This window comes from Collimonas sp. OK307, from assembly GCF_900113705.1.
GTDB lineage: Bacteria > Pseudomonadota > Gammaproteobacteria > Burkholderiales > Burkholderiaceae_D > Collimonas.
Genome location: NZ_FOQI01000011.1, coordinates 1 through 55,975, shown reverse-complemented (window position 1 = coordinate 55,975; position 55,975 = coordinate 1). Strand labels below are relative to the sequence as shown.

Annotated in this window: 59 protein-coding genes (1 of these 59 cut by a window edge); 20 read left to right on the top strand and 39 right to left on the bottom strand. The window is 57.6% G+C overall.

The window, feature by feature from the left end; all coding sequences use genetic code 11:
• The 4 genes from BM205_RS15175 to BM205_RS15160 form a co-directional block, all read right to left on the bottom strand.
• Positions 1-155 carry the 5' end (the start) of a DUF1801 domain-containing protein gene (locus BM205_RS15175; protein WP_092415717.1) on the bottom strand. It extends 250 nt beyond the left edge of the window, so 155 of the gene's 405 nt are visible here — the first part of the coding sequence; its start codon is at positions 153-155; its stop codon lies beyond the left edge, outside the window.
• A 109-nt stretch (positions 156-264) separates the two neighbouring features.
• The gene (locus tag BM205_RS15170) at positions 265-675 is read right to left on the bottom strand and encodes an SRPBCC family protein (RefSeq protein ID WP_092415716.1); all 411 of its coding nucleotides are present in this window, start codon (positions 673-675) and stop codon (positions 265-267) included.
• On the bottom strand, positions 672-995 hold the full coding sequence (locus BM205_RS15165; protein WP_092415715.1) for an ArsR/SmtB family transcription factor: 324 nt from the start codon (positions 993-995) through the stop codon (positions 672-674). The genes BM205_RS15170 and BM205_RS15165 overlap by 4 nt, the downstream gene beginning before the upstream one ends.
• 87 nt (positions 996-1,082) lie before the next feature.
• A complete protein-coding gene (locus tag BM205_RS15160; protein ID WP_092415714.1) occupies positions 1,083-2,252 on the bottom strand; it encodes a 4-hydroxybenzoate 3-monooxygenase in 1,170 nt (389 codons plus the stop codon).
• A 126-nt stretch (positions 2,253-2,378) separates the two neighbouring features.
• Between BM205_RS15160 and BM205_RS15155 the strand changes: the two genes are divergently transcribed.
• A complete protein-coding gene (locus tag BM205_RS15155; protein WP_092415713.1) occupies positions 2,379-3,290 on the top strand; it encodes a helix-turn-helix domain-containing protein in 912 nt (303 codons plus the stop codon).
• Here the strand turns inward: BM205_RS15155 and BM205_RS15150 are convergent.
• Positions 3,287-4,060: an IclR family transcriptional regulator domain-containing protein gene (locus BM205_RS15150; protein ID WP_092415826.1), complete on the bottom strand. Its 774-nt coding sequence runs from the start codon at positions 4,058-4,060 to the stop codon at positions 3,287-3,289. The two genes, BM205_RS15155 and BM205_RS15150, sit on opposite strands and share 4 nt — an antisense overlap.
• Before the next feature lie 142 nt (positions 4,061-4,202).
• Between BM205_RS15150 and pcaH the strand changes: the two genes are divergently transcribed.
• The 4 genes from pcaH to pcaD are packed head-to-tail and all read left to right on the top strand — an operon-like array spanning position 4,203 to position 8,137.
• Positions 4,203-4,895, top strand: a complete 693-nt coding sequence (pcaH, locus tag BM205_RS15145; RefSeq protein ID WP_092415712.1) for a protocatechuate 3,4-dioxygenase subunit beta — start codon at positions 4,203-4,205, stop codon at positions 4,893-4,895.
• A 12-nt stretch (positions 4,896-4,907) separates the two neighbouring features.
• A complete protein-coding gene (locus tag BM205_RS15140) occupies positions 4,908-5,426 on the top strand; it encodes a peptidase associated/transthyretin-like domain-containing protein (RefSeq protein ID WP_092415711.1) in 519 nt (172 codons plus the stop codon).
• Positions 5,427-5,468: 42 nt separating this feature from the next.
• Positions 5,469-6,863: a lyase family protein gene (locus tag BM205_RS15135; RefSeq protein ID WP_092415710.1), complete on the top strand. Its 1,395-nt coding sequence runs from the start codon at positions 5,469-5,471 to the stop codon at positions 6,861-6,863.
• A gap of 11 nt (positions 6,864-6,874) precedes the next feature.
• On the top strand, positions 6,875-8,137 hold the full coding sequence (gene pcaD / locus BM205_RS15130) for a bifunctional 4-carboxymuconolactone decarboxylase/3-oxoadipate enol-lactonase PcaCD (protein ID WP_092415709.1): 1,263 nt from the start codon (positions 6,875-6,877) through the stop codon (positions 8,135-8,137).
• A 44-nt stretch (positions 8,138-8,181) separates the two neighbouring features.
• Here pcaD and BM205_RS15125 read toward each other — a convergent pair whose 3' ends face one another.
• The 3 genes from BM205_RS15125 to BM205_RS15115 form a co-directional block, all read right to left on the bottom strand.
• On the bottom strand, positions 8,182-9,366 hold the full coding sequence (locus BM205_RS15125) for an ABC transporter substrate-binding protein (RefSeq protein ID WP_092415708.1): 1,185 nt from the start codon (positions 9,364-9,366) through the stop codon (positions 8,182-8,184).
• Positions 9,367-9,429: 63 nt separating this feature from the next.
• The gene (locus BM205_RS15120; protein WP_092415707.1) at positions 9,430-10,401 is read right to left on the bottom strand and encodes a PDR/VanB family oxidoreductase; all 972 of its coding nucleotides are present in this window, start codon (positions 10,399-10,401) and stop codon (positions 9,430-9,432) included.
• Positions 10,398-11,429 carry an aromatic ring-hydroxylating dioxygenase subunit alpha gene (locus BM205_RS15115; RefSeq protein ID WP_092415706.1) on the bottom strand — a complete coding sequence of 344 codons (1,032 nt, stop codon included), beginning with the start codon at positions 11,427-11,429 and terminating at the stop codon, positions 10,398-10,400. Before BM205_RS15115 ends, BM205_RS15120 begins: the two co-directional genes overlap by 4 nt.
• A gap of 142 nt (positions 11,430-11,571) precedes the next feature.
• On the opposite strand from BM205_RS15115, the gene BM205_RS15110 reads away from it, so the two are divergent.
• A complete protein-coding gene (locus tag BM205_RS15110; RefSeq protein ID WP_092415705.1) occupies positions 11,572-12,051 on the top strand; it encodes a MarR family winged helix-turn-helix transcriptional regulator in 480 nt (159 codons plus the stop codon).
• 9 nt (positions 12,052-12,060) lie between these two features.
• On the opposite strand, the gene BM205_RS15105 is transcribed toward BM205_RS15110, so the two are convergent.
• From BM205_RS15105 to BM205_RS15075, 7 genes are all read right to left on the bottom strand, one after another.
• Complete coding sequence (locus tag BM205_RS15105) at positions 12,061-12,774, bottom strand: ABC transporter ATP-binding protein (protein WP_092415704.1); 714 nt, start codon at positions 12,772-12,774, stop codon at positions 12,061-12,063.
• On the bottom strand, positions 12,767-13,528 hold the full coding sequence (locus BM205_RS15100; protein WP_092415703.1) for an ABC transporter ATP-binding protein: 762 nt from the start codon (positions 13,526-13,528) through the stop codon (positions 12,767-12,769). The genes BM205_RS15105 and BM205_RS15100 overlap by 8 nt, the downstream gene beginning before the upstream one ends.
• Complete coding sequence (locus BM205_RS15095; RefSeq protein ID WP_371326500.1) at positions 13,525-14,523, bottom strand: branched-chain amino acid ABC transporter permease; 999 nt, start codon at positions 14,521-14,523, stop codon at positions 13,525-13,527. The genes BM205_RS15100 and BM205_RS15095 overlap by 4 nt, the downstream gene beginning before the upstream one ends.
• Before the next feature lie 59 nt (positions 14,524-14,582).
• Entirely contained in the window at positions 14,583-15,449 is an 867-nt protein-coding gene (locus BM205_RS15090; RefSeq protein WP_092415701.1) for a branched-chain amino acid ABC transporter permease, read from the bottom strand.
• A gap of 141 nt (positions 15,450-15,590) precedes the next feature.
• Positions 15,591-16,802: a 3-oxoadipyl-CoA thiolase gene (pcaF, locus tag BM205_RS15085; RefSeq protein ID WP_092415700.1), complete on the bottom strand. Its 1,212-nt coding sequence runs from the start codon at positions 16,800-16,802 to the stop codon at positions 15,591-15,593.
• Positions 16,803-16,813: 11 nt separating this feature from the next.
• On the bottom strand, positions 16,814-17,473 hold the full coding sequence (locus BM205_RS15080) for a CoA transferase subunit B (RefSeq protein WP_092415699.1): 660 nt from the start codon (positions 17,471-17,473) through the stop codon (positions 16,814-16,816).
• On the bottom strand, positions 17,470-18,135 hold the full coding sequence (locus BM205_RS15075) for a 3-oxoacid CoA-transferase subunit A (RefSeq protein ID WP_092415698.1): 666 nt from the start codon (positions 18,133-18,135) through the stop codon (positions 17,470-17,472). Before BM205_RS15075 ends, BM205_RS15080 begins: the two co-directional genes overlap by 4 nt.
• Before the next feature lie 456 nt (positions 18,136-18,591).
• Between BM205_RS15075 and BM205_RS15070 the strand changes: the two genes are divergently transcribed.
• On the top strand, positions 18,592-19,446 hold the full coding sequence (locus BM205_RS15070; RefSeq protein WP_092415697.1) for an IclR family transcriptional regulator domain-containing protein: 855 nt from the start codon (positions 18,592-18,594) through the stop codon (positions 19,444-19,446).
• A gap of 236 nt (positions 19,447-19,682) precedes the next feature.
• On the opposite strand, the gene BM205_RS15065 is transcribed toward BM205_RS15070, so the two are convergent.
• Positions 19,683-20,774 carry a porin gene (locus tag BM205_RS15065; RefSeq protein ID WP_092415696.1) on the bottom strand — a complete coding sequence of 364 codons (1,092 nt, stop codon included), beginning with the start codon at positions 20,772-20,774 and terminating at the stop codon, positions 19,683-19,685.
• Between the two features lie 209 nt (positions 20,775-20,983).
• Here BM205_RS15065 and BM205_RS15060 point away from each other — a divergent pair, with 209 nt between their 5' ends.
• Positions 20,984-22,159, top strand: coding sequence for an ABC transporter substrate-binding protein (locus BM205_RS15060; RefSeq protein ID WP_092415695.1), 1,176 nt, complete (start codon positions 20,984-20,986; stop codon positions 22,157-22,159).
• A gap of 137 nt (positions 22,160-22,296) precedes the next feature.
• Here BM205_RS15060 and BM205_RS15055 read toward each other — a convergent pair whose 3' ends face one another.
• From BM205_RS15055 to BM205_RS15030, 6 genes are all read right to left on the bottom strand, one after another.
• Complete coding sequence (locus tag BM205_RS15055) at positions 22,297-23,070, bottom strand: SDR family NAD(P)-dependent oxidoreductase (protein ID WP_092415694.1); 774 nt, start codon at positions 23,068-23,070, stop codon at positions 22,297-22,299.
• Positions 23,071-23,232: 162 nt separating this feature from the next.
• The gene (locus BM205_RS15050; RefSeq protein ID WP_092415693.1) at positions 23,233-23,880 is read right to left on the bottom strand and encodes a dihydrofolate reductase family protein; all 648 of its coding nucleotides are present in this window, start codon (positions 23,878-23,880) and stop codon (positions 23,233-23,235) included.
• Between the two features lie 14 nt (positions 23,881-23,894).
• Positions 23,895-24,110, bottom strand: coding sequence for a hypothetical protein (locus BM205_RS15045; protein ID WP_092415692.1), 216 nt, complete (start codon positions 24,108-24,110; stop codon positions 23,895-23,897).
• 539 nt (positions 24,111-24,649) lie between these two features.
• Positions 24,650-24,988, bottom strand: a complete 339-nt coding sequence (locus tag BM205_RS15040) for a hypothetical protein (RefSeq protein ID WP_254783907.1) — start codon at positions 24,986-24,988, stop codon at positions 24,650-24,652.
• A gap of 151 nt (positions 24,989-25,139) precedes the next feature.
• Positions 25,140-25,487, bottom strand: coding sequence for a PXPV repeat protein (locus BM205_RS15035; protein WP_092415691.1), 348 nt, complete (start codon positions 25,485-25,487; stop codon positions 25,140-25,142).
• Between the two features lie 67 nt (positions 25,488-25,554).
• Positions 25,555-25,881 (bottom strand): hypothetical protein, encoded by a 327-nt coding sequence (locus BM205_RS15030; protein WP_092415690.1) that lies wholly within the window; start codon positions 25,879-25,881, stop codon positions 25,555-25,557.
• A gap of 186 nt (positions 25,882-26,067) precedes the next feature.
• Between BM205_RS15030 and BM205_RS15025 the strand changes: the two genes are divergently transcribed.
• Positions 26,068-26,532: an RDD family protein gene (locus tag BM205_RS15025; protein ID WP_092415689.1), complete on the top strand. Its 465-nt coding sequence runs from the start codon at positions 26,068-26,070 to the stop codon at positions 26,530-26,532.
• Positions 26,533-26,543: 11 nt separating this feature from the next.
• Here the strand turns inward: BM205_RS15025 and BM205_RS15020 are convergent, their stop codons facing one another.
• The 7 genes from BM205_RS15020 to BM205_RS14990 all read right to left on the bottom strand — a co-directional run bounded on the left by BM205_RS15020 (position 26,544) and on the right by BM205_RS14990 (position 34,257).
• Positions 26,544-26,756 (bottom strand): hypothetical protein, encoded by a 213-nt coding sequence (locus BM205_RS15020; protein WP_092415688.1) that lies wholly within the window; start codon positions 26,754-26,756, stop codon positions 26,544-26,546.
• A 185-nt stretch (positions 26,757-26,941) separates the two neighbouring features.
• Positions 26,942-27,151, bottom strand: coding sequence for a hypothetical protein (locus tag BM205_RS15015; protein WP_092415687.1), 210 nt, complete (start codon positions 27,149-27,151; stop codon positions 26,942-26,944).
• A gap of 85 nt (positions 27,152-27,236) precedes the next feature.
• Complete coding sequence (locus BM205_RS15010) at positions 27,237-27,548, bottom strand: hypothetical protein (protein ID WP_092415686.1); 312 nt, start codon at positions 27,546-27,548, stop codon at positions 27,237-27,239.
• A 142-nt stretch (positions 27,549-27,690) separates the two neighbouring features.
• On the bottom strand, positions 27,691-28,335 hold the full coding sequence (locus tag BM205_RS15005) for a LysE family translocator (RefSeq protein WP_092415685.1): 645 nt from the start codon (positions 28,333-28,335) through the stop codon (positions 27,691-27,693).
• Positions 28,336-28,525: 190 nt separating this feature from the next.
• A complete protein-coding gene (locus BM205_RS15000) occupies positions 28,526-29,932 on the bottom strand; it encodes an efflux transporter outer membrane subunit (RefSeq protein WP_092415684.1) in 1,407 nt (468 codons plus the stop codon).
• Positions 29,932-33,078 carry an efflux RND transporter permease subunit gene (locus BM205_RS14995; protein WP_092415683.1) on the bottom strand — a complete coding sequence of 1,049 codons (3,147 nt, stop codon included), beginning with the start codon at positions 33,076-33,078 and terminating at the stop codon, positions 29,932-29,934. The genes BM205_RS15000 and BM205_RS14995 overlap by 1 nt, the downstream gene beginning before the upstream one ends.
• A 12-nt stretch (positions 33,079-33,090) precedes the next feature.
• Complete coding sequence (locus tag BM205_RS14990; protein ID WP_254783906.1) at positions 33,091-34,257, bottom strand: efflux RND transporter periplasmic adaptor subunit; 1,167 nt, start codon at positions 34,255-34,257, stop codon at positions 33,091-33,093.
• Positions 34,258-34,463: 206 nt separating this feature from the next.
• Here BM205_RS14990 and BM205_RS14985 point away from each other — a divergent pair, with 206 nt between their 5' ends.
• The gene (locus BM205_RS14985) at positions 34,464-35,873 is read left to right on the top strand and encodes an ATP-binding protein (protein ID WP_254783905.1); all 1,410 of its coding nucleotides are present in this window, start codon (positions 34,464-34,466) and stop codon (positions 35,871-35,873) included.
• 9 nt (positions 35,874-35,882) lie between these two features.
• Positions 35,883-36,593, top strand: a complete 711-nt coding sequence (locus BM205_RS14980; protein ID WP_092415681.1) for a response regulator — start codon at positions 35,883-35,885, stop codon at positions 36,591-36,593.
• Positions 36,594-36,610: 17 nt separating this feature from the next.
• On the opposite strand, the gene BM205_RS14975 is transcribed toward BM205_RS14980, so the two are convergent.
• From BM205_RS14975 to xylA, 4 genes are all read right to left on the bottom strand, one after another.
• A complete protein-coding gene (locus BM205_RS14975) occupies positions 36,611-37,789 on the bottom strand; it encodes a sugar ABC transporter permease (protein WP_254783904.1) in 1,179 nt (392 codons plus the stop codon).
• Positions 37,786-39,372, bottom strand: coding sequence for a D-xylose ABC transporter ATP-binding protein (gene xylG / locus BM205_RS14970; RefSeq protein WP_092415680.1), 1,587 nt, complete (start codon positions 39,370-39,372; stop codon positions 37,786-37,788). The genes BM205_RS14975 and xylG overlap by 4 nt, the downstream gene beginning before the upstream one ends.
• Before the next feature lie 94 nt (positions 39,373-39,466).
• Entirely contained in the window at positions 39,467-40,450 is a 984-nt protein-coding gene (gene xylF / locus BM205_RS14965) for a D-xylose ABC transporter substrate-binding protein (protein WP_371326499.1), read from the bottom strand.
• 119 nt (positions 40,451-40,569) lie between these two features.
• On the bottom strand, positions 40,570-41,886 hold the full coding sequence (gene xylA, locus BM205_RS14960) for a xylose isomerase (RefSeq protein ID WP_092415678.1): 1,317 nt from the start codon (positions 41,884-41,886) through the stop codon (positions 40,570-40,572).
• A 293-nt stretch (positions 41,887-42,179) separates the two neighbouring features.
• Here xylA and BM205_RS14955 point away from each other — a divergent pair, with 293 nt between their 5' ends.
• Both BM205_RS14955 and BM205_RS14950 read left to right on the top strand, forming a co-directional pair.
• On the top strand, positions 42,180-43,412 hold the full coding sequence (locus BM205_RS14955) for a XylR family transcriptional regulator (RefSeq protein ID WP_092415677.1): 1,233 nt from the start codon (positions 42,180-42,182) through the stop codon (positions 43,410-43,412).
• Positions 43,413-43,432: 20 nt separating this feature from the next.
• Complete coding sequence (locus tag BM205_RS14950; protein ID WP_092415676.1) at positions 43,433-44,500, top strand: aldose epimerase family protein; 1,068 nt, start codon at positions 43,433-43,435, stop codon at positions 44,498-44,500.
• A gap of 135 nt (positions 44,501-44,635) precedes the next feature.
• Here the strand turns inward: BM205_RS14950 and BM205_RS14945 are convergent, their stop codons facing one another.
• Positions 44,636-46,819, bottom strand: coding sequence for a phosphocholine-specific phospholipase C (locus tag BM205_RS14945; RefSeq protein ID WP_092415675.1), 2,184 nt, complete (start codon positions 46,817-46,819; stop codon positions 44,636-44,638).
• Between the two features lie 75 nt (positions 46,820-46,894).
• Here BM205_RS14945 and BM205_RS24330 point away from each other — a divergent pair, with 75 nt between their 5' ends.
• The 3 genes from BM205_RS24330 (at position 46,895) to BM205_RS14935 (ending at position 49,533) form a co-directional block, all read left to right on the top strand.
• On the top strand, positions 46,895-47,038 hold the full coding sequence (locus BM205_RS24330; RefSeq protein WP_175511277.1) for a hypothetical protein: 144 nt from the start codon (positions 46,895-46,897) through the stop codon (positions 47,036-47,038).
• A gap of 256 nt (positions 47,039-47,294) precedes the next feature.
• Positions 47,295-48,533 (top strand): ammonium transporter, encoded by a 1,239-nt coding sequence (locus tag BM205_RS14940; RefSeq protein WP_217646052.1) that lies wholly within the window; start codon positions 47,295-47,297, stop codon positions 48,531-48,533.
• A gap of 238 nt (positions 48,534-48,771) precedes the next feature.
• A complete protein-coding gene (locus tag BM205_RS14935; protein ID WP_092415821.1) occupies positions 48,772-49,533 on the top strand; it encodes a metallophosphoesterase in 762 nt (253 codons plus the stop codon).
• Between the two features lie 22 nt (positions 49,534-49,555).
• On the opposite strand, the gene BM205_RS14930 is transcribed toward BM205_RS14935, so the two are convergent.
• Together BM205_RS14930 and BM205_RS14925 are read right to left on the bottom strand one after the other, a co-directional pair.
• Complete coding sequence (locus BM205_RS14930) at positions 49,556-49,882, bottom strand: AzlD domain-containing protein (RefSeq protein WP_092415674.1); 327 nt, start codon at positions 49,880-49,882, stop codon at positions 49,556-49,558.
• Complete coding sequence (locus tag BM205_RS14925; RefSeq protein WP_092415673.1) at positions 49,879-50,604, bottom strand: AzlC family ABC transporter permease; 726 nt, start codon at positions 50,602-50,604, stop codon at positions 49,879-49,881. Before BM205_RS14925 ends, BM205_RS14930 begins: the two co-directional genes overlap by 4 nt.
• A 112-nt stretch (positions 50,605-50,716) precedes the next feature.
• Here BM205_RS14925 and BM205_RS14920 point away from each other — a divergent pair, with 112 nt between their 5' ends.
• Positions 50,717-51,415, top strand: a complete 699-nt coding sequence (locus BM205_RS14920) for an aspartate/glutamate racemase family protein (RefSeq protein WP_092415672.1) — start codon at positions 50,717-50,719, stop codon at positions 51,413-51,415.
• Between the two features lie 82 nt (positions 51,416-51,497).
• Here the strand turns inward: BM205_RS14920 and BM205_RS14915 are convergent, their stop codons facing one another.
• Positions 51,498-51,833, bottom strand: a complete 336-nt coding sequence (locus BM205_RS14915; protein WP_139227284.1) for a hypothetical protein — start codon at positions 51,831-51,833, stop codon at positions 51,498-51,500.
• 377 nt (positions 51,834-52,210) lie between these two features.
• Here BM205_RS14915 and BM205_RS14910 point away from each other — a divergent pair, with 377 nt between their 5' ends.
• The 3 genes from BM205_RS14910 to BM205_RS14900 all read left to right on the top strand — a co-directional run bounded on the left by BM205_RS14910 (position 52,211) and on the right by BM205_RS14900 (position 53,987).
• Entirely contained in the window at positions 52,211-52,423 is a 213-nt protein-coding gene (locus tag BM205_RS14910) for a hypothetical protein (protein ID WP_175511276.1), read from the top strand.
• A 236-nt stretch (positions 52,424-52,659) separates the two neighbouring features.
• Entirely contained in the window at positions 52,660-53,526 is an 867-nt protein-coding gene (locus tag BM205_RS14905) for a Crp/Fnr family transcriptional regulator (protein ID WP_092415670.1), read from the top strand.
• 242 nt (positions 53,527-53,768) lie between these two features.
• Positions 53,769-53,987 (top strand): hypothetical protein, encoded by a 219-nt coding sequence (locus tag BM205_RS14900; protein ID WP_092415669.1) that lies wholly within the window; start codon positions 53,769-53,771, stop codon positions 53,985-53,987.
• A 122-nt stretch (positions 53,988-54,109) separates the two neighbouring features.
• Here BM205_RS14900 and BM205_RS14895 read toward each other — a convergent pair whose 3' ends face one another.
• Positions 54,110-55,375, bottom strand: a complete 1,266-nt coding sequence (locus BM205_RS14895; protein WP_092415668.1) for a tetratricopeptide repeat protein — start codon at positions 55,373-55,375, stop codon at positions 54,110-54,112.
• An 83-nt stretch (positions 55,376-55,458) separates the two neighbouring features.
• Positions 55,459-55,899: an ExbD/TolR family protein gene (locus BM205_RS14890; protein WP_175511275.1), complete on the bottom strand. Its 441-nt coding sequence runs from the start codon at positions 55,897-55,899 to the stop codon at positions 55,459-55,461.
• Between the last annotated feature and the right edge of the window lie 76 nt (positions 55,900-55,975).

Genomic DNA, 55,975 nt, shown 5'->3' with positions numbered 1-55,975 from the left:
ACTACATCAGGCACAGCCTGTTTGATGAGAGCGCGGATATGGGCGAGCATCGCGCCTCTCCAGTCGTCCAGTTCCTTGATCCTCGCATCGATCAGTCGAGAAGGCGATTCACTCTCGGTCGTTGCGGTCGCTGCAGTCGTTGTGCTCTTTTTCATGTTATCTGCACCTCAATCGGTTATTTTTTCGATTTTTCGAAGGTAGCAATCACCAATTATCGGACACCACCCTGCATGAGGCCGGCGTCCGATAATGTTCCGGCTGACTTCAGTCTGTCCGTGCCAATACCTGCTCCAGGGCCGCAAGGAACTTCGGCCACCCGCTCTTGGCGCCCTGATAGGCCTGCTGCTGATCCGGCCGAAAGCCCGACTGCTCCATGCGCAGGTGAGTTCCTGTACCCGTAGGAGTGAGAGTCCAGGTGACGACACTCTCCAGACCATAGGCTGCCCACGTGTAAGACAGCGTTTTGTGCGGCTCGATCGCCAGAACCTGGCAGTCGACGGCGCCCCAGTCTGCGCTAAGGTTGAAGCGATGGTCCATGACCGGCTTGAAATCGTTCTTCATCAACCACTCCTCGATCAGGTGTGGTTGCGTGAGCGCGCGCCAGATCTTTTCCGACGGAAAAGGTATCTCCCGCTCGACAACAACGGAAAGCGTTTCGGTTGCAGTATTGCTCATTGGTCCATCCTTTTCAAAAGTGATTCGAGTTGATCGAACCGTTCGCTCCAGAAGGCGCCATAGTGGCTCATCCAATCGCGTATGGGCGCAAGTGCTAACGGTTGGACGCTGTAATGCGTCTCGCGTCCCTCATGCCTGTCGTTCACCAACCTCGCCTGTTTTAGAACACGCAAGTGCTTGGACACTGCCGGCTGCGATACGCCGGCGTGATCAGTCAACGCGCGTACGGTCAGTTCCCCGTCACGCGCCAGGCGCTCAAAAATCGCCCGGCGTGTCGGGTCGGCCAGAGCCTTGAAAATGTCGTTTTCTACCGTTTGCATTTTTAAATCATAACCAAATGGTTATTGATCGTCAAGCGCTGTTCTGATGATATCTATTCAACAACCATTACCCGCTTAGCTGAATACTTAGAATGCACCAACGTAGTTCTCCGCCAACGACGTAGCCAAAGCGCGCGAGCTCACGATATTCTCCAGTTCAGCGCGTTGCATCTCGCGTTCAAACGGCGTGGCGTCGGCGAAGGTATGTAACAACCGCGTCATCGTCCATGAAAAATATTCGGCGCGCCAGATCCGCTTCAATGCCGCGTCACTGTAGCCGTTCAGGAGTTCTTCATTACCCCGGCGATAGAACTGCTCCAGTCCGCGCGCCAGTAACCGCACATCCGACACCGCAAGGTTCATGCCCTTGGCCCCTGTCGGCGGCACGATATGCGCGGCGTCGCCAGCCAGGAACAGCCGCCCTGCCTGCATTGGCGTAGAAACGAAACTGCGCATGCCGATGATATTTTTCTGGAAAATACGGCCTTCCTTGAGCTTCCAGCCATCGTGATTCTCCAGCCGTGCGTGCAGCTCGGCCCAGATACGGTCGTCGGACCATTTGTCCGTGTGATCGCCTGGATCGCACTGGAAATACAGCCGCTGCACCGTCGGCGAGCGCGTGCTGACCAGCGCAAAACCCCGCTCGTGCTGTGCGTAGATCAGCTCATCGGACGATGGCGCCGATTCCACCAAAATGCCGAACCAGCCGAACGGATATATGCGCTGGAAGTTCTTGCGCAAATGCTGCTCTGGCAGCGCCGGACGCGACACGCCGTGATAACCGTCGCAACCGATGATGAAGTCTGCCTCCAGACGGCATTCCTCACCGTTGTGGGAAAAGGTCACGGATGGCCGCGACGTTTCCACGCCATGCAGTACGACGCCGCTCACTTCGAACAGCAACGTGCCCTGCGCCGCCAACCGTGCCGCCACCAGATCTTTGATCACTTCATGCTGGGCATAGACGGTAATTGCCTTGCCGGTCAGCTCAGTCAGGTCGATGCGGTGGCGGGCGCCATCGAAGGCCAGCTCTATGCCGTGATGCAATGCGCCCTCGCTGCGCATGCGCTCGCCTACACCAGCCTCGGTCAGGATATCCATCGTGCCCTGCTCTAGTACGCCGGCGCGGATGGTGCTTTCTATGTCGGCGCGCGAGCGCGATTCGAGGACGACCGATTCTATGCCTTGAAGATGCAGCAGGTGGGATAACAGCAGGCCGGCCGGGCCGGCGCCGATGATGGCGATCTGGGTACGCATGGCGTGTCTCCGATGTGGTTTAGGTATGACCACATCGTAGTCGGGCCGCGTCTCAAAAAACATGGATGAATCGGCATAAAACTTGTACTATTTTGACACACCGCATCTCTCAACCACGTCCCTGACATGCCCGCTACCTCCAAACCGGCTACCGCCGAAATTCCTCAGTTCGCCCTGTACGGCGAACAAACACGTGCGGAAAACGCTGAGTTCGTTCATATCGAACTGATCGAAACGCGTAGCCGGCTGTATGACTGGCATATTGCCAGCCATACCCATCCGGGCATGTTTCAGGTACTTTTCTTATTCGGCGGCGAGGTTCGTGCAAGCGTCAACGATGCCGTGTGGGACCGCAGTGGACCGGTTGCCATCACCGTCCATCCCTCGGTGGCGCACGGTTTCGATTTTTCTCAAGAAGCACAGGGCTACGTATTGACGGTGGACCAGAATGTGATCTTCGCCGTGGCGGGGAACCACGCCGATCTCTATTCCTCACTGTTCGTACAGCCGCTGGCAATCGACCTGGCCGGCCTGCCGGAAGTGCATGGCCGGTTAGAGTCGCTGCTGAAGAATCTGATGACGGAAGCCTCGTGGCCCCAATACGGCCATACATTCATGCTGGAGTGGCTGGCCCGTAGCGCTCTGCTGCTGCTAGTGCGGGTACACGCAGAGCATCGGCTGGCCGATCAGTCGGGCCGTAGCGATTTCGAACTTTTCAGCCGCTTTCGCGCTGAGGTAGAGCGGCATTTCAAAGACCAGTGGCTGGTTCGTCAATACGCCGATGTTCTGCGCGCTACGCCGACGCGGCTGAACCGCCTTTGCCTCAAGCTGTCCGGCAAATCAGCCTTCGATATCACGCAAGACCGGCTGATGCTGGAGGCCTGCCGCAAGTTGACCTATGTCCCGGCCAGCATCGCCAGCATCGCTTATGAACTGGGGTTCCAGGACCCGGCCTATTTCAGCCGTCTGTTTAAAAAACGCATGGGTGTCACACCGAAGGAGTTCCGCCGCCACCCGGCTGAAGCGCCAGAAAATTAGAGCAAGGCGTTCAGCTCGACCTGGATCTTGATCATCGCCGGCAGGCAACGCTCCACCATCAGATCGACCGGCATGCGACCGGCGTGCACACTGATATTCATCGCCGCCACCACCTCGCCGCGGAAATTCTTCAGCGGGACAGCAATGGTGCACAGACCGAGTTCCAGCTCCTGGTCCACCAGCGCATAGCCCCGCGAAGCGGCACGCGCAATCTCTAGCGCCAGGCGTTCCTTGTTGACGATGGTGTGTTCAGTGATCTGCTCCGGCTGGGCACGCGCCAGGAAAGCCTCGACCTGCTGCGGCGCCAGGCTAGCCAGCAGCATGCGGCCGTTAGCGGTGCAGTACGCGGGTACCCGCGTGCCCGGTTGCAGCGTGGCAGATACCAGTTGCCCGGCACTGACAGCGGCCACGCACACCAGTTGATCGTGATCGAGCACGCCAACCGATGCCGCCTCCCCCAACGCATACGCGAGACGGTACAGCAGCGGCTGCACCACCCGCGGCAGCCGTGCCGAATGCAGATAGGACTGCCCTAGCCGCAGCACCATCGGCGTCAACGAAAACAGTTTGTTCTCGTGCCGCATATAGCCGAGATGGGTTAACGTGATCAGGTAACGCCGTGCCGCCGCGCGCGTCAGGCCAGTGCGTTCGGCAACCTCCGCGATGGTCAGGCGGCTGCGTTCCTGGTCGAAGGCTTCAATCACTTGCAGGCCTTTTTCCAGTCCAGCGATCAAGTCGCGCTTGGCAGGAAGGTTGATTTCGGTATCCATGATAAAAAAAACGCCTATTTGGGCGATATTCGCACAATTTGTGCGCATAGCGAATATAGCATGCCCTACCTCTCTTGTGACGGGGTGACGGCTTGCATACCATCGTCTCCATCCCTTCCGCATCCCAACAAGGAGTCATGCTTTGAAATTCGATGCCATCGCACCCGGCGTTTATCCGGAACTGATCTATCCCCCCTACAAATCGACCACCAAACGCGGCCCGGTTCAGCCATCGCTGCGCATCGCCGCAGGCTTGCCGGTAGAACAAAACATCGCGCCGTCGCCGCGCATCCTGCTGCCTAACGATATGGACCTGACCGCACAGGGCGACGCTGAACCGCTGGGCGAGAAAATCGTCGTCACCGGCCGTGTGCTGGATGAAGACGGCAAGCCCGTGCGCAACTCTCTGCTGGAAGTCTGGCAATGCAATTCCGCCGGCCGCTACCGCCACAAACGCGACCAGCATAACGCGCCACTGGACCCGAACTTCCACGGCTGGGGCAAGATGATGAGCGATGACGACGGCCGCTACCGTTTCGTCACTATCAAGCCCGGCCCTTACCCGTGGGGCAATCACGACAAGGCATGGCGTCCGGCCCACATCCATTTTTCCCTGTTCGGTAACGTCTATTCGCAGCGCCTGGTCACGCAGATGTATTTCCCCAACGATCCGCTGTTCGACTACGACCCGATCTTCCAGAGCATTCCGGACCTGGCCGCCCGTCAGCGCCTGATCTCGCGCTACAGCCTGGAGTACACCGTAGGCGCCGAAATGCTGGGCTATGAATTCGACATCGTCCTGCGCGGCCGCGACGCCACGCCGATGGAAAAATAAGGAGAATACCGAATGAGCAAAATCACGACCTCGCAAACCATCGGCCCGTTTTCTCACGAAGCCTGGAACTGGGCGACCGAACTGAGCGCCGCCGACCTTCTGCAAACCAGCGCACCGACCATCATCGTCAGCGGCATCATCTACGACGGCGACGGCACCCCGATCAACGACGCCCAGATCGAAGCCTGGCAGCCAGCCGCCACCGCTGCGGAATCCGCCCAGGCGATTCCCGGCTTCCGCCGCATGCCCAGCGACGACGAGGGGAAATTCAGCCTGCGCTTGTCTGTTTGCCCACAGGCCGCGGGGGAACCGGTAGCGTACGTGACGGTGTTCGCGCGTGGCTTGGTCAAGCACCAGTTCACCGCCGTGTTCCTGGAAGGCGATGCCGGACTGGCCGAATCGGCGATACTGGCGCAAGTGCCGGCTGCTCGTCGCCCCACCCTGCTCGCTACCCTTACGGCAGAAGGCCAATACCGCTGGAACATACACATGCAAGGCGAGCAGGAAACGGTATTTTTCGACTATGTATGACTCTGAATATGAGTCTGACCATGAACCAGAACTGGAGCCGCAGTGAGTGTATCCATCTTCGATAGTTTCCTGACCACCACTGACATGATCGCCGTGTTCGACGATACGGCGATCGTGCAAGCCATGTTCCGCTTCGAGCAGGCGCTGTCGCAGGCGCAGGCCGACGAGGGCCTGTTGCCGCCAGCTGCGGCGCGCGCCATCGGCGCCGTCTGCAATGCACAGCTTTACGATATCCCCGCCATCATCACCGCCGGCCGCCGTGCCGGCAGCCTGGCGATTCCATTGGTGAAAGAACTAACCAAGACCGTGGCGCTGTACGATGCCGAGGCGGCCACCAAGGTCCACTGGGGCAGCACCAGCCAGGACGTGATCGACACTGCGATGGTGCTGGCCACGCGCGACGCCTTGCAGTTGCTGGACGACGGTCTGTTTGATCTGACCGGCCGCCTGCTGCAACTGGCGGAGCAGCACCTTGCCACGCCGGTACTGGCGCGGACGCTGATGCAGCCGGCGCAAGTGACCAGCTTCGGTTTCAAGCTTACCGGCTGGCTCGCGCCGTTGGTGCGCTCGCGCACGCGCCTGCTGGAGTGCGCGGCTCGCGCGCTGCAGCTGCAACTGGGAGGCGCCGTCGGTACGTTAGCCGTAATGGGCGAACAAGGCCCGGCGGTTGCCAACCGCGTGGCAACCACCCTGGGCTTGAAGGTCGCCGACGCGGCCTGGCACACCCAGCGCGACGAATGGGTCCGGCTCGGCCTGGAAGTCGCGGTGCTGGCCGGCAGCCTGGGTAAGCTCGCCACCGACTTGAGCCTGATGGCGCAAGGTGAAGTGGCCGAACTGGCGGAACCATCCGGCAATGGCCGCGGCGGCTCATCGGCGATGCCGCACAAGCGCAATCCGGTATCGGCCATGATCGCACTCGCCGCCGCCACGCGCACACCGCAGCACGCTGCGGCGCTACTGGCAAGCATGGGACAACAGCATGAACGTGGCCTCGGTAACTGGCAGGCGGAATTGGCCGAGTGGCCTGGACTGTTCCTCAGTGCCCACGGCGCCCTGCAGGCGTTGAACGATGCCTTCGCTGGCTTGCAGATCGACAGCGCGCGCATGCTACGCAATATCGATGCTTTGCAAGGACTGGTATTCGCCGAAGCCGCAGCTGCCTATCTGGCGGGCGTCATCGGCCGTCCGAAATCCCATGAACTGCTGGAAAAGATGACCGGTGTCGCGCTATCCACGCAACGTCATCTGGTCGAAGTATTGGCCGAGGCGGTGCAAGCCGATCCGGCGCTACGCGACCACGTCGATCTGCCGCACCTGAAGACATTGTTCGATGCCGTCGCCGCGACCGCGCCGGCACACCGCCTGGCGCAACGGCAGTTGCAAAGCCTGCGCGGTGATATCGATGCATTGAACCTGGCCCACACCTATCATAAATAAATGAGCACAACATGAGCTACGATCCTATCGATCACGACTTCGAGCGCGGCCTGAACAACCGCCGCAACATCCTGGGCGACGCCTGGGTAGAGCGCTCGCTATCCAACGCCAACAGTTTCAATGCCGAATTCCAGAACATGATCACGCGTTTCGCGTGGAATGAAATCTGGGGCCGGCCGGGCCTGGAACAAAAGACCCGGCGCGCCATCGTCCTGTCGATTACCATCGCACTGGGCCGCTGGGAAGAATTCGACTTGCACGTACGCGCCGCATTGCTGGGCGATCCGGCCAACCGCCTGACGCCGGACGAACTGAAGGAAGTATTGATGCAGTCGGCCATTTACGCCGGCGTGCCAGCCGCCAATACCGCGTTTACACATGCCATGGCGATCCTGCGCGAAATCGGCCCGCAGATCGGCTACGTGCTGGAGTCGCAAGCGCCGGCAGCCGTCACGCATCCCGGCGTCGGTCTCGAGGGCCGCAGCAGCGGCAAGCCTGCGCTGCACTACACCGTGCGCGCGCGCCGTAACGGCAAGGCGCCGCGCCACACGGTGGTGCTGAGCCACGCGCTGGGCTGCGACTTGACCATGTGGGATGAGCTGGCCAACTTGCTGGCCGAAAATTGCCGCGTGATCACTTACGACCATCGCGGCCACGGCAGCTCGGAAGCGCCGCCAGACATGTACGACATGGCGTCGTTGGCCGATGACGCCGCCGCCCTGCTGCGCGAACTCGATACCGGATCGGTAGTATGGATCGGTCTGTCAATGGGTGGCATGGTCGGCCAGGAGCTGGCACTGCGCCATCCGACACTGGTAAGTGCATTGGTGCTGGCCAATACTACGTCCGGTTATCCGGACGCGGCGCGGGAGATGTGGCAGCAACGCATCGCTACCGTACAAGCACAAGGCGTGGAAACAATCGGCGATGCCGTGATGGGGCGCTACTTCACGGAAGAATTCCGTGGTAGCCATGCCGCCACGGTGGCGCGTTTCCGCCGCCGTGTGGTCAGTACCGATGCCATCGGCTACGCCGGATGCTGCCATGCGGTGGGTAACGTCGACACCACGGCGCGACTAGGCGCGATTACCGTTCCCACGCTGGTGATCGCCGGTGAGTTGGACCAAGGCACGCCGATAGCGATGTCGCAGACGCTGGCGAACGGCATACCTGGCGCGCAATTGGTAGTATTGAAGGACGCTTCGCATCTGAGCTGCATCGAACAGCCGCAGGCTTTCAGCCAGGTGGTGCGTACTTTCATCGGGAATCTGTAAACAACGACGGCGGCGCCTTCAATCAGACGCCGCCGCAGGTAAACTTACACGCCCGGATCACGCACCTTGTCGACCTGATCGAACTCCATGTTGTAGAACGAACCACCAGTCGCTTCCACCTTGCGAATATACACCGTCTGCACGATATCGCGGGTAGCGGCGTCGATGCTGACCGGACCGCGCACGCTGGTCCAGGCCATGCCTTTCATCGCCGCGAGCAGTTTCTCGCCGTTGCTGTCGCCATTGGTCTGCTTCAGCGCCTGATACAGCAAATGCATGCCATCGTAGGCGCCGACCGAATGGAAGTTCGGCCGCATGCCTTTGTTGGCCTTGCCGAATGCCTCGACATACACCTTGTTCTCTGCCGACGGATGCGCCGCCGAGTAATGATGACTGCTGACCACGCCAACCGCGGCCGGACCGATGCTAACCATCAGGTCGTCATCCAGCACGTCTCCGGTGCAGATCAGGCGTATGCCGGCCGCGGCCAGTCCGCGCTCGGTGAACTGCTTGAGTACCGCAGCACCCTCGCCTGAGGGCACGAAAACGAACAGCGCATCCGGCTTGGCATCCTTGACGCGTGCCAGGAACGGCGCATAGTCTGGATTGCGCAACGGCACGCGCAGGCTGTCGACCACCTTGCCGCCGCCTTCGGTGAAACCCTTGACGAATACCTTCTCCGCATCCAGCCCGGCACCGTAGTCGCTGACGAATGTGACCACGCTCTTGATCTTGTTCTTCGCCGCCCACTGCGCCATCGGCGCGGTTACCTGGGCCAGCGTGAAGCCGGTGCGAACGATAAACGGCGAGCGCTGCGGAATCACCGAAGTAGCAGCGGCCATCACGATCATCGGTACCTTGCCTTGGGTAGCGACCGGCGCGGCGGCGAAAGCCAGCGGGGTCAGGCCGAAACCTGCCAGTACCTGCACCTTGTCGCGCGACACCAGTTCCTGGGCCAGGCGCTTGGTTACGTCCGGCGCTACACCGCCGTCATCCTTGAGGATGACTTCGATCTGACGGCCAGCCACTGAAGCGCCGTTCTGCTGCATGTACAGCTTGACCGCAGCCTCGATCTGGCGCCCGGTCGATGCGAACGGACCGGACATCGGCACTATCAGTCCGACTTTCAAGGTCTCAGCCGCACCGGCGACGGTGGGCAGTACGCCTGCCGACAGCGCGGCGGCGCCCAGCAGAATAGTTCGACGTTGGTGATTGATTGTCTCTGGCATGGTGTCTCTCTTTCTCTTTTTATAAATGGCCTGATACCGAGATAGCGGGCCGATGGGAAAACCCTATAAATCCAACACCAACGTCGCGCTCCTGGCGCGTGAACAGCACGGCGTGAATTGATCGTTGGCTTCCCGTTCCGCTTCAGTCATATACAGATCGCGATGATCGGGTATGCCATCCAGAACGCGCGTCAGGCAAGTGCCGCACACGCCCTGTTCGCAGGATGCGGGAATGAACACGCCGGCATCTGTAAGCACCCGCAGCACGGTGCTGCCGGCGGGGATGGGGTAGACCTTGCCGCTGGAGGCCAGCTTGACCTCGAACGCCTGGTCGGTGCCGGCATCAGGTGCAGTCGCAGCAGCAGCGCCAAAATATTCGAGGTGCACCTGGTCCTTCGGCCAATCTTGCGCCCTGGCCGTAGCCAGCACATGGTCGATGAATCCGGCGGGGCCGCACAAGTAAATGTGTGTCTGCCGATCCAAGCCTGACAACAGTGCAGGCAAATCCAGCTTTTGCGCTGCGTCGCCGCTGTCGTAGTGAAATTGCACCTGCCCGGAATAGGATGAACTTGCAATGCGATCGCGGAAAGCGGTGCGCTCGGGCGAACGCGCGCAGTAGTGCATCTCAAACGTTGCATCCTGCGCGGACAGCGCCTCGGCCATACAAAGGATAGGCGTCACACCGATGCCGCCCGCCAGCAGCAGGCTGCGTTTGGCGGCCACTAGCGGGAAATGATTTTTCGGCACGCTGATCTGCAACGTCATGCCGGCGTGGATATCATCGCGCATCGCCTGCGAACCGCCGCGCGAGGCCGCGTCGCACAACACGCAGATGAGATAACGATGTAGCTCATGCGGCGGGTTGCACAGCGAATACTGGCGCACCAGGCCAGGACGCAGATGCACATCGATGTGCGAACCGGCATTGAAGCGTGGCAGCGGTGCGCCGTCCGTACTCACGAGTTCGTAGCTGCAGATATCCTCGGCCTCAATGACTTTGCGCTCGACCCTGACTTGCAATGTCGCCTCGATCATGCCGCCTGCTCCTTCTGCAGCCACTGGTCCAGCACGCGGCGCGACTGCACGCCGCCCGCATCAATGTTCAGCATCAGCAGCTTGCGCTCGGGATGGCGCAGGATATTGGCTTGCTGCAGTTCCAGCATCTCGCGGTCTTCGCTGAATATCTTGCCCTGTCCTTCGCGGATGGTCGCGGTCAGTTCCTGGTCCGCTGGTTTAAAGTTGCGCGCCATGCCCCAGAAATACCAGTGCGACGTTTCAGTTTCCGGCGTGATGAAATCCACCACGATGCTGGACGCCTTGTGGCGAGGATCGGCGTCATAGCCGCCTTTGCCCGCGTGCGCCACGCCGACCTCGATCATCACGTGGCTGGGTGGACTGAAGCGGCAGATCTGCCAGCGGTCCACCGGTACGTCGTCGGCCAGGCCGTTGCCGCGCAGGGCCGCGCGCCAGAATGGCGGCGCCATGATGTTTTCCATGTAGCGGCTAGTAACGACTTGCTCGCCCTCGACCTTGGTGTTGACGGGCGCCTCGTCGATCTCCTTCTGGCCGATGCTGGAAGCGTGCACATAGGTTTCGTGCGTCAGGTCCATCAGGTTGTCGATCATCAGCCGGTATTCGCAGTTGATGTGATACATGCCACCACCATAGGCCCACTCAGGACGATCGGCCCACTCAAGATGATGGATCAATGCCGGATCGGCCAGTTCCTTGTCGCCGGTCCAGACCCAGATGAAACCGTAGCGTTCTTCCACCGGATAACTGCGTATGCATGGGAAGCCGCGCACGCGCTGGCCCGGCATGCTGACTACCTTGCCGTCGCAGCCCATCTCCAGTCCGTGATAGCCGCAAACCAGCTTGCCGTCTTGCACCGAACCCAGCGACAGTGGTGCGCCGCGGTGCGGGCAAAAATCTTCGACCGCGGCAACCTTGCCTTCTGCTCCGCGATAGAACACGATCTTCTCACCGCAGATCTGGCGCCCCAATGGCTTGCCCTCGATTTCGTTCGGGGTACATGCCACGTACCAGGTATTTTTTGGGAACATCTTGTCTCCTTATCCGGGTTTTTAGTTTAATATTAAGTACACTGAATGTCGTAAAGTATAGCCAGTAAACCGACGAAGTAAACGGTCGATATCAACTTTCGATTCAACTTTCGATATTGCGCCGCACAACCAGAGAACCTATATGCCAGAGATAGAAAGCAAACTGATCAACCTGTACGAGCACCCTGGCCATCTGCTACGCCGCGCCCAGCAGATTTCGGTATCGATCTTCTACGACGAGATGGGCAACGAGCTGACACCGGTGCAGTACGCGATGCTGCGCAACCTGGCCGACCACCCTGGCACCGACCAGGTCACACTTGCTGCTCTCACCGGCATAGACACATCCACCGGCGCCACCGTATGCGCGCGCCTGGAGGAAAAATGCCTGTTGGAGCGCAAGGTGATTCCCCACAATCGCCGCCAGCGCGCACTGACCATTACCCCGGCCGGAGAGCAATTGCTAGAAAACCTGATCCCTGGATCTCAACGCTTGCGGCGCCGCATCCTGGCGCCGCTGAACGGATCGGAGCAGTTGCAGTTCATGGAACTGCTGAGCAAGCTGGTCAATGCCAACAATGAACAAAGCCGCGCACCGTTGGCAGCGCCGGGCGGCGACTGAACGGATCGTTCAAGCCACTGCCACCAGCCGATCCAGCTTATCGTTGTCGCCCAGGAGGCTCGCGCTGTCCGAGTCGTGCACGATGCGGCCGCGATCGAGTACGATGGCGCGCTGGGTCAGCGACAGCGCCAGCCGCGCGTGCTGCTCGACCACGATCACCGACATACCCTCATCCTGCACCAACTTGCGGATCACGCGCACCAGTTCCTGCACGATGATCGGCGCCAGTCCTTCCATCGGCTCGTCCAGCAGCAGGATGCGCGGATTGGTCATCAGCGCACGGGCAATCGCCACCATCTGCTGCTCACCGCCGGACAACTGATTGCCGAAGTTAGTGCGGCGTTCCAGCAAACGCGGGAATATCTGGTAGATTTTCTGCAGATTCCACGGGCCGGCGCCAGCGCCGGAACGGGCCACCACCGTCAGATGCTCTTCCACCGTCAGCGACGGGAACATATGGCGTTCCTGCGGAACCCAGCCCAGGCCTGCGCGCGAACGCTTGTAAGTCGGGACACGGGCGATATCGCTGCCGGCCCAGCGGATACTGCCACCATGCAAACGCGTCAATCCCATCAATGTCACCAGCAGGCTGGTTTTACCGACACCATTACGTCCCAGCAGGGACAGGCTGTCGCCCTCGTTCATTTTGAAAGACACATCTTCCAGCACGATAGACTCGCCATAACCGGCGGTGACTTTATCGAGCGCCAGCAACTCACGCATGTTCCGCCTCCCCCAGATAGACTTCCTTGACGCGCGGGTCTGCCGCGATTTCTGCCGGCGTGCCTTCGGTCAGCACCTTGCCGCCAACCAGTACCGTGATACGGTCGGCGAAACGGAACACCAGCCCCATGTCATGTTCGATGAAGACCACGGTGACATCACGCGGCAACTGGGCGATCACTTCGAACAGTTCCTTGCTCTCGGCTTGCGGAATACCGGCTGCCGGCTCATCGAGCAGCAGAATGCCTGGCTTGGTCGCCAGGGCCAGCGCGATCTCTACCAGCCGCTGCTTTCCGTAAGCCAGGCTGCGCGTGACGCTGTTGGCCTCTGCCGACAATTTAAGCGTGGCCAGCAGCGCCATCGCCTCGTCGATAACGTCGGTATGTTTTTCGACGGTCTTGTACCAGACCGAATACAGGCCGCGCCGCTCGCAGATCGCCAACGCCACCGATTCAAGCACCGTCATGCCAGCGAACAGCGTATTGATCTGAAAGGTGCGTGTCATGCCGCGCTGCACGCGCTTGTGCTGCGGCAGATGCGTGATGTCCTGATCGCCCAGATAGACCTTGCCGCTGCTGGGCGCATATCCACCCGTCAGCAGGTTGATGAAAGTGGTCTTGCCAGCGCCGTTCGGGCCGATCAATGCATGGCGCGCACCCTGCGCGAAGGTCAGGCTCACATCGCTGTTGGCGGCGAACTCGCCCCAGCTCTTCGACAAGCCTTCGGTGCGCAAAGCAATATCTTGATTCGTCATGCTTGCTCCTTGCGGTACGACGGTTTCAAACGCTGGACGATCAGTTCAAGTCCACCCAGGATGCCGCCGCGCGCAAACAGCACGATCAGGATCAGCAACAGGCCGATATAAAACTGCCAGTAGGCCGGATCCAGGCCGGAGATATAGTCCTGCGCCAGCATGAAGACCGCGGCGCCGATCAGCGCTCCGTACAAGCGTCCGGTCCCACCCAACACCAATATGATCAGCAGTTCTGCCGAACGCGGAAAACCCAGCATATCGAGGCCGACAAACTGTGTAGTCTGCGCCAGTAATGCACCGGCCACACCGGCGATGGCGGCGGAGACGGTGAACACTGTCACCAGGCGCCGGTTGACATCAGCGCCCAACGCCGGCATGCGCCGCCCGCCTTCGCGGATACCGATCAGGCTCAGGCCGAACGGCGACTTGACCAGTCGGCGCAGCGCCACGAACAGGATGAATAGTGTCGCCAGGCTATAGCAATAGGCGACCTTGCCATTCAGGTCGAACTCGAACAGGCCGAGCAGTTTACCGCCCGTCATGCCGGACAGGCCGTCGACACCGCCGGTGATGAAGGCAGCTTTATTGGCGGCCTCAAACAACATCAAGCCAATCCCCAACGTCACCATCAACCGGGTCAGGTCCTGGCCACGCACCACCAGGAACGAGGTGATAAAGCCAAACAGACCAGCCACCACGGCGCCGGCCAGCAGCCCGCTCAACGGCTCGCTCCAGCCATGTACCGACAGCAAACCAGCAGTGTAGGCGCCCAGGCCGAAGAATGCCGCGTGACCCAGCGAGACTATGCCGGCGTAACCCAGGATCAGGTCCAGCGACAGCGCGAACAGGCCGACGATCATGATCTGGCTGATCAGAACCAGGTAGCCCGGAAAGAGGAAATATGCCGCCACCGGCAACAGCCAGAAGACAACCTCCAGCGGCTTCCAGCGGTCATTCGGCAAACGCAGTGTAGATCTCATATCGGCTTTGCTCATCTTGGTTGACACATGTAAAGGCGTAGGCGCCGCCTTGATAGCGGCCTTGGCGACGGCGTTCATGCTTTCCTCCGCATCAAACCGGCCGGGAACAGGATCAGCAACAGCACCATCAGGCCATAGATGACGAAGGCGCCAATTTGCGGCACATAGTATTTACCGGCCACGTCGAACACGCCAAGGATCAGCGCGGCCACCAGCGGCCCCTTGATCGTGCCGGCGCCGCCAACCGCCACCACCAGCAGGAAGTAGACCATGTACTTGATCGGGAATGTCGGGTCAAGGCCCAGCACGTCAATGCCCAGGCCACCGCCCAGGCCAGCCAGGCCGGAACCCAGCGCAAAGGTCAGGCTGAACACCAGGCTGACGTTGATGCCGAGGCCTGCGGACGCGGTCTGGTTGTCGACAGCGGCGCGGATCTGCGCGCCAAAGCGGGTGCGCTCGATCAGTAATCCCAGTGCAGCAGTAATCAGGACCACCACGCCGATCAGGAACAAACGATAGGCGCCCACATCCAGCCCTAACAGTGAAACCTGGCCGCGCAGCCAGTCCGGCAGCGTCACCGGTTGCTGGGTCGGTCCGTACAGCCAGGTAGCGCCGGCCACCGCCATGAATGTCAGGCCGATGGAGAACAACACCTGGTCCAGGTGGCTGGCTTTGTACAGACGCCGGTACAGCAGGCGTTCCAACACCAAACCTGCCACCGCCGATGCCAGGAAGGCCAGCAGCAACGAGGGCAGGAACGGCACGCCAAAACGCGACAGCACCGTCACGCTGACGTAGCCGCCGAGCATGGCGAAGGCGCCATGCGCCAGGTTGATGAAGTTCATCATGCCCATAGTTACCGACAGGCCCACGCTGATGAGGAAAAGAAGGCTGCCGTAGGCAATGCCGTCAAACAGCACGCCGATCAGGTTGGTTAGCATGGCTGCCTCTCGCGCGAGCGCGATGGGCCGCAGATTTTATTGCGATTCGTTTTTTTATTTGTTTTTTTATTTGTTTTTTTATTTGTTTTTTTATTTGTTTTGTTACTCATGGTGTCTCCTCCAGGGTTCAATGTTAAGGCGTCATACCCGCTCGATGACGATGGCAATCCCCTGCCCCACGCCGATGCACATGGTGCATAGCGCATAGCGGCCGCCGGTACGGTGCAGTTGATACATCGCGGTAGTCACCAAGCGGGCACCGCTCATGCCCAGCGGGTGGCCCAGTGCAATAGCGCCGCCCAGCGGGTTGACGCGCGGATCATCGTCGCGCAGGCCCAGTTCACGCAGTACGGCCAACCCCTGTGAGGCGAAAGCTTCGTTCAGTTCGATGATGTCCATCTGATCCAAACTCATGCCCAACTGGCGCATCAGCTTTTGCGTAGCCGGCGCCGGGCCGATGCCCATCACGCGCGGCGCCACGCCCGCCGTCACCATGCCGACAATGTGCGCGCGCGGCGTCAGGCCGTGGCGTGCCGCTGCTTCGGCGCTGGCGATCAGCAACGCACAGGCGCCGTCGTTGACACCAGAGGCATTGCCAGCCGTGACACTGCCATCAGCACGCACCACGCCTTTCAGCCTGGCAAGTGCTTCGGCCGTGGTCTCGCGCGGATGCTCATCCTGTGAGAAGACGATGGAATCGCCCTTCTTCTGCGCCAGCGACACCGGCACGATCTCGTCGCTGAACAAACCTTCGCGCTGCGCGCGGGCCGTCTTTTGCTGGCTGGCCAAGGCGAATTTATCCTGGTCGGCACGGCTTATCTTGTAGTCGTCGGCGACATTTTCGGCCGTCTCCGGCATCGCGTCGACGCCGTACAGTTCTTTCATCACCTTGTTGGGAAAGCGCCAGCCGATGGTAGTGTCGTAGATGGCGGCGCTGCGCGAAAACGCCGCGTCTGCCTTGCCCATGACGAAAGGCGCACGCGTCATCGATTCCACGCCGCCGGCGATCATCAGGCTGGCGTCGCCGGACCGGATCGCCCGCGCCGCCGTGCCAACTGCGTCCATGCCTGAACCGCACAGACGGTTGACAGTGGAGCCGGGAACTTCCTGCGGCAGACCGGCCAGCAGCGCCGACATGCGCGCCACGTTGCGGTTGTCTTCACCGGCCTGGTTGGCGCAACCGTAGATCACGTCATCGACTTCTTTCCAGTCAACGCCGGCATTGCGGCGCATCAACTCGCGTAGCGGCAGCGCGCCAAGGTCGTCGGCGCGCATATCCTTCAGCGATCCGCCGTAACGGCCGATGGGCGTCCGGATTGCATCGCAAATAAATGCTTCTTTGGCTTCTTTCATATTGTCCTCGCTCACTTCACCGGCGGCAGCAAGGTTGCTGCGGTCGCGGCCTGCAATTCTTCAAAGGTCAGTCCGGGCGCCATTTCCCGCACCGCGAGTCCGGCCGGCGTAACGTCCAGTACGGCCAAGTCGGTATAGATGCGGTTGACGCAAGCCACGCCGGTCAGCGGATAACTGCACTGTTCCACGATCTTGCTTTCGCCGGTCTTGGTCTGGTGATCCATCATCACAAACACTTGCTTGGCGCCGATGGCCAGGTCCATCGCACCACCGACAGCCGGAATCGCATCCGGTGCGCCGGTGTGCCAGTTGGCCAGGTCGCCGTTGGCTGCTACCTGGAAGGCGCCCAATACGCAGATATCCAGATGGCCGCCGCGCATCATGGCGAACGAATCTCCGTGGTGGAAATAGGCGCCGCCGACCAGCAGCGTCACAGGCTGTTTGCCGGCGTTGATCAGGTCATCGTCTTCCTCGCCCGGCGCCGGCGCCGGGCCCATGCCGAGCAAGCCGTTTTCGCTATGCAGGAATACTTCGCGTTCGGCCGGCAGGTAGTTGGCGACCTTGGTCGGCAAGCCGATGCCCAGGTTAACGTAAGCGCCTTCGGGGATATCCTGCGCCACACGGGCGGCGATTTGTTCGCGGGTGTAACGGCTCGAGTTCGGGTTCGTCATACGGCCTCCTGTACCACGCGTTGGACAAAGATGCCGGGCGTTATGATCGCTTCCGGATCGAGCTCGCCTAGCGCCACCACTTTATGCACCTGAGCCACGGTAACTTTGGCCGCCATCGCCATGATGGGACCGAAATTGCGCGCGGTCTTGCGGTATACGAGGTTGCCCCAGCGGTCGCCGTGCAGCGCCTTGATCAGCGCAAAGTCGGCGTGGATCGGCGACTCCAGCACGTACATGCGGCCATTGATCTCGCGCGTTTCCTTGCCGACGGCCAGCAGCGTGCCGTAGCCGGTCGGCGTAAAGAAACCGCCGATGCCGGCGCCGGCGGCGCGGATGCGTTCGGCCAGGTTGCCCTGCGGGGTCAGTTCCAGCTCGATCTTTCCGGCGCGGTAGAGCGCATCGAAGTGCTGGGAATCAGCCTGGCGCGGGAAGGAGCAGATGATCTTGCGCACCCGCCCCGCCGCCAGCAGCGCGGCCAGTCCGGTATCGCCGTTGCCGGCGTTGTTGTTGACAATGGTGAGTTCGCGCGCGCCTTGCTCAATCAGCGCATCGATCAGCGCCGCCGGCATGCCGGCGTTACCAAAACCGCCAATCATGACAGTCGCGCCGTCATGAATATCGGCTACGGCGCGCTCGATTGATTCAAATGTTTTGTCGATCATATTCCGTCTCGGTGATGCGCACGCCCGCTGACTTGCTGTCGTACGCTGCCGGCTGCCTTAGCCAAACATACAATTATGTGCGATAATCGAACTAATGATTGATTACCGAACGATTAGTGTATCTAGCAGTGACCGCCCAGGTCAAGAAAAAAAACACCTTTCGAACCTAAGGCCTGTTAACAATTAATTTGGGAGATGCGTTCAAACCAAAACGTGTGGTGGCAAGGCGCGTGGCGTAGCTGGGGCTGGTGCCCCAGCAAGCCATGCAACGCGGCCAGCGCACGTTTTGGTTTGAACCCTCAGTGAACGGCTGCAGGCGTCACATGCCGTTGTTACTCCTCCTTGCCGTAGCACCGCTACGTCGCGTCGTCGCGCCTAGGCCTGTAACGCCTGCCGCGCGTTCGCACCCCCAAATTAATTGTTAACAGACCCTAACTCCTGCATTAAAATCAAGCCATGCCCAAGACCACGACTACCAAAGCCAGCCCTGCCGCCGAGACATTGGAGGAGCACGCAGACGGGCACGAACCCAGCATCGCCGAACAGATCGACGCGCTGGCGGACCCCAGCTTCATGACATCGCTGGCACGCGGCCTCGCCGTGGTGCAGGCTTTCAGCGATTCACGCAAGCCGCAAACGATCGCCAACATCAGCCAGAAAACCGGCATTCCGCGCGCAGCCGTGCGACGTTGCCTGCATACGCTGAGGGAGTTGGGTTATGTGGATGCCGAGCTGAACAATTTCTCGCTGCGGCCCAAGGTACTGACTCTAGGCTACTCCTATTTGTCGTCGACGCCGCTGACGGTATCGGCCCAACCTTGCCTGAACAACATTAGTCGCGCGCTGAATGAATCGAGCTCGCTGGCTGTGATGGACGATGACGAAGTGCTATACGTAGCTCGCGCCGCCACCTCACGTGTGATGTCGGTTGCGCTGAACACTGGCAGCCGCCTGCCCGCCTATTGCACTTCTTTGGGACGTGTAATGCTGGCGCATATGCCGCCAGCCGAGCTTGACCAATACCTTGCCCGCACCAAACTGCGGCCGATGACCGAGAACACGGTAACCAGCGTCAAGCGACTGCGTACGATCCTGGCTGACGTGCGCCAGGCAGGTTACGCGATCAATGATGAAGAACTGGAACTTGGCTTGCGTTCCATAGCGGTACCGGTGCGCGGCGCATCGGGCACCGTCCTGGCGGCGTTGAACGTGGGTGCGCAGGCAGCGCGTGTCAGTATCGATCAATTGGAGCACGAATTCCTGCCCGTGCTGTTGCGCGGCGCCCAGGAGTTATCGATCTTGCTGCCTTGAACGGCAACGCAAACGACAGTGCCTCCCGCAGGGCATAGGCATCTGCACAAGTCACTTATCGCCGGTTTGCTTCTTTGCGTTTTACTACTTCTACTCCGCAATCCACTAAGCGAGGTCAGAGTGAAGTTTCGGCGGTAAAACATACCGAAAGTTCACTCTGACCCCGGTTAGCTCGTGCTACTCGTCGCACATGCCGTAAAACACTTCGGCATTGCAAATAGATTTCGAATAGCTCCTTAGAACGTATGACGCAGGCCGGTCATCACGCCATTCTGCGATTTACCCACGGCTACCGTTCCGCCCGCGTCCAGCGCCAATGCCGATGTGCCGGAATTTTGCATGCGGCCCAATGCGCCATAAATGGCGGTGCGTTTCGACAGGTAGTAGGTCAAACGCGCTACCAGCAGCGTGGCATCGGCATCGCGATGCTTGACGTCGAGATGCGATGCCTGGACGTCGAGCGTGGTTAGCGGTGTCACTGGATAACTCACGCCAAGGTAGTACAGGTCCGATTCGGTCAGCCCGGTCACGGCGCGCGTAGTGCGATCGACCACGCCGCCGCCTATCTTGCCCTCGCCCACCATCACATAACCATTGACGGTAACGCGGCGGTCGCTATTGCCGCTGCTGGTCAGTCCGCCTGCCGCGCCAGTGTTGCCGTACAGGATGTCGTAGGAAGCATTCAGGCCAAAGGGCTTGGTCTCGTAGCCAATCAAGCCCGTGATCTGGCGACAAGCCTTGGCGTTGCCAGCCACTTCTCCAGGGCAGTTGGTGGCGGCCGGGCCGCCGGTAGCCGACGCGTCGCGACCGGTACTGTAGGTGGCGCCGACCACTACATCGTTGAAATTGCCCAGATAGCTGATGGAATTATCGCTGCGAGCATTCGGCATGTAACTGTCGATACTACCGATCGAGAACAGGTTAGGTCCCAGCACATCCGATTTCAGCGTGGCGATATAGGTCATGTTGATCTGGCGACCCAGCGATACGGTGCCGAACCCACCTTTCAGTCCCACCAAAGCCTGGCGGCCAAACAGGCGATTGCCCTGTCCCATGGCGCCGGTGTCCACCGCCAATCCGGCTTCCAGCGTGAAGATCGCCTGCAAGCCGCCGCCGAGATCCTCAGTCCCCCGGAAGCCCAGCCGCGACGGAAAGGAACCCGTTAGCGACGGCATCTTGACCGCAGAGCTGCCGGCTGCGTTGACGTTGGTCGTGTAGACCAGCCCGGTATCGACCAGGCCATAAACCGTTACAGAGCTTTGCGCCATTGCTGCAGATGCGCTCATTCCGCCCAGAAGCGCGATTGCGCAACGGATAGTGTTCTTCATTACTGTCTCCTGTTGTTGTTTTATTGAATATTTTAGAATGTGCGATAATCGAACAATAGGTTGTTAATCGCACATGAATTGGATAATATGGATGTCACGCGGCGTTGTCAACAAACGCTGCCCAATCGGATTTGCGACAATGCGTACGACGCGGTGCCTGCAGCAGTCCGTCCTTCATAGACAAAAACAGCAGCAGACAGGAGACAAAAATGGTGATGAAAAAAATTTTGGCGTTAGCAACACTGGCAGCTGCAAACTACGGCGCGGTGTCGCCGGCATATGCGCAGGACAGCATAAAAATCGGTGTGATTGCAGCGTTTTCCGGCCCCTTCGCGGATTACGGCAAGCAGATGGAAGGCGGCATCAAAGCCTACATGGCGCAGCACGGCGACAGCGTGGCCGGCAAGAAAATCGAGATCATCATCAAGGACACCACCGGCCCTTCGCCGGAGATAGCCAAGCGCCTGGCACAGGAACTGGTGGTACGCGACAAGGTTGACTTCCTGGCAGGCTTCGGCCTGACGCCGGAAGCGCTGGCCGTCGCTCCTGTCGCGGAGCAGGCGAAGAAACCGATGATCATCATGAACGCGGCTACCTCTGCCATCACCACCAAGTCCAGCTACATTGTTCGCTTCTCGATGACCCTGCCGCAGATTTCGGCGCCGATGGCAACCTGGGCGGTCAAGAACAACATCAAGAAAGTGGTGACGCTGGTGGCCGACTACGGGCCTGGCATCGATGCCGAGGCCGCATTCAAGACGGAGTTGGTCAAGGGCGGCGGCACCGTGGTCGAAGCGATCCGCGTCCCGCTGCGCAATCCTGATTTCTCGCCTTACATCCAGCGCATCAAGAACGCCAAGCCGGACGCAGTGTTTATCTTCGTGCCTGCCGGTGAACAGAGTATCGCCTTCATGAAAGGCTACCGCGAGCGCGGCCTGGGCGAAGCGGGTATCAAGGTAATCGCTACCGGCGACCTGACTGACGACCATGTGCTGCCGGCAATGGGCGACGCCACGCTGGGCGTGATCACCACTTTCCACTATTCGGCGGCACACAAGTCACCGGAAAACCAAGCCTTCCTGAAGAGCTTTGCAGAAGCAAATCCAAAGAGTGGACGCCCCAACTTCATGGCGGTCGGTGCTTATGACGGCATGGCCGCGATTTATGAAGTAGTGCGCAAGCTGAACGGCAAGATCGACGGCGACCAGGCCATGGCCATCCTGAAAAACATAAAGCTGAACAGCCCGCGCGGCCCGATTGCCATCGATCCAAATACGCGCGACATAATCCAGACCGTGTATGTACGCAAGGTGGAAAAGATCAACGGTGAACCGTACAACGTCGAGTTCGACAAATTTACCGATCAAAAAGATCCGGGAAAATAAGATTCGTCGATTGGACTGGTGATTGGTATTTGCGGCTGTTGCGGGACTGGCGCGTCGGCAACAGCTGGACGCGCCGTTTGTACCTGCTAAGTCCTATCCTGCAAATTCTCGCCCAGCAGGTGCCGCTTCGAACACCACTAAACGCCGTAGCCGCCATCAACCGAAATGATTTGCCCGGTGGTGTACAGCGCACGGTTGGAAGCCAGGAACACCGCCGCATTTGCGACTTCCTGCGGCTTGCCCCAGCGCTTGACGCACAGGTTCTTTTGCACCGCGTGCGCCCATTTTTTGTCGAAGGTGCCGTCTTCCCACAGTCGCAGGAAAATGCCGGCCTCAATCACCCCGATCGCCACACTGTTGGCGCGGATGCCGAAGCGCCCTTCTTCCTTTGCGATGCCCTTTATCAGCGATTCGATCGCGGCTTTCGGCGCGACCGACAGCACATCGCCTTCCGGCCACCGATGCAGGCCGGCCGAACTGATATGCACATAGGAGCCGCCACCCTGCGCTTTGAGATGTGGCAGGCTGGCGTGTACCACATTGAAGAAACCGTTCAGGTCTGCATCAATCACTTTTTTCCAGTCGCCTGGTGTCAAATCGCGAATCAACGGCTGAGAAATATCAGACCCGGCCGCGATCACCACTGTGTGGATACGCTGCCGCGCAGCGATACCGTCAATCAGCGACTGCACTGCAGCTTCATCGCCGATCACCAGTTGATGAGCCTCGGCATGCCGGCCCAGCGCTTGCACCTGCGCCACCACCTGTTGCGCCCGCTGCGCATTGCGGTGGTAGGTTAGAATTACATCGCTGCCGCTCTCGGCAAAGCAATGACAGATGGCTTCGCCATTACCACCGCTGCCACCAATCACCAATGCGACGCCTCCGGGAAATTCCTGGCTTTTTTCCATGTGTATCTCCGTTTATATATTTGTTATTGACGAAGATGCTACGCAGAGATTTTATTAATTGCATCGTCTCTTTGGAGGTTGCCGGATGGAATTCGCCGTGCGATTTGAAAATAAAATGATTCAAGCTGAAACGAGCGTTTCAAAAATTCCAGGCATGGAGCGTCATCGAGTCTTCGTCAGGACGACATGTGCCGCATGCGATGTCGGCACATATTCGGTGCATCGATAGCCAAGTTTTGGCAAGTCGATGCCGGTAAGCAGGTGCTCCCCGGTGCCGAGAAGGATCGGGGCGACAACGAGATGCAGTTCGTCGACCAGTCCTGCGCGAAGGTATTGCCGAATCGTGGCTACGCCGCCGCCGAGTCGGATATCCTGGCCGCCGGCAGCATCGGCGGCGAGTTGGAGTGCAGTGCGGATATCGTCGGTAACGAAGTGGAATACGGTGCCGCCATCCATCGTGATCGATGGCCGGGCGTGGTGCGTCAGAACAAAGACTTGCGTGTGGTACGGTGGATTGTCGCCCCACCATCCCTTCCATGTATCGTCTGACCATGCGCCTCTGACAGGTCCGAACATGTTGCGCCCCATGATCCACGCACCGATGTTGTCGAACCCGCGCGCTGCAAAGCGGTCATCCACGCCAGTCGTGCCGCCCTCATTTCCGAACATCTGCTGAAACGTTCGCGTGGCGAAGGCCCATTCGTGCAACGCTACACCGCCGACACCAAGCGGATTATCGAGATTCTGAGCGGGGCCTGCACCGTAGCCGTCAAGCGATATGGAGAAGGCGTGAACCCGGAGTTTTGACATGGCTGCGGATGCTGTCAGCCGGCGCCGTTGGCCGAAGAAGTTCCTGGATGATCCAGATCAACCTCATTGGTCGAATCGACAAAATTCTTGAGCGCGGCGTCCATTTCGAATCTCAATTTTTCGATTACTGCAGGATTCCGTTGTTGTCGGGATATTTCGGTGAGATATTCATTTTTTGCGAGATCGTGCAAACGGCTGGCTTCGGTGATTTTCAGTTCGGGACTATCCATAACGATTGCTCCAGACAGGATCAGCTAGAAAGCTATCCTAGCACTGTCCACGATCAGTCTCAAACGTATTCGCGATGTATTAACCGGTTATCCAGACATACGAGCGAACTGGCAGGCAACCGCATTAGATCTTTGGCAACGACAATTTCCAGGCGGAATTTTTCGTAAAGAATCCGCCTGAAGCATCACGGATTTCAAAATCCGTGATTCCACGCGCGATTAGCTCTTTTCACTGCCGGAAATACGCGGTAGCCACCTTTCCGGTAGTAACGATACAAATGTAAAAATGTTCTCATGTCAGTACTCTTGTCATAAAAATTGCGATTCAATCGCATTATTCATTACTGAAACCCTGCTAATGCTAATTTTCCACAAGCCATGTGACATAAGGATGACAAACGCAAGCTGGCTAACGTCATCTGCCTCTTGTTGTAAAAACACATCAACCCGGCGTTGGCATTGGCATTGCCGTTTGACGACGGATAGAACGGTAACCAGGCTCTATCCGCTGCGGTCGTTCAATTGCCGATCAGCGCCAACTACTTGCCGATCTGCCTGCTGACGCCATTTTCCTGTTGATTCAATACCGTTTGTTCCGACTTGGTGATGTGACCACCGTTTTGTTTAGCCATATCGCGTTCTTCCTGGCGGATTGCGTGATCGTCTTTGTGCAAGTTCTTGGCCTGGGCCTTGCTTATTTCGCCTTCTTTGACTTCATTGTGGATGCGTTTATTCTGGTTATTCAGGCGCTGGTTGACTTGTTCACGGCGCGGATGATTCTTTTGCCATGTTGTGTCCGCCATTGCACTGCCGGCTGCGCTGGCAAAGACGGCGACCAAAGCGGTGAGAACGATTGCTTTTCCTGAGCGATTGAGCATGATGTATCCCCTCTTTTCATGTACGTGGTTTAAAAAGCCGAAATGGCTGGTGCTACCCTTGATTAACGCCAGCCCGCGTCGCCGCGCCTACAATACAAAATGTTTCTGTTGTACCAGACTGTAACCGGCCGTAAGCGCGCAATCCGCGCGGTTAATCGTCGTGACCGCGGCGGTCGCCACGATCATTGTCGCGATGGTCGTCATGCTCGCGATGCTCGCGGCGTGCTTCATTTTCTCGCCATTCTCGGGCCCGCACGCGACGCTCATGCCATTCACCCTCGCGTTCCGGTTCTATGTAGACCGGGCGCGGCTCGACGTACACAGGACGCGGCTGCACATACACCGGGCGCGGTTGCACATAGACTGGTGCCGGAGCTACATACACACCGGGCAGCCGGACATTAACGCCGACATCAACCTGCGCCGAAGCCGGTGCTGCCGCGCTCATCAGAGCAACGCCTGTGATCAATCCTGCAGTGAGGGCTAGAATTTTTTTCATTTTGATTCTCCTAAAACAGAAGAGGCAGGACGAGCCTGCCTCTTTGAAACCGCATTGAATTGATTAATTATTTAGGTGCGGCTTCTTTCGCATCTGCCTTGGCTTCCGTAGAGCTAGCTTTGGCCTTGGCTTTGGTCTTTATAGCCTTATGGTGAGCCTTTGCCTTGGTTGCCGTGGCATCTGCTTTGGCATCTGCTACTTTTGCATTGGCTGTAGCGTCTGTTTTCTGCTCTTTCGCATTAGCTTTGGCGTCAATTTTCATTTCTTTTGCGTCAGCCTTTGCCGCTGGTGCGGTCATTGCGGATGGAGCCGCCGGAGCAGCTGGAGCAGCCGCTTGAGCGAAAACAGAAGTAGCGAACAAACCGGCGATCAGAGTTGCGAGTAACTTATTCATTTTTGCACCTTTACGTTATCTAGACTTCCTCAAGAGATTCCTGAGGCCTTGTGCTATTAACGTGCGGTGCAAGGAAGCTGTTGACTACCCTTACATTCCATTACAATTGGGCAGGCGGATGAGTTCCCCCATCAAAAAAGGACATCCGGTGAATTCCGGCGCTACAGAATAAGGACAAGAAAAAAAATGAATGAATCGACCGAGTTCGAATATGTCGGATTTTGGCTAAGAGTCTGGGCCAGCTTGATTGACACTGCCCTGATGCTGATCGTGATTTTCCCGATCTTGTTCGCCATTTATGGAAGTGAGAAATTGGCCTCCGGCGTAACACTTAGCGGCTCGGCGAATATTTTAGTTTCTTATATATTGCCGGCGATCGTTGTCATCGTATTTTGGAACGCAAGACAAGCGACACCTGGGAAGATGGCGATAGGCGCCACCATCGTCGATGCTAAGACGGGCGAGAAACCAAGTCTCCAGCAGAATTTAATCCGATATGCAGGCTACTTCGTTTCTACAATTCCCTTTTGTCTTGGGCTTATCTGGGTAGGCATTGATAAACGCAAGCAAGGATGGCATGACAAACTTGCGGGGACCGTTGTGGTGCGACGAAAAAACAGAGGCACGGAACCGGTTAAATTCGAGGGCTGACGTTCACGCTGTTACCCCATTCCTCTCCCGCCATCTTTGGCAGTAGCCATTTCGAACAAATCGAATGCGTCCTCGTAGAGGAAGGATTTCTTTACAGGCTGGCGGTACTCTGAAGGGCTTGCATAAGCCAGGACTTTCTGTTCGCAATCATGCTTGGTTCTGGCAATGATTGCATCGGTCTTGTCACCCTCTACACTTTCGGCAATCCAATAAGTCATTTTCATCTTTTCCCCTGTTCCGACACGAAATCGCCATTGGGTCTTACAGTGACATATTTTCTGCGATTTGTCTTTTAACTTCATCACTGAAAGTAGTAAAGAGAGTGCAGTCATGCGGTGGGGGATTTTAAAACAAAAAAAAGAATCTTCCCGATCGGGAAGATTCCTCTTATTTTGACTTGCTTAAGGCCTCAGGCAGGTTGTTGAAGGTTATTACCCTCTTCGCTATCGCCGTCTTTGTTATCGCCCTCTTTGTTTTCCAGGTGTTCGGTGATTGCTTCCACACCCTTGTAGCCGGCAATCGCCGCTATGCCTTCGGTAAATATCGAAGCGTTCGGATCCAGCTTCTTAACGCCTTCAACCGCCACTACTGCACCAATTACTTCTTCCAGAATACCCATGAGCCACTCCTTAAAGCATTAAAAAATAAAAGAGACAGGCTGCCCTGTCTCGTGTGGTGCGCACCGCTTTGGCGTACTGCCTTGATTACTTAGGTGCAGCTTCCTTAACGTCTGCCTTGGCTACAGCCGGTTGCGCTTTCGCTTCGGTTTTTGCCGCTGTGTGATGGACCTTCGCCTTTGTGCTCTTGGCCTTCGCCTTGGTTGCAGTCGTTGCTACCTTGCTGTCAGCCTTTGCAGTGGCTTTAGTTTCAACCTTGCTGGCTTTCACATCTGCCTTGGCGGCTTGAGTTGTTGTTGCAGCTGCTACCGGCGCAACTGGCGCAGCAGGAGCAGAAGCTTGTGCAAAAACGGAAGTAGCGAACAGGCCGGCGATCAGGGTAGCGATTAATTTGTTCATTTGTGCACCTTTAAATTATCTTGGTTACCTCAGGAAACTCCCGAGGGCTTGAGCAATAAACGACTGCCAAGCTGGTGCTGTTGACTGCACTTACAAACGATTACAATTCGAGAAATTCTTTGGCACGCGCCTTCAAATCACATCAGGATGTTTGGCGTCGTAACGCCAGCAACAATGAGCCGAATGAAATGAAGGCTGCTCCCACCACGCGATTTACCCACTTTGCAAATACCGGTTTCAACAGCAGATGTCTGGCGCGGGAAGCGATCCGGGCGTAGCTCAGGTGTGTCGCATAGGACAAGCTCATGAAGATGGCCATGAGGATCAGGAACTGGGAAAGCAAAGGTGCCTGGGCGTTGATGAACTGTGGGAAAAGCGCGGTAAAAAACAGCACGGCCTTGGGATTGGTTGCCGCCGTCAGGAAGGCTTCGCCATACAGTTTGCGAGGAGGAGGAGGAGCAATTCCGGCCTGGCCGGTTTCGGACTCATAAGCGAGCCCAGTAGAGCCGGCGAACAAATGCCGGATGCCGATATAAAACAGGTAGAGCGCACCGCAAATCTTGACTGCAAAAAACAGCATCGCCGAAGACTTGAGCAATACACCTAGCCCAAGGATCGCCGCGGTGGAAAGGCAGAATACACCGGAAATATTGCCCAGCCCAGACCACATCACGGAGCGCGGACCATAGGTGGCGCCATTTCGCAGGGACAGCAGGATAGACGGCCCGGGGCTAAGGATCGACAATGCCGCGAATGCGGTAAAGGTGAGGACAGTCTGGGTATTCATCGCGGGCTTTCGGGTCTGGACCCATGAAAGGCTATCACGATCTCATCCGGTTCGACAGAGCTCCAGTGCACAAACTGGCCCGGTGGAATCGGTCTCAACTGTACATGCCACACCGCTGGCGCCACGCAAATTCAATGACATAAAGTTAATTTATTAAATTATTGAATGGCGCCAGACGCTTCATCAAACATCAGGAGCTACTCCAGCCGCCACCCATCGCCTTGTATAAATTGATCCGGTTATTCTGCTCGACCAGACGCAAGGAGATCAGGTTTTGCTGGGCGCCGTACCAGCTGCGTTCCGCCACCAGCGAATTGAGATAGCTGTCGATGCCGCTGCGATAACGCGCCTCCGACAAGCGATAACTTTTGGCTGAGGCGTCGACCAGCCGCTGTTGCGCGCCGAGGCGCTGATCGAGCGTGGCACGTTGCGCCAGGGCATCGGCGACTTCCCTGAACGCGACCTGAATCGTCTTTTCATAATTGGCGATATCGATGTCCTTGGTTATCTTCGCGGCATCGAGACCTGCACGATTTCTGCCGGCGTTGAAAATCGGAACGCTGATCGACGGCAGGAAACTCCATGCGCCGCTCCCTGCCTTGAACAAGCCGGACAGACTGCTGCTGGCGGTTCCGCCCTGTGCCGTGAGCGTAATACTTGGGAAAAATGCCGCTCGCGCCGCGCCGACATCGGCATTGGCTGCGATAAGCGTCTGTTCCGCGGCCAGCACATCTGGCCGCTTCAGCAACAACGCAGAAGAAAGTCCTGCCGGTGCCGCCAGCAATGGCGCGGACGCACCGGGGATGCGATCGGGCAGCAAATACGCCGGCACCGCAATGCCTGCCAGCAGGTTGAGCGCGTTGACATCCTGCTGCACCTGACTGGTGAAAGTGCCAAGATCTACCTGTGCCAATTCGACGCTTGCCTGCGCGGTCGACAAATCCAGACCGGAGGTAGAACCAATAGCATGACTGCGCTGGCTCAGCTCAAAAGAAATCTGCTGGCTCTTCAAGGTGTTGGCGGCCAGCTGCAGGCGTTCATTATCCGCAGCCAGCGTCAGCCAGGCGCCGGCGACTTCTGCCACCAGGCTGATCTGCACGCTGCGCTGCGTCTCGACGTTGAACTGATAAGACGCAAGTGCTGCTGCGCTGAGATTTTTCAAACGCCCGAAAAAATCCAGCTCATATGAACTGAAGCCCAACTGCACGCTCTGATTACGCGCAATCACTGCCGCGTTGCCACTGGACTGGTCGGCAGGCGTACGCGTGACGCTGCCGCCGGCAACTACACCAAGTGCCGGATATCTGGAAGCTTCCTGAATCCGATACTGTGCGCGTGCCTTTTCTATGTTCAGGGCGGCTACCCGCAAGTCTCTATTATTCGCCAGCGTCAGCGCTATCACTTCGCGCAGGCGGGCATCCATGAAGAAGCTGCGCCAGTCGATCGCATCGGCGGCTTCCTCCATCGTGCCTTCCGTACCGGTCGTACCTTGCCAGGTAGCCGGCACCGGCGCGATCGGCTGCGCATAATCGGGCGCCAGGTTGACGCAGCCGCCAAGCAATATCGCCAGGCCAGGTATCAATAAACAATTGCGCATCACTCACCTGCCTTTTGCGGTTCTGCCATCGGCGGCGTGGCGGCTTTACGCCGCTGCATCACCCGACAGATCAAATAATAAAACAGAGGCGTAAAGAAAATCCCCAGCAACGTTGCGGAAATGGTGCCGCCCAGCACACCGGTGCCGATAGCGCGCCGGCTGGCCGATCCGGCGCCGCTGGCAAGCGCTAGCGGCAGCACGCCGAACATGAACGCCAGCGACGTCATCAAGATAGGCCGCAAACGCAGAAGTACAGCTTCCAGCGTCGCCTCCATCAACGATTTTCCCGATTCGTGCAATTGCTTGGCAAATTCGACGATCAGGATCGCGTTCTTGCATGACAGCCCCACCGTGGTCAGCAAACCGACCTGGAAATACACATCGTTGGACAGGCCGCTGGCAGAGGTCAGCAACACGGTGCCGATGATCCCCAACGGTACGATCAGGATCACTGCAAAAGGCACCGACCAGCTTTCGTACAAGGCCGCCAGGCACAGGAACACAAACAGGATGGACGCTGCGTACAGCAAGGGCGCTTGCGAACCGGACAAGCGCTCCTGGTACGACTGGCCAGTCCACTCATAGCCGATTCCGACCGGCATCTCCGACATGATGCGCTCCACTTCTTGCATTGCCACGCCGGAGCTGACGCCTGGAGCGGGTTCGCCGACGATGCCAAACGACGACACGCCGTTGTAACGTTCCAGCAGGGATGGCCCGTAGGTCCAGGCGGAACTGGTAAAGGCGGAAAACGGCACCATCTGGCCCGCGGAATTACGCACATGCCATTGATTCAGATCCTCCGCCTGCATCCTGAACGGCGCATCGCCCTGTACATAGACGCGTTTGACGCGGCCATTATTCAGAAAATCGTTGACGTAAGATCCGCCCATCGCAGTCGACATGGTGGCGTTGATATCTGCCGTACTCAAGCTTAGCGAGCCGGCCTTGCTGTCGTCGATATCAATCCGGAACTGCGGCGTATCGTCGAGGCCGGTAGTGCGCACGTTTGCCAGCTTTTCGCTCTTGCCCGCCAGCGCAATGAATGCGTCGCGCGCTTTCACCAGCGCGTCATGTCCAACCCCGCCGACATCCTTCATCTGGAGATCGAAACCGGAACTTTGCCCCAGGCCACGTACCGCGGGCGGTAACGTCACGAAAATCCTGGCGTCGCGTATTTTTGCCAGATCCTGGTTCGCCCTCCGGGCAATCTGCGCCGCCCCCTGGGATTTATCCTTGCGCTTGTCCCAATCCTGCAGCTTGATGAAGGCGCGCCCGACATTCTGGCTATTGCCGCCAGAACCGGAGCCTGTGACAGACAGCAAAGCATCGATAACTTCCGGCTGCTTCAGGAAATATTGCTGCACCGTGCGCATGACCTGCGTGGTCTGCTCCTCGGTCGCCCCCACCGGCAGCTGGATCTGGGCGTTCAAAATGCCCTGGTCTTCATCCGGCAAGAACGAAGTAGGCAAACGCATCAGACATACCGCCATCGCAGCGACAATCAACACATAGGTCAACAGGCTACGGCGGCCGCGTCCCAGCACCCTGGCCACGCCGGACTGGTAACGCCGGGCATTGCGTTCAAACGTACGGTTGAACCAGCCGAAGAAACCTTTCTGCGCGGCCTGTCCATTCGCGTGCGGCTTGAGCATGGTTGCGCACAGAGCTGGCGTCAGCGTCAATGCGACCAGCACTGACAGGACCATGGCCGATACGATCGTAATCGAAAACTGGCGGTAAATAACGCCGGTGGAGCCACCGAAGAAGGCCATCGGCACAAATACGCCGGACAGCACCAGCGCGATGCCGACCAGCGCACCGCTTACCTCGGACATGGCTTTGCGCGTCGCTTCCTTCGCGCTCAGCAGCTGCTCTGCCATCAGGCGCTCGACATTTTCCACCACCACGATCGCATCATCGACCAGCAGGCCGATGGCCAGCACCATGCCGAACATGGTCAGGGTATTGATCGAATAACCGAATAGCGAGAGCACTCCGAATGTACCGAGCAGAACTACCGGCACCGTGATCGCCGGAATAAACGTGGCACGCACGTTCTGCAAGAACAGATACATGATGAGGACCACCAGCACGATGGCCTCTAGCAAGGTCTTGACCACTTCCTCGATGGATACGCGGACAAATGGCGTAGTGTCGTAACTGACGACGCTGGTGAGTTTCATCGCGGGCGGAAAATACGGCTCAAGTTCCTTCATCTTCGCCAGCACGGCCTTCGACGTCGCCAAGGCATTGGCGCCCGACGCCAGTTGTATCGCCAGCGCCGCCGAATGCCGGCCGTTTTGCTGGGCCTTGACGTCGTAGCTTTCAGCGCCGATTTCTACCCGCGCCACGTCCTGCAGCCGCACCACTGCACCGTCGCTGGACGATTTCACGATAATCTGGCGAAACTGCTCCGGTGTACTCAGCTTGCTCCGGGCAGTGATGGTGGCATTCAATTGCTGCCCCGGGATTGGCGGCAGGCCGCCTAGCTGCCCGGCCGAAATTTCCGCATTCTGCGCTTCCAGCGCGCGGTTGATATCGGATGGCATCAAGGAGTATTTTTGCAATTTCCCCGGATCCAGCCAGATGCGCATCGCGTAATTGGTGCCGTACGTGGTGACATCGCCGACGCCGTCAACCCGGCTAATCTGGTCAACCAGGGTACTTCCGATGAAATCGCCGATATCGAACCCGGTAACCTTGGGATCGCCCGAGACCAGTGAAACAATCATCAAGGTATCGCTGGCTGCCTTGGTCACCGTCACGCCGGTGCTTTGCACCGCCTGCGGCAATCTGGAAGTGGCTAGCTGCAATTTATTCTGCACTTGCATCTGCGCCACATCCGGATTGGTTCCGGCCTTGAAATTCAAGGTAATGCTGGTTCTGCCGGCAGAACTGCTGGAGGCAGACATGTATTCCAGGTTGTCCAGGCCTTTCAGTTGCTGCTCAATCACTTGCGTGACTGAATCTTCCAGCGTCTTGGCGGACGCGCCGGCGTAGTTTGCCCGGATATTGATCTTCGGAGGCGCGATGTCTGGATACTGCTCCAGCGACAGTGTAACAATGGAAATCGCGCCTGCCAACATGATGGCGATTGCCAGGACCCATGCAAAAATGGGCCGGTTTATAAAGAAGTGCGCCATGATAATTACCCTTTAGCGCTCGGTGATCTGCATCGATTTCGACGGATTCGACGATCCGGCGCTCATGTCGACCGCACGCACGCTGTCGCCTGCCCTGATTTTTTGCAAACCGTCGACGATTACCTTGTCGCCCGCCTGCAAACCGGCGCTCACCCACCAGCGGTTGCCGATAGCGCGGCCGACCGTCAATGCACGTCGTTCGACTTTGCCGGCGTCACTCAGAATCAACACCGTCGCTGCACCTGTAGCATCGCGAGTCACAGCCTTTTGCGGCACCAGGATGGCCGTCTCATCGACCGCTTCCTCTAACTGGGCCCGCACATACATGCCGGGCAGCAGGATGCCATCAGGATTCGGGAATTCAGCCCGCAACGTAATCATGCCAGTGCCGGTATTGACGCTCAGGCCGCTGAACTTCAGCTTTCCCTGATTCGGATAAACACTGCCGTCTTCCAGCACCAGCTTTACCGGCGCTTCGTCGCGGCCGATCGCTTTGATATTGCCGCTGGCAAGTTCGCGCCGCATGCGCAACACATCAACGCTGGATTGCGTCACGTCGACATAGATCGGATCTATCTTTTGTATGGTCGTCAGCGCTACGCTTTGCTGCGCAACCACTAGTGCGCCTGGCGTGACCGCCGAGGTTTCGATGCGGCCGGAGATCGGCGCCGCAATGCGGGTAAAGCCGAGGTTGATCGCAGCTGTCTTCAGCGCGGCCCGTGCGACTTCCAGCGCGGCCTGGTTTTCGCTCAGCACGCTTTGCGCATCGTCATTGTCCTGCTTGCTGACCGCATCTATCTTGTTCAGCTCGATATAACGTTCCGCCTTCAACTTTGAAGCGCGCAATGTCGCTTCCGCTTTCGACAGCGAAGCCTTGGCGCTATCGTAGGCGGCCTGATAGGTGGCCGGGTCGATCTGGTACAAGGCTTGCCCTTGCTTGACATTCGCGCCTTCTGTAAACAACCGGCGCTGAATGATGCCGCTGATCTGCGGCCGGATATCCGCCGTCAGATAAGCGACAGTGCGTCCTGGCAATTCCGTCGATACCGACTGTGGCTCCGGCTTCACGGTCATGGTACCGACCTCGGCCGCCGCTTTTGGCGCGGGCACATCGGCTGATCTTGAGCAAGCGCCCAGCACGAACGTGAGCAACAGCGGGATCAGCATCAATCTTGGCAAGGATTTTCTTGGTAGCATGGCGGCAGTCGCAGCTGCTTCTCAACTTGCGCGAGGGCATGGCTACGATCTTGGAATTTATCGAGTCTGCATGATAAAAACAAAATGTGGAGGAATATTGAGGGAGCGCATAATCCTGAAAATCTTCCCAAGATCCGACTTCCTTGCTACCCTACACCGCAGATCGACTCGCCTCCAAGGACCTTCCCGTGCGCCTCGCCCTGCCCGGAACCAGCATCAGATTGAAGCTTTTCTATGCCATGCTAGCCACGGCGGTAGCGGTGATTCTCGCCATGAGTGTAGTTGCGCGCGTCAGTTTTACCCATGATTTCCTCGGCTACCTGAATGAGCAGGCGCAAGGACGAATGGAAGAACTGATGCCGCGCCTGGAGCAATCCTATCGCGAACACGGCAGCTGGGAATTCATAAAAGAAAATCCCGGCATCTGGTATTCCCTGTTGCGCAGCACCCGCCCTGAGCTCGATCCGGACACGCCCTCATCCAAGTCTTCGCCGTCAGGTTCCGACCTGACCGGCGCTCACCTGCGCTTTACCCTGCTTGATGCCGACCGTAAATACGTGATCGGCTTCCGCGACATGCAGGCGGATGCCATACCGCGCCCGATAATGCGCGACGGCACCATCATCGGCTGGGTGGCGTTGACGCCGTTCGAAAGCGTGATCACAGCGATCGACCAGCGTTTCCAGCACAAGCAGTGGCTGGCCCACTTGCTGATCGGCCTGGTGTCGATTCTGTTTACAGGTTTCATCGCCATCAAGATCGCCAACGTCTTGCTGTCGCCGCTGACCCGCCTGGCCAAGGCGACACACCGGCTCGCCGGCGGCGACTATACAACCCGGGTCGAGGTGGCGACGCAAGATGAAGTTGGCCGCCTGTCCGCCGATTTCAATCAGCTGGCATTGACACTGGAACGTAATGAACGGATGCGACGTAATTTCATGACCGATGTGTCACATGAACTGCGCACTCCTTTGGGCATATTGAACGGCCAGCTGGAGGCGATAGAAGACGGTTTGCTGGAACCCAGCATGGATACCGTCAAATCCTTGCAATCGGAGGTTGCCACGCTAAACAAACTGGTGAATGATTTATACGATTTGTCGCTGGCCGATGTCGGCGCACTGACTTACCGCAAGGCTGATATCGATATCGGCTCGTTGCTGCGCACCAGCTTGCAATCCTATGAGGAAACCTATCGCGAACACGGCCTGGCGGTGGCCATCGATCTGCCGCAGCAAGCAATGCTGGTACATGCCGACGCCGGCCGCCTGCAGCAATTGTTCAAGAACATCCTGGAAAACACCTTGCGCTACACCGACAGCGGCGGGCGCCTGCAAGTCGCTTGCCGCCGCGAACAGCATTACTGGCTCCTGCAGTTCGACGACAGCACCCCAGGCACCACCCCGGAAGCGCTGCCACGTCTGTTCGAGCGCTTCTTCCGTGCCGACGCGTCACGCAACAGGGCCAACGGCGGCGCCGGCCTCGGACTGGCGATTTGCCAGCACATCGTCGAAGCGCATGAAGGCAGCATCAGCGCCGATGCTTCCGCTTTTGGCGGCCTGCGCCTGAGCATATGGCTGCCTGCCAGCCCTGCCTGAATATTTCCTATGCCGACAGATACATTCAATTTCTCCGCTCCCGTCACCGCCGACATACTGATTGTCGAAGACGAGCCGAAAATGGCCGAATTGCTGAAAACATACCTGACCGCCGCGGGATATGCATCGCGCTGGATCAGCGACGGCCGCGAAGCCTTGCCGCAGGTACGTAGCCAGATGCCGGACCTGATCTTGCTCGACATCATGCTGCCAGGCTGCGATGGCTGGCAGATTTGCCGCGAACTCAGGGAATTCAGCGACGTCCCTATCCTGATGTTGAGCGCCAGGATAGGCGAGGAAGACCGTCTGCAAGGTTTGGAACTGGGCGCGGACGACTATATCTGCAAGACGCCGTTCAGCCCGCGCGAAATCGTGGCACGGGTAAAAGCGATGCTGCGCCGCCAGCGTTCCGTCAGTGCATTGCCGTCAGCGTTGAGTATCGATGCAGACTTGCATTGCGCCAGCGTCGACGGCGTGACGCTCAACCTGACGCCGCAGGAATACCGGTTACTGAAAGCCCTTGCGGCGACGCCAGGCCGGGTATTCTCGCGCGACCAGCTGCTGGATAAATTGCACGACGATTACCGCCCTGTCACCGATCGCGCAGTCGACAGCCATATCAAAAATCTGCGGCGCAAGCTTGAACCGTTCTTTGACGGCCGCAATGTGATCCACGCCATTTACGGTGTCGGGTACAAATTTGAAATCATCGAACCGTAGTTTGCAATTTATCGATATCACCGGCTGGAACGCGTACTGACGTCAACCCACACCGCCAGCATCAAGATGCCGCCCTTGACGATCATTTGCCAGTAAGTGTCGACATCCAGCATCGACATACCGTTGTCCAGGCTGGCCATCACCAGCGCACCGATCAACGCGCCATAGACCGTGCCAGAACCGCCGCGCATGGAGGTGCCGCCGATGAAACACGCTGCAATTGCATCCAGCTCCCCCATGTTGCCGGCCGATGGCGAGCCTGCCGCCAGGCGCGCGGTATTGACCAGGCCTGCCAGTGCGCACATCACGCCCATGATGCCGAATATCCAAAATTTCACCGCTTGCACATTGACGCCGGATAAGCGGGTTGCTTCCATATTGCTGCCAACCGAGTAGATCCGGCGGCCGAACACAGTCTGCGTGGTGATGTAGCTGAACAAGCCCAGCAAGGCCAGCAGCAGCAGCACCGGCACCGGAATGCCATCGTACGTGTTGAGGGTAGACACGAATGCCAGCAAGATCAATCCGATCAGCAGCACGCGTAGCGCATCGCGCCACAGCGCCGGCACCGGTAACGCATGTGACAGGCGGTTGCGACGCTGGCGCCAGGTCAACATCAGCGCCAGCACGAACAAACCAATACCTAACACGATGCCGAGCTGCGGCGGCAGATAACCTTGGCCCAGATACACCAGGTCGCTGGAGACCGGGGCAATCGTCAGGCCACCGGTGACACCCAGCAAAATCCCGCGAAACGCCAGCATACCGCCGAGACCGACGATAAATGACGGAATCCGCATGTACGCCGTCAGGTAGCCGTTGAACAAGCCCAGCGCCAAACCCAGCAGTAACACCAGAAACAGGTTCAGCGGCAGCGGCAAGTGATAGGTGACGTTCAGAACCGCGGCGACACCGCCCAGCAAACCGAGCATGGAGCCGACCGAGAGATCGATTTCGCCACCGATAATCACCAGTACCATGCCGCAGGCCAGGATGCCGGTAATCGACATTTGGCGCAGCAGATTAGAGAGATTGCGCGGCGTGACGAATCCGCCTTCGGTTTTCCAGCTAAAGAATGCCCAGATGATGGCAATCGCAATCAGCAAGGCCATGATCTTGTATTGTCGGAACAGCAGCTTGATATTGATCGAACTCGTATTGATAGAACGCACAGTCGAATTCATATTCGAATTCATATTAATTCCTCGATGGTTGCTGATGCCGCTGCGGCGAGCTGCTGTGAAACCTGATATTGCGATGGCTGGTCGATGGCGGCCGCCAGCACGGTTTCCTGGGTCAGGTCGCGATTAATGAAATTGCCGCGCAGCTTGCCTTCGCCAATCACCAGCACGCGGTCGGACACGCCCAGCACTTCCGCCAGCTCGGACGAGACCATGATGATGGCCACGCCCTGCCGGGCCAGGTCCGCCATCAGCCTGTAGATCTCCGCCTTGGCGCCAACATCGACGCCGCGGGTCGGCTCGTCCAGGATCAAAACCTTGGGTCGCGCCAGCAGCATTTTCGCCAGCACCGCCTTTTGCTGGTTGCCGCCGGACAGAGAGGTGATGGGCAAAAACGGACTGGAAGTCTTGAGCTGGAGGCGGCTAATTTCAGCTTGCACGGCTTTCAGCTCGGCCTCGGCGTCGATACGGGTATGCCGTGAAAAATCCTTGAGTATCGTCAAGGTGATGTTCTGGCCGACGTTGAGATCCGGCACGATGCCATGCTGCTTGCGATCTTCCGGCACCATGCACAATCCCAGCCGGATCGCTTTCAGCGGCGTGCTGGTATCGACCTTGACACCATCCAGCCAGACTTCAGCCTGGCTGCGCCCGGGATAGGCGCCAAACAAAGCCGACACCAGTTCAGTGCGACCAGCGCCGACCAGGCCGGCGATGCCGAGGATTTCGCCGCGTCGCAATGAAAAGGAAATGTCGTCAACCCGCTTGCGCTGCGGATTATCGGCATCATGGCAAGTGACATGCCGCGCTTCAAACATCACCTCGCCGATCTCGTGTTCCTGATCCGGATACATGGCGCTGATTTCGCGGCCCACCATCTGCGTGATGATCTGGTCCACATTCATATCCCGCATGGACGTTGTAGCGATGTGCTTGCCATCGCGGATGACGGCCACGGTGTCGCACACGGCCGCCACCTCATCCAGCTTGTGCGAGATGTATACACAGGCCACGCCCTTGGCTTTCAGGTCGCGGATAATATCCAGCAATACCGCAATCTCGGACGCCGTCAGCGACGACGACGGCTCGTCCAGAATCAGCAGCTTGGCTTGTTTGTTGAGCGCCTTGGCGATTTCCACCAGTTGTTGATGGCCACCACCGTAGTTCATCACGGGTAGCGCGACATTAATGTCCGGCATTTTCAGCTCGCGCATAAGTTCGGCCGCGCGCCGGTACATCGCAGGATAATTCATACGCCCGCCCGGCAGTGTCAGCTCGTGTCCCATGAAGATATTCTCGGCCACCGACAACTCCTGCACCAGCATCAGCTCTTGATGGATGATGATGATGCCGGCAGCTTCGGTGTCGCGCATGGATTGCGATTTCAGCGGCTGCCCTTGCCACAGGATTTCACCCTGCCAGGTACCGCGCGGATAAACGCCAGACAGCACTTTCATCAGCGTCGATTTACCCGCGCCGTTTTCACCGCACAAGCCGAGGCATTCACCAGCTTTGATCTTGATGTCTATGCCGTCGAGTGCACGGACAGCGCCGAATTCCTTGACGATGCCTTGCATTTCCAGCAAATAGTCGGACATGTTTGCCCTCGCAATAGTTGAATGGATAACGGCACACCGGCGGACGGATTCAAGTCCGTGCCGCCGGCGGCCGTTTCAGTTCATGCGGCCGGGCTTATTTGCTGCCGATCTGGGTTGACGTATAGAAGCCGTCAGCGACCAGGATGTTGACGTTGGCGCTAGTCAGCGGCGTCGGTTTGAGCAATATGGTGTCGACCTTCTTGACGCCGTTTTCATACTGCGCGTTGTAGCTTGGCTTCTCGTTGCGCGCGAGTTGCACTGACAACTTGGCCGCCTCGGATGCAATCAGTTTGAGCGGCTTGTAGACCGTCATGGACTGGGTGCCGGCGATTACGCGCTTGACCGCAGCCAGGTCGGCGTCCTGCCCGGACACAGGCACCTTGCCTGCCATTTTCTGCGATGCCAGTGCCTGGATCGCACCGCCTGCAGTGCCGTCGTTGGAGGCGACGATGGCGTCGATCTTGTTATTGTTGGCGGTCAGCGCATTTTCCATAATGGATAACGCTTCGGTGGCGCTCCAGTCCTTGACCCATTGCTGGCCGACGATCTTGATATCGCCCTTGTCGATGGATGGTTGCAGTATTTTCAGCTGACCTTCGCGCAGCATCTTGGCGTTGTTATCGGTGGGTGAACCGCCCAACAGATAATAATTGCCCTTAGGTTGGGCCTTGAGCACGCCCTCAGCTTGCATCTCGCCGACCTTTTCATTGTCGAATGAAATATAGGCGTCGATATCCGCATTCAAAATCAGGCGGTCATAGGAGACTACCTTGATGCCGGCTTTCTTGGCTTCCTTGACGGTGTTGGTCAGCACGGTGGCGTTGAACGGGACAATGACGATGACGTCAACCCCACGCGAAATCAAGTTCTCAATCTGGGCGATCTGCCGCTGTTCGCTGGCATCAGCCGACTGCACAAATACCTTGGCCCCCAGCTTATCGGCCGCAGCAACAAAAAAATCGCGGTCCCTGGCCCAACGCTCTACCCGCAGATCGTCAATCGAAAAGCCGATCTTGGGATTCTTGGAATCGGCCATGGCTGCCGTGCTGCTCAATGCAAATACAGCTACCGACATCATTGCCAATATGCTCTTTCTCATGATCTTGTTCATTGCTGCGTCTCCTGTCAATGGTTTTGATTTAACTGCTTATGGTTTAACCGTATTCGACTACGACAACTCCCTGCATCAACCGCGCATCAGCCATAAACGGCACGATTAACCAGGTTCTCCAGCATTTCCTGGCGGCCGCTGACAGCTTGTGGATTCAGCTGCCTGGCAAAAGCATGCTCGGCGATGTCGCTCAGGCTGAGCTTGCCGGCCAATACTTCCTGTCCGAAAGCGCTATCCCAACCGGCATAGCGCTCGGCCTTGAAATTCGCCAGCAAATCGTTTTCGATCATGCCTGCGGCGCGCTCCAGCGACAGCGCCAGCACATCCATGGCGCCAACGTGGCCATGGAACAGATCGACTTCGTCCAGGCTCTGGCGCCTTACCTTGGAATCGAAGTTATAGCCACCGGTGGTGAACCCCCCGGCTTTCAGTATTTCGTAGGTAGCCAGCGTCATTTCCTCGACGCTGTTGGGAAACTGGTCGGTATCCCAGCCATTTTGCGGATCGCCGCGATTAGCGTCGATACTGCCCAGGATGCCGAGTGAGGCGGCGGTCGCAATCTCATGCTGAAAACTGTGCCCGGCCAAGGTGGCGTGGTTGGCTTCTATGTTCACCTTGATCTCGTGCTCCAACCCGTATTGCGCGAGAAATCCGTGGACCGTGGCGCTGTCGTAATCGTATTGATGTTTGGTCGGCTCCTGCGGTTTCGGTTCTATCAGCAGCGTGCCCTTGAAACCGATCTTGTGTTTATGTTCCACCACCAGGCGCATGAAACGCCCCAGTTGTTCGCGTTCACGTTTGAGATCGGTATTGAGCAGGGTTTCGTAACCTTCCCGGCCGCCCCACAATACGTAATTGGCGCCGCCCAGGCGCTGGGTGGCGTTCATCGCGGTGCAGACCTGCGCGGCGGCGTAGGCAAACAATTCCGGATTGGGATTGCTGGCGGCGCCGGAGGCAAAACGCGGATTGCTGAAGCAATTGGCGGTGCCCCACAACAATCGCACGCCGGTTTGCTCTTGTTTGCGTTCCAGCACGTCCAGCATCTGTGCGAAGTTGTTACGATACTCGGCCAGACTGGCCCCTTCTGGCGCTACATCGGTGTCATGGAAGGTGTAATAGTCGACACCCAACTTGCTGAAGAATTCGAAAGCGGCGTCGGCTTTCTTGTGCGCCAGCTCCATGGCGTCACCGCCTTCATGCCACGGGCGGCGGAAGGTGCCGGCGCCGAACACGTCAGAACCCGGCCAGACGAAGCTGTGCCAGTAACAGGCCGCCATGCGCAAATGTTCGCGCATGGGCTTGCCCAGCACCAGCTTGTCCGCATCGTAATGGCGGAACGCCAGTGGCGATTGCGCCTGCTTGCCCTCGAAGCGGATCGGTGTAACGGAAGGGAAATAACTCATTGCTGCTCTCCTGTCTGGTGGTGGCGGCCTTGGTATGAACGAATGGTGCAGGCCATTGATGTGGGCCATTGACGTGGGCCATACTAGCAACGGCAACTGGCGCTTCACAATTACGAAATCCACCAAGCGCACTAGCGATTCTTTATATTGCAAGTGCACAAAACGGCATTTGGCCTGACGCTGGCGCTGCGGTTCGCTACAATCGTGGCGAACGGACTGGAACCGGTCTGTGGCAGTAGACAAATTGACAAATGACGACCCGGCAAGCTGCGTGGCGCTCAGGAGACTGCAGGATGACAAAAATACCGGCCGTGCACCGTATCGCCCTTCTGTTCAACGGCAACAAGATTTTCGATCGCGACATCATCGCCGGTATCGGCGAATACCTGAGCAGCACACGTGCTTCGTGGGACTTGTTCCTGGAAGAGGATTTCCGCTGCCGCCTGCAAGGTATCGAGCGCTGGCAAGGCCACGGCATCATCGCCGATTTCGACGATCCGGCGGCCTGCGAAGCGCTGTCGCGGGTCAGCCTGCCAGTGGTGGCGGTAGGCGGCTCGTATGCCGATGACAGCGACTACCCTCAAGACACACCCTATGTTGCGACCGACAATTTCAAGCTGGTCAAGCTGGCCTACGATCATCTGATCGAAGCCGGCTTGCAGCGCTTTGCCTGTTTCAGCCTGCCGCAAGCCGCAGTGAATCGCTGGGCCCAGGAGCGCGAAAAGGCGTTTGAAAAACTGATGCAGCGTGATGGCATGGAAGGTGAGATCTATCGCGGCGTCGGCACCAGCGCGCCGTCCTGGGACACCACGGTGGAACAACAGATTGCCTGGCTGCATACTCTGCCCAAACCGATCGGTATCATCGCTGTCAGCGATGCGCGGGCGCGCCAGTTATTGCAAGCCTGCCTGTGTGCCGGTATCGCAGTGCCGGAGCAAGTGGCGTTGATCGGCATCGACAACGATCCATTGGCACGCATCCTGACCCGGGTGCCGCTCAGCTCCGTGATCCAGGGCACGCGTGAAATGGGCCGCACCGCTGCCCATTTGCTGCATCAGATGCTGCATGGCGGGCGCCTCGCCGGCACCCGCATCCTGGTGCCGCCGGCCGGCATCAACGTGCTGGCCTCAAGCCGCCACGAAGCGCCGAGCCATCCGCATGTGATGCAGGCGATGCATTTCATCCGCCAATATGCCTGCCAGGGTATCAAGACCGAACAAGTGGCCGATTATGTCGGCGTGTCGCGCTCTTCGCTGGAATGGTACTTCCGCCGCGAACTGGGGCGCAGCGTGCATGATGAAATCCTGCGCTTCAAACTGGACGTGGCGAAGGACATGCTGCAAAACCAAGAACACATGCAACGCAGCATCGCCGAGATCGCCGTCAGTTGCGGTTTCACTTCGGTGCAATACATGCACGCGGTGTTCAAACGCGAGCTCGGCTGCACGCCGCGCGAATATCAAGATAGTCAAGATCGTCAGGATCGGCCGGTTCAGAACGAACCGATACAACCAACACTCAACTAACAAAACAGCGTCAGACCACGATGACCCAGATCCCAATCTCCAGCACCTCCGCCGAACACGGCACCACTCTGTATACGCTACGCAATTCACATGACATGCGCGTGCTGATCAGCGACCGCGGCGCTACCTTGATCTCATGGTGGTCCGCTGACCGCTATGGCCGGGTGGCGGATATCCTGCTCGGTTATCCGGACAGCGACGGCTATCAGAAAAACGCGCCATACTTTGGCGGCCTGGTAGGACGTTGGGGTAACCGCATCGCAAAAGGCCGCTTTGCCGTGGATGGTGCCGAGTTTCTGGTCGACCGCAACGATGGCGACAATCACCTGCATGGCGGTGACGCCGGATTTCATCTGGCGCAATGGCGGGCCGAACCGGGCCCCGACGGATTACGGCTGACACTGGAATCACCGGACGGCGACGGAGGTTTTCCCGGTAACGTGCAAGTCTCGGTCTTGTATAACCTGGACGATGACGGCCGCCTGAGCATAGACTACACCGCCGCCAGCGATGCCCCGACCCCGATCAACCTGACCTCGCACGGGTATTTCAACCTGAACGGCGGCAGCAGCGACATTTACGATCACATCCTTTCGATCGCCGCCGACCAGTATTTGCAAATCGACAGCCAGTTGATCCCGACAGGCGTCGCCAACGTCGCCGGCAGCGCTTTCGATTTCCGCCAGCCCGCCCCCATCGGACCGCGCCTGGCATGGCCCGATACCCAGCTCAAACTGGCAGGCGGTTTCGATCACTGCTACTGCCTGCAGCCGCAAAGCCAGGAGATCAATGCCCCAGGCCAAGGCCGCAAAGCGCAAGCATTGAGAGAAGTAGCGACAGTCTACGATCCCGGCTCAGGTCGCCAGCTATCAGTCTCCACCACCGAGAACGGCCTGCAGTTCTACAGCGGGAATTTCCTGGCCGGCATTCACGGCCGCGCCACCAGACCCTACGAGATACACGACGGCTTTTGCCTGGAAGCCCAAGCCTATCCGAACCAGGTCAACGGCTCCGACGCCGAAGCCGTAATCCTGCGCCCCGGCCAGGTCTACCGTCAAACCACAACCTACGAACTATCAGTACGCTAAAAACCAAGACAGCCGCAAACTATCCGGACCAGAGCTAACCGGGGTCAGAGTGAACTTTCGGCAAGCCTCACCGCCGAAACTTCACTCTGACCCCGCTTAGCGGCCCACGGAGTAAATGCGTTTGCGTCCGGCGCGTCAGGTAGCAGCCATAGCCGGATCACTAACCCCATGCGCCCCCGTCTCCATGCGCCCGGCAAACCGCCGGCTAAATCCACCCACCGCCACCGTAGCGGTAAAGTCATACCAGTTACCCTGCGCCCCGACCGGCCAATGCTGGTCAAGCTGCATCCCGGCCGGCACATGGAAAGTCCAAGGCCCCGCCTTGCGGTAAGCATTAGCCGAGACAACAACATTGCAAGATTTTTCCCCGCGATTAGCCATCGTCAAGCGAATCTGCCTGCTGAAAATATCGTAGCTGATCCGCACTTCGGGCTCAGCAGCATCCACAGCAGACAGCACCGCCAAATTGCCCTGGAAAGCACGATGAAAACCATTCGGCCCCAACACCCACAAATCGTAAGCGCCCCGATCCGCATTCAAGTCCCAGCTGTCTTGCCATTCCTTGCCGGCTTCCAGCGCATAACGACGTGGCACGCGATCCAGGTGCAAGCGGTCATAAACATGAAATACCGCTGCAGCGCGGCCGGTATTCCGGAAGCTCAGCTTGATCTGGAAATTCCTGACATCGACACGGGCGCTGGCATGCAGCTCGTACGGCAAAGCGCGCGAAGGCCGGATCCCCGCAGCCTGCATTGGAAACACCTGCGTGCCCTCAGCCGGTAAAGCAACCTGCTGCAATTTCTCTTGCTGCGCGCGTACCGCATCGGCTTCTGCACGTGTGCGTTTCGGTAGCGTAGGCAAGACTTCGTGATTCGGATTGACGAAGTTGAAGGCTGACATCAAGTCGCCACAGACAGCGCGGCGATATGGCGTGATGTTCTCTTCCCTGACGTGGAAACGGGCTTCAAGAAAACGCAGTACCGAGGTGTGATCGAATACTTGCGAATTGACCCAGCCGCCGCGGCTCCAAGGCGACACCACATACATCGGCACGCGCGGGCCCGGACCGTAGGGATGTTTTTCATAAGTCGCGGAGGCGGCTTTTGAAAAATACTCACCGTCGGTAGGGATGCTGGAATGCCCCGCCAGCTGGCCACCGTCAAAAGCCGGGGCGCAAGGCGGCGGCACGTGATCGAAGAAGCCGTCGTTCTCATCGAAATTAATCAACAACACCGTCTTGCTCCACACTTCAGGGTTGGCAGTCAAGGCATTCAACACTTCCTGGATATACCAGGCGCCCTGCACCGGACTGGATGGCCCGGGATGCTCGCTGTAGTTTGCGGGCGCCACGATCCACGACACCTGCGGCAACGTGCCGGCGCCGATATCTTCACGCAGGGCTGTCAGGAAACCGCCATCCGGCATGGTGTTTCCGACGCCTTTGAAGAGTGGATTGACGGCGTCGTCGCCAGGCTGATAAGGCGGAAACGGAGAGCCGTCAACAGCATTGCCGCGCTTTTCATTAGCCTGGCGATACGCCACGAAACCTGCTAGCGGATTATCGGTGAAGTTGTCGGGCATGTTCTGGTACACCTTCCACGACACGCCTTCTTTTTGCAAACGTTCCGGATAGGTTTTCCAGCTGTAGCTGGTGGCGCTGGCTGATGGCTCCAGGTGGTCCTGGCTGTTATCGAGAACCGGACCGCCGCGCTTGCCGTCAGGATCATTGCTTCCAGTCCAGTGGAATACCCGGTTAGGGTTGGTACCGCCATGGAACGAGCAATGATAGGCGTCGCACACCGTGAAGGCATTCGCCAGCGCGAACTGGAAATCCAGCTCAGCGGAGGTGTAATACCCCATGGATTGCGTCTGCTTGTAGGTCGGCCAGTTGCTCATCCGCCCCAGGTCCCAGGCGTCCTGCGCATTGTCGTAAAAATGGCTGGTGCCGTTGACGCGCTGGGCGTTGCCGATCTTGCTGTCGAGATGGTAAGGCAGGATGACGCGCGACTGCTTGGTATTCTTGTCGGTGTAAGTCTGCTGCATCACATTGCGCTTGCCTGCCAGCGGAATCGGGAAACGATCGCCGAAGCCGCGCACGCCGTTCAGCGTACCGAAATAATGATCGAAGGAACGGTTTTCCTGCATCAGGATCACCACGTGCTCGACGTCGCGGATGGTACCCGTCTTGTTATTGGCGGGAATCGCCAGCGCCCTGCGGATTGCCTCCGGCAAAGCGGCATTTGCGGTGGCTGAATAAGCTGTAGCCGCGAGCGCGGTGCCGGCAGTGCGCAAGAAATGGCGTCGGTTTTTCTTGGTCATGATGATCCTGTTTTCCTTGTGAGAGTAGGAGTGATTCCGGGAGGGGATTTATTTCAGAGAGCGGGACCAGATTGAATGGCTGAAAACGACACTGCCGGTGCCTGGATTTCGTTTGATTTCAGCCACGGGATTGCCACCGCGCATCTTTTTAATGTAACGAAGTATTGCGGTGAAATATTTCAGGGGTATGAAGATTCCGTGACCGTTTTGTCACGATGAAGACGGCTGGAACCTATGGGATTTGGCTGAGCGGTGCGTCGACCTGGGCCGGGGATGGTTCTGAATCCCGTGACAAAATTTCAAACTTCTCGGGATTCAATACTTCGGATACCGAATAAAAGGATTTTTTGTCGTCTTATGCAAGGACCTCCTTATCTATAGCATGCATACCTCCCGGATCGGCTATGACGCGCCGATGCCGGAATCCCCCAAGCAGGTTCCTTATTTTCATTAAAACAATTAAAAGAAGCTATCCATGACACCTCCAATCATGCCGATCAATATCGGCAATACCGCATTCATGCTGCTGTGCTCCAGCCTGGTGATGCTGATGACCCCCGGACTCGCATTCTTCTATGGCGGCCTGGTCGGACGCAAGAATGTGCTGGCCATCATGATGCAGAGTTTCATTTCTTTGGGATGGACCACCGTGCTGTGGTTCGCCTTCGGTTACTCGATGTGTTTCGGCCCCTCCTGGCACGGTATCGTCGGCGATCCGACCTACTATGCTTTCCTGCATGGCATCACGCTGGAGAGCATGTACACCGGCAACGATGCCGGCATTCCACTGATCGTGCACGTGGCGTATCAGATGATGTTCGCCATCATCACGCCGGCGCTGATTACCGGCGCTTTTGCCAACCGGGTCACCTTCAAGGCGTATTTCCTGTTTTTGACCGGCTGGCTGGTCTTTGTTTATTTCCCGTTTGTGCACATGGTGTGGAGTCCCGACGGCCTGTTTGCCAAATGGGGCGTGCTCGACTATGCCGGCGGGATTGTGGTGCATAACACTGCCGGCTTTGCCGCGCTGGCGTCGGTGTTATACGTTGGCCGTCGCCAGAAGGTAGAACTCAAGCCGCATAACGTGCCATTGATAGCGCTGGGCTCCGGCTTGCTGTGGTTCGGCTGGTATGGCTTTAATGCCGGCTCTGAATTCCGCGTCGATGCGGTCACCGCGTCTGCATTCCTGAATACCGACGTCGCCGCATCGTTCGGCGCCATCACCTGGCTGTTCATCGAGTGGTTCTATCACAAGAAACCGAAATTCATCGGCTTGTTGACAGGCGGTGTGGCTGGCCTGGCGACTATCACGCCGGCGGCCGGCTATGTCTCCCTCGGCACAGCGGCGATCATCGGCATTTGTGCCGGCTTGATTTGCTTCTACGCCGTTGCGCTTAAAAACCGGCTGGGCTGGGACGATGCGCTTGATGTCTGGGGCGTCCACGGCGTCGGCGGCATGGCCGGCACCATCTTGCTCGGTGTATTTGCCTCGAAAGCATGGAATGCCAATGGCGCTGACGGCCTGTTGCTGGGGAATACCTCTTTCTTTTTCGCCCAATGCGGCGCGGTAATCTTGTCCGGCATCTGGGCGTTCGCCTTTACCTACGGCATGCTGTGGCTGATCAATCTGTTCACTCCGGTCAAGGTCGGTGCGGAGACACAAGATCGCATGGACGAAGATTTGCATGGTGAGGACGCTTACCTGCACGCGTAACATGCACTCCCGCTAACGTCAATACGGCATCCGGAATTCTCTGGATGCCGGTAGCGCTTAAGGGGGAAACGCCCCCTGCCATCGTCTCTTTTCCCAAACTTCACACGGCATAATGTCAAGCGGCTGAAACTCTACTGCCGTCTGGTTTAGAATGTTTATCGCATACAGACGCATCGTCATCAAGAATGCGTTCTTGATTTTCGTCTTCACTCCACCATCGATCGTCGACTACCACACCGTGAAAATTTCTTTACTCTCAGATTTGCATTTATCAGTGCACCCGATGGCGCCACCTCAAACCGATGCAGATGTAGTGGTGCTGGCCGGCGATATCTGGCGGCCGACGGAAGCCATGCAGTGGGCGCGGCAATTCGACGTGCCGACGATTTTTGTTCCGGGCAATCATGAGTTTTACGGGAACGATCTGGTCAGCACCATGCGAGAACTCAGAAGCGCAGCGCAGCACAGCCAAGTGCATATCCTGCAGAAACAAGTGTTGCTGCTCAATGGCGTGCGCTTTATCGGCTGTACGTTGTGGACCGATTTCCGCTTTTTTGAAAATACCGGACAACGCGACCAGGGCTTGAAGCAGGCAACCGAACTGGTCAGGGATTTTTCACGGATACGGGTGTCGCCGGATTTTCCCGAGACGTTTACGCCAGCCCTGTCGCAAATGCTGTTCGACGATACGGTGGCGTGGCTGGAGCAGCAATTCGCACAGCACCATGATGGCCCCACTGTGGTGATCAGCCATCACGCCCCCAACTATCGCAGCGTGCATGAACGCTTTGCCGGATCGGCGCTGAATGCGTGTTTCGTGTCCGAGCTGGAACAACGCATCCTGGCATGGCAGCCCGCATTCTGGCTGCATGGCCATATGCATGACAGCTCCGATTACCTGATCGGCGCAACCCGGGTGTTGTGCAACCCCCGTGGTTATGCGCGCGGCGGCAATGCGGAGAATGCCAGCTTCGACCCGCAGCTGACATTCACTGTTTGAGCCACGCTCTTGAGCAAACACCCTACTGCCCCAGCACTCCGAACTGCCAGGCAAAAAACACCGCCAGCCCGACCATAATGGTCAGCAATTGCTTGCGCGTTCCGGCGCACACCAGGACTGCCGCCGTGGCGGCAATCAATTGCGGATTGCGCCAGCTGAATTCCATGCCTTGACCATGTGGCGCCAGTATCATCGGCACGATAATCGCCGTCAACACGGTGACAGGAACAAAGGCCAGCGCTTCTTTCAACCAGATGGGAAAAGTTGCGCGCTCGCCGAGCATGAAAATCGCCGCCTTGATAAATACAGTGATCAGCGCCATGCCGGCAATCATCAGGGTGTACATCATGATTTTTTCCTTGTAGAGCGATGCAGCGCCTGCCAGTGCGACAGCGCCAGGCCGACGCCTACACCAGCCATGATCGCTGCCAGCAGTCCCAGCTTGTAGGGCAGGTCCCGCAAGAACCACGCAAACAATCCGGCGGCTATCGCGGCAGCCAGTTGCGGCAAGCGAAACAACTGTGGCACTACAATCGCGATGAAGGTCGCCACCATCGCAAAATCCAGTCCCAGCGTTTGCAATTGCGGAAATACCGTACCAAACAGCAAACCGACCAGCGTCCAGAATTGCCAGTTGCCGTACATGGATAAACCCGACCCCAGAAAATACCAGTGTCCGCGCGGTTCATGGGCATGCTTCAGGTAATAGGCGTTCATCACGGCGAAGGTTTCATCTGTCAACAGAAAGCCGAGCAGGAAACGCCAGCGTGCCGGCAAATGGCTGATATGCGGCAGCAAAGTCGCCGCGTACAACATGTGGCGCAGGTTAACAATGAAGGTGGCCATCCAGATCACCAGCAGGCCCACCTGCCCCGCCGCCAGGCCGACGGCGATGAATTGACTGGAGCCGGCAAACACACCCAGCGACATCAGTTGCCCTTGCCACGGCGCCAACGGACCGGCCGCAGCCAGGGCGCCGAAAATCACGCCGAAAGGTGCGGCGCCTATCAACATCGGCAGGGTATCTCGGGTGCCAGCGGCAAAACTGGACAGGGAGGTGGGATGCGGCATAAGCTATTCCTTTGTGATGCCGGAATAGTAATGTCAAGTATGGCTTTGCGCTAGTATGTTCTTGCTCTGTGCATAATGGATATATTAGAACCCTCACCATCAGGGAGTCTGTTTGAAGATCATCGGCCTTATCGGCGGCATGAGCTGGGAGTCGACCGTTCCCTACTACCGCCAAATCAACGAAACGGTCAAGCAACGGTTAGGCGGATTGCATTCTGCCAAAATCATCCTCTATAGCGTCGACTTCCACGAAATTGAACGCCTGCAGCACGCCGGCGACTGGGATGCCGCTGGCGCAGAAATGGCCGAAGCGGCACAGGCACTGGAACGCGCCGGCGCGGATTTCCTGGTCTTGTGCACCAACACCATGCACAAGGTTGCTGCTGCGATCGAAGGCGCGGTTGGCATACCTCTGCTCCATATTGCCGACCCTACCGCTGACGAAATCAAGAAGGCCGGCTTGTCGGCCATAGGGTTGCTGGGAACTCGTTTCACCATGGAACAGACATTCTACAAAGATCGCTTGCGTGACCAACATGGCCTGCAGATATTGACGCCAAAACAGGAGGATCGCGAACTGGTTCATCGCATCATCTATGAAGAACTTTGCCTGGGAAAAGTGAACGAAACATCGCGCGCCGATTACCGCCGGGTGATAGCTGGTCTGATCGCACAAGGTGCACAAGCGATCATTCTCGGCTGCACCGAAATTTCACTATTGATCGGCGCCGAAGATTCCCCGGTACCGTTGTTCGACACCACCGCCATCCATGCGCGCAGCGCCGCCGAGCTGGCACTGATAACGACATGATGTCTGCGGCTTGACCTGCTGCCGCCAACGTACGGCCGTGCGGCCGACGCTGAGGACATACGCAGGTTGAATTTTATTTATTTCATTTAGGTATCGGATCGGTTGCCATCGCCTTGTTGCGGACCTCGGTCGATTCCTGTTTCTCTTCTTTCAAGTCGGATTTCGCCTCCGCTTTCTCTACCTTCATATTTGCTTTTGCAGTTTTCTTTTTAGCCCTGTAATCCGCCTTGGCATCGCTGTCGGATTGCCGTTTTTGCACCAGCGGATCGGTAGAGACAGTCGCTTTGGCGCCAACGCTGACGCCCGCTGCACCGGCAGCACCAACGGCATCATCGGTAGAAACGGTGGTTTGTGCCTGGGCCAGATTCAAGCATAGCAGTGCCGAGACAGCCAGCATAAGAGTTCGAATATTTTTCATGATAGATCCTCGGTAAAAGAAATTGAAGTCATCGCGGACAGCCCCGAAATCAATGCAACCGTAGGTCGATTACATGTCGGTCCAGGCGCCACAAGTAACTTTCGTAGCATTACGTGATTAAGGTTAAATGCAATTACGGATCGGGTTTGTGCGCTAACCAACTTAGCATGTCCCCCTGAAAAATTTCCGCCATTGCTTGCTGCATGCGGCTTTGCGGCCGATAACAAGTTGCCATACAGGATTTTTTCCAAGCAAAAATACAGATTGAAACTTTACATTCTCGTTTTTTTGCACAAAGATATAAACGTCAGCAACGCTTTTTCAATTTCTTTGATGGTGGCGGTTTGACATGCTGCTGCCGTCTCAATGGAGAGAATATGTTAATTAAACAAACATTTATCGTTGCAGCAATTGCCATGATCGCGCTCAGCGGATGTAAAAAAGCGGATGACCAGAGTTCCTCTCCGATGGCAACTCCTCCCGCAAAACAAGAAGCTGCGCCACCGGCTACTCCTCCAGCTGCTCCTGCATCGTCGGCCCCTGACGCCGCACCGGCTGCGGCATCTCCCAGCGCCTCTACCGGAAGCTAAGATATGAGACGCGGTTGGCGCCTGAGCAGCCACCGCGTTATTTTTCAGTGCCGCGCAGTTGCCGGCGCCAGCGATGAAACTCTTGCAAAATTAGCCAGCTAGTCAATATTTCGACTAGCCAGTCCCCCATGCGTGTCAGTGCATTCCTACAGAAGAAGAGGACATGCGCTGATGTCGAAAACCTTGTACCGATGCAATGATCAATACATGGAAGTACAACCACATCCTCAAAGGAGATGGCGATGACTCAGGTATTGAACAATTGCAGCAGCTTGAAAAAGAGCCCGAAAAATAATGCAGCGATGCTGTCCATCCGGCGCGGGGCAAATGCTGGCAATTTAATTCGGCCGGGAACACAGAACCTCACCTCGCTTCGCATTGCCGGTCTGTATGGCCACAATCCCCTGCAAAATCAGCTGCTGGCTGCGTTGCCGGCAGAAGATTTCAGGCGCCTGCAGCCACATCTGGAATTTGTCGCGATGCCGTTCGACATGACGGTATGCGAGGCAGATGGCGAGATGCGCCATATCTATTTTCTGACCAGTAGCATCGTCTCCTTGCTGCACGACATGAAGGATGGCGGCTCGGTCGAAACAGCAGTTATCGGCAATGAAGGCGTGCTGGGCATCAACCTGTTCATGGGCGGTGGCAAGTGCCTGAACCGGGCCACAGTGAAAAGCGCAGGTTACGGCTTTCGGCTGAAAGCTGGCATTCTGGCTGAAGAATTTGCCCGTGGCGGCGCCTTACAGAGATTGTTGCTGCGCTATACACAGACACTGCTTGCGCAAATGTCCCAGACCGCCGTGTGCAACCGGCACCATAGCGTTCCGCAACAATTATGCCGCTCGCTGCTGCTGACACTGGATCGCTTGCCGGGCAATGAAATCAGCGTCACACAAAGCTCAATGGCCGCGATGCTGGGCGTGCGGCGGGAATCGATTGCCGAAGCTGCAGGGAAACTGCAGGACGAAGGCTTGATCCAATACACGCGTGGACATATGACGGTGCTGAATCGGGCCGGTCTGGAAGCAAGGTCTTGCGAATGCTATCAGGATTTGAAGCACGAAGATCACGTCATGTTCTGTGAGGAAAAAGCATCGTGAAAGTGGCGCGAAGGTATTGTGATACCCGCTCTGTCTTCAGTCGTCGACATACCTGCATTTTTTTCAAACACCGCGGCGCCGCGGCGATGATTTTTTTTTGTTACTCTAACGTTTTTTAAAAGCAACTATGCTATCTTGTACTTCTAGCATGTAACTTACTGTATCACATGTCTGCATACCTGTATTCCCGGTTGTAACAACAGACTGTCGTACTCCAACTTTAGAGACAAAGAAAATACGCCATGAAAACATTCTTCATCTGTGCCCTGATTCTGCCGTTTCTGTCCGCTTGCGCAACAGCTGACCAGAGCAGCGCGTCCGACGCACCACAACAGGAAGCCGTCTATACCACGGGCAGTAACATGCCATCCAAGAAGGCCTCATCTCGTGTCGACACTCTCTCGGGTGAGCAAGCCCAAGGATTGTTTGGTAAAGGCGCGACACAGGGAAAAAACAACTAAGTACGTGACTTTTACGGCATAGCCGGCGGCGGTAAACGGCAAACGTCTCATCGAAAGATGAGACGTTTGCTATTCAATTCCCCGTTATGCACACGTAATTACTTGCGATTAATTACGTCCGACTAGTTGACCGGATGGTTTACCTGCATCACCCACAGTTGCGCCAGATCGGCGACGCCATCGGTGCCCTGGACCGATTTGAAGGCTTGGATCGCCTTGTCTTTCTGCCCCGCCAACTGATATGCAATGCCCAGATGCAGTTTGGCATCTTCGCTGCGTTTGACACTCTTCTTCAAGCCCTCTTCCATCAATCCCAGGCCTTTGTCAAACTGCCCTGCGGTAACCAATGCATAACCAAGATTGATCTGGCCCGTGCCCTCTTTCGCGCTCGATACCGACGCTTCGCTTTGCGCCATGGTTTTCAGGTCGTCGGTTGCGGCCTTGTTGGCCTGGTCCCGCAAACGCTTTTGCTTGGCCGCGTCCGCACCGCTTCCCAGCAATCCCGCCTGGTAGCCCTGATCCAGGACTTGCTTGGCTTCCGCCGGAAATCCCGCCAACAACGCCAGCTGCGCCATGTCTGTATATTCGACGCTGGTTTGCAGCTTGATAGTGGCCGCTTTCAAGCGGTAGACATCCAGTATCAGGCGGTCGGAAAATCCTGGCTTGCCCTGGACGCGGTTGATTAAATCAGCCCAGTATTCCTTCTTCGGATAGTAGGTCGTGAGTTTTTCCAGTGCAGTCAGGTACGCTGCTTTGTCATTGGTCTTGAGCGCGCAGCTGATCAGCAACTTCAGGTTAATCTCGCTCGGCGCCCGACCGGCGCTTTCATCTGCGGCGATGTCTTTCTGCAGCTCGCTGGTGGTGCGTGGAATGTCGTTACTCAGATAGTAAGACTGAATCAGCAAAGTCCGTGTTTGCGGATCGTTGCCGTTTTCTTTCAACGAACGCGATAACCATTCGATGGCCTTTGGATAGTTTTGAGCCTCGTAATACAGGCTGCCCAAAGCCTTGACAATCTTGGCCTGCTCAGCTGGCTCCAAACGCCCGGAAGCAACCACGGCTTCAAACGAAGTTCCCGCCAGCTTGGTATCGCCAGCGCGCGCTGCGGTAGCGCCACGCAGACGATCGATGGAATAAATTTCGTAAGCTGTCTTGTTTGCGACAGCGTCTGTTTCTGCGATCTTGGCCAGCGCCTCTTTATATTTTTCTTCTTTGATGAGCGCCTGCGCTGCTTGCAACGGTATGCCTATTTCCGGACGCACTGTCTCGGCTTTAGCGCTGTCATCCGCGGCGTGTGCCAGCGGAGCAATACCAGCCATAGGAAGTGCAGTGGTCAGGCCCACGGCGGCCAGCAACATGAAAATTGGTGCGAATCGTAATTTGGACATAACTATTCTTTCAATCGAAAACGAAAATAGGCAGGTGTGACCTGCCTATTTTCTGACGCGGAAAACAGATGCTAATACTAATACTATTTACTATCCATGAACTGCTCGTTACCGACGATACCGATCTTGGTGACGCCCAGCCGTTGCGCCGATGCCATCACGGCAGCGACCGACTTGTACTCCACCAGCTTGTTCGGACGCAGATGCACCTCATCGATATTGCCGCCCGCAACCACCGTCTTCAACCGATCCTCCAGTTCAGCACGGCTGGCCATCGGCGTGCCGTTCCACATCACTGTGCCAGTCGGATCGATATCTACCGTGTCCACCACCGGCAAGGCCAGTGGCGGAGGTGGATTACCGGTTGGCATGTTCAGCTTGATGGCGTGATTCTGGATCGGAATCGTGATGATCAGCATGATGATCAACACCAGCATGACGTCGATCAACGGCGTCATGTTCATTTCCATCATCGGTTCCGGATCATTGGCGCTGCCGCCGGAAGAACCTACATTCATACCCATTGCAATACTCCTATCAGTTGCGCGCAGGCGGTTCAGTAATGAACCCGATCTTGGCGATTCCTGCCCGCTGTGCAGT

Coding starts and splice junctions, on each gene's coding strand:
- BM205_RS15045 (WP_092415692.1), bottom strand. CDS start 24,110: ATGGATAGTCCCGAACTGAAAATCACCGAAGCCAGCCGTTTGCACGAT.
- BM205_RS15075 (WP_092415698.1), bottom strand. CDS start 18,135: ATGATCGACAAAACATTTGAATCAATCGAGCGCGCCGTAGCCGATATT.
- BM205_RS15115 (WP_092415706.1), bottom strand. CDS start 11,429: ATGTTCCCAAAAAATACCTGGTACGTGGCATGTACCCCGAACGAAATC.
- BM205_RS14890 (WP_175511275.1), bottom strand. CDS start 55,899: ATGGGTATGAATGTAGGTTCTTCCGGCGGCAGCGCCAATGATCCGGAA.
- BM205_RS15040 (WP_254783907.1), bottom strand. CDS start 24,988: ATGCTCAATCGCTCAGGAAAAGCAATCGTTCTCACCGCTTTGGTCGCC.
- BM205_RS15005 (WP_092415685.1), bottom strand. CDS start 28,335: ATGAATACCCAGACTGTCCTCACCTTTACCGCATTCGCGGCATTGTCG.
- BM205_RS14980 (WP_092415681.1), top strand. CDS start 35,883: ATGCCGACAGATACATTCAATTTCTCCGCTCCCGTCACCGCCGACATA.
- xylF (WP_371326499.1), bottom strand. CDS start 40,450: ATGATGTCGGTAGCTGTATTTGCATTGAGCAGCACGGCAGCCATGGCC.
- BM205_RS15100 (WP_092415703.1), bottom strand. CDS start 13,528: ATGACGAATCAAGATATTGCTTTGCGCACCGAAGGCTTGTCGAAGAGC.
- BM205_RS15080 (WP_092415699.1), bottom strand. CDS start 17,473: ATGACGAACCCGAACTCGAGCCGTTACACCCGCGAACAAATCGCCGCC.
- BM205_RS14925 (WP_092415673.1), bottom strand. CDS start 50,604: ATGCCGCATCCCACCTCCCTGTCCAGTTTTGCCGCTGGCACCCGAGAT.
- BM205_RS15165 (WP_092415715.1), bottom strand. CDS start 995: ATGCAAACGGTAGAAAACGACATTTTCAAGGCTCTGGCCGACCCGACA.
- BM205_RS15055 (WP_092415694.1), bottom strand. CDS start 23,070: ATGGAAAAAAGCCAGGAATTTCCCGGAGGCGTCGCATTGGTGATTGGT.
- BM205_RS15170 (WP_092415716.1), bottom strand. CDS start 675: ATGAGCAATACTGCAACCGAAACGCTTTCCGTTGTTGTCGAGCGGGAG.
- BM205_RS15010 (WP_092415686.1), bottom strand. CDS start 27,548: ATGAACAAATTAATCGCTACCCTGATCGCCGGCCTGTTCGCTACTTCC.
- BM205_RS14940 (WP_217646052.1), top strand. CDS start 47,295: ATGACACCTCCAATCATGCCGATCAATATCGGCAATACCGCATTCATG.
- BM205_RS15025 (WP_092415689.1), top strand. CDS start 26,068: ATGAATGAATCGACCGAGTTCGAATATGTCGGATTTTGGCTAAGAGTC.
- BM205_RS15095 (WP_371326500.1), bottom strand. CDS start 14,523: ATGAGCAAAGCCGATATGAGATCTACACTGCGTTTGCCGAATGACCGC.
- BM205_RS14945 (WP_092415675.1), bottom strand. CDS start 46,819: ATGACCAAGAAAAACCGACGCCATTTCTTGCGCACTGCCGGCACCGCG.
- BM205_RS15065 (WP_092415696.1), bottom strand. CDS start 20,774: ATGAAGAACACTATCCGTTGCGCAATCGCGCTTCTGGGCGGAATGAGC.
- BM205_RS15160 (WP_092415714.1), bottom strand. CDS start 2,252: ATGCGTACCCAGATCGCCATCATCGGCGCCGGCCCGGCCGGCCTGCTG.
- BM205_RS14910 (WP_175511276.1), top strand. CDS start 52,211: ATGTTAATTAAACAAACATTTATCGTTGCAGCAATTGCCATGATCGCG.
- BM205_RS24330 (WP_175511277.1), top strand. CDS start 46,895: ATGGCTGAAAACGACACTGCCGGTGCCTGGATTTCGTTTGATTTCAGC.
- BM205_RS15035 (WP_092415691.1), bottom strand. CDS start 25,487: ATGAAAAAAATTCTAGCCCTCACTGCAGGATTGATCACAGGCGTTGCT.
- BM205_RS14900 (WP_092415669.1), top strand. CDS start 53,769: ATGAAAACATTCTTCATCTGTGCCCTGATTCTGCCGTTTCTGTCCGCT.
- BM205_RS14905 (WP_092415670.1), top strand. CDS start 52,660: ATGGCGATGACTCAGGTATTGAACAATTGCAGCAGCTTGAAAAAGAGC.
- BM205_RS14995 (WP_092415683.1), bottom strand. CDS start 33,078: ATGGCGCACTTCTTTATAAACCGGCCCATTTTTGCATGGGTCCTGGCA.
- BM205_RS15125 (WP_092415708.1), bottom strand. CDS start 9,366: ATGCCAGAGACAATCAATCACCAACGTCGAACTATTCTGCTGGGCGCC.
- pcaF (WP_092415700.1), bottom strand. CDS start 16,802: ATGAAAGAAGCCAAAGAAGCATTTATTTGCGATGCAATCCGGACGCCC.
- BM205_RS15030 (WP_092415690.1), bottom strand. CDS start 25,881: ATGAATAAGTTACTCGCAACTCTGATCGCCGGTTTGTTCGCTACTTCT.
- BM205_RS15060 (WP_092415695.1), top strand. CDS start 20,984: ATGGTGATGAAAAAAATTTTGGCGTTAGCAACACTGGCAGCTGCAAAC.
- BM205_RS15155 (WP_092415713.1), top strand. CDS start 2,379: ATGCCCGCTACCTCCAAACCGGCTACCGCCGAAATTCCTCAGTTCGCC.
- BM205_RS15120 (WP_092415707.1), bottom strand. CDS start 10,401: ATGATCGAGGCGACATTGCAAGTCAGGGTCGAGCGCAAAGTCATTGAG.
- BM205_RS15020 (WP_092415688.1), bottom strand. CDS start 26,756: ATGAAAATGACTTATTGGATTGCCGAAAGTGTAGAGGGTGACAAGACC.
- BM205_RS14930 (WP_092415674.1), bottom strand. CDS start 49,882: ATGATGTACACCCTGATGATTGCCGGCATGGCGCTGATCACTGTATTT.
- BM205_RS14915 (WP_139227284.1), bottom strand. CDS start 51,833: ATGAAAAATATTCGAACTCTTATGCTGGCTGTCTCGGCACTGCTATGC.
- BM205_RS14950 (WP_092415676.1), top strand. CDS start 43,433: ATGACCCAGATCCCAATCTCCAGCACCTCCGCCGAACACGGCACCACT.
- pcaD (WP_092415709.1), top strand. CDS start 6,875: ATGAGCTACGATCCTATCGATCACGACTTCGAGCGCGGCCTGAACAAC.
- BM205_RS15000 (WP_092415684.1), bottom strand. CDS start 29,932: ATGCGCAATTGTTTATTGATACCTGGCCTGGCGATATTGCTTGGCGGC.
- BM205_RS14895 (WP_092415668.1), bottom strand. CDS start 55,375: ATGTCCAAATTACGATTCGCACCAATTTTCATGTTGCTGGCCGCCGTG.
- BM205_RS15150 (WP_092415826.1), bottom strand. CDS start 4,060: ATGGATACCGAAATCAACCTTCCTGCCAAGCGCGACTTGATCGCTGGA.
- BM205_RS15105 (WP_092415704.1), bottom strand. CDS start 12,774: ATGCGTGAGTTGCTGGCGCTCGATAAAGTCACCGCCGGTTATGGCGAG.
- BM205_RS15070 (WP_092415697.1), top strand. CDS start 18,592: ATGCCCAAGACCACGACTACCAAAGCCAGCCCTGCCGCCGAGACATTG.
- BM205_RS14955 (WP_092415677.1), top strand. CDS start 42,180: ATGACAAAAATACCGGCCGTGCACCGTATCGCCCTTCTGTTCAACGGC.
- BM205_RS15140 (WP_092415711.1), top strand. CDS start 4,908: ATGAGCAAAATCACGACCTCGCAAACCATCGGCCCGTTTTCTCACGAA.
- xylG (WP_092415680.1), bottom strand. CDS start 39,372: ATGTCCGACTATTTGCTGGAAATGCAAGGCATCGTCAAGGAATTCGGC.
- BM205_RS15090 (WP_092415701.1), bottom strand. CDS start 15,449: ATGCTAACCAACCTGATCGGCGTGCTGTTTGACGGCATTGCCTACGGC.
- BM205_RS15110 (WP_092415705.1), top strand. CDS start 11,572: ATGCCAGAGATAGAAAGCAAACTGATCAACCTGTACGAGCACCCTGGC.
- xylA (WP_092415678.1), bottom strand. CDS start 41,886: ATGAGTTATTTCCCTTCCGTTACACCGATCCGCTTCGAGGGCAAGCAG.
- BM205_RS15050 (WP_092415693.1), bottom strand. CDS start 23,880: ATGTCAAAACTCCGGGTTCACGCCTTCTCCATATCGCTTGACGGCTAC.
- BM205_RS14975 (WP_254783904.1), bottom strand. CDS start 37,789: ATGAATTCGAATATGAATTCGACTGTGCGTTCTATCAATACGAGTTCG.
- BM205_RS15015 (WP_092415687.1), bottom strand. CDS start 27,151: ATGGGTATTCTGGAAGAAGTAATTGGTGCAGTAGTGGCGGTTGAAGGC.